Source organism: Tissierella sp., assembly GCF_031460495.1.
Taxonomy (GTDB): Bacteria; Bacillota; Clostridia; order Tissierellales; family Tissierellaceae; genus JAVKTS01.
On the sequence record NZ_JAVKTS010000003.1, the window covers coordinates 288,358 to 346,028 of the forward strand.

Here is a 57,671-nt window from a genome sequence, read left to right on the forward strand (position 1 = left end):
CTATTTAAGTTCAATTCTTTAAATCCAAACTCAACTATAGCCTGAGAAGCATCTGTGCAATATCCTTTACCCCAATAAGGGACTCCAATCCAATATCCTAATTCAGCCTTTTTATGAACTTTATTTATGCCCATAAGGCTTATTGCTCCAATTAACTCTCCAGTTTCATTTTCAACTATTGCATAAGTAATACTTGTCTCATTAATCAAATTATCCTTGTGGGTATTTATCCATGATTCAGCCATACCATCTTCATATGGATGTGGTATATTTAGTGTTGTTTCTGCTATTTTTGAATCACCAGCCAATTTTTGCACTATTTTTGAATCTGATAACTCAAATGGTCTTAATATTAACCTTTTAGTTTTTATTATTGTTTGTATTTCCATTATCTCTCCCCCTATTATAAATCTCTCTTATCTCATCCCAATCCCAATGTACCATTCTTACTCTAAAAACATTATACATCTTTTTCAGTGACTCATCATCTGTTCCTAACCATTGAAATGCATCATGCTCATCTGATAATCTTACTTCACCTTCTTCTAATTTACATAAGTAAATGATTCCTGTTATTTGATGATTCTCCTCAACTAAATTCCATGTATCTAATAATTTTATAGGCTTGACAGCTAGTCCTGTTTCTTCTAATATTTCTCTCTTTAAGGTTTCTTCTGCTGTTTCACCAAATTCCATTCGACCACCAGGCAATTCCCATAAATCCTCTTTTACGCCATTATTATGCATTACTAAAAACTTGTCATTATTAAAAATTAACGCCTTAATTCCCATTTCCATTCTCTTATTATTCACTTACCTCAACCCCTTTACATTAAATCCTTCAATGAATACACCATATTCCCTTTTCTATCTACAGTACTGCTAGAGCATATCATTGAGTTTATTATGGCTTCTTCAGTTGCTTCAACAGTTGCTTTGAAAACTCTGTTTATCTTATTTTCATTAATTATCTTAATATCGACAATGTCATTTTCCTCATAATGTTTGATTATGTTGGCTGTTGAAAATCCTATGACTACTTCACCACTTCCATTACCTGTGTAGCTTCCAGTTCTAGAGATTCCAGGATAGACCCTTTTTATTACTCTCTTTAATTGCCTAGATGATAAGGGAATATCTGTAGCTAATATTATGATTATAGAACCCTTATCCTCTGTTGAATTCATTTTATCTATCTTATCAGCTAATCTAGGTCCTATATGATCTCCGTTTAAAGCAAAGTCCTTCAATGTACCAAAATTACTTAAAGCCAGTACACCTATTGTATATGAATTGCCTCCAAGCTGGACAATTCTAGAGGATGATCCTATTCCACCTTTTAAGTCATAGCATATCATGCCTCTACCAGCTCCAACATCTCCTTCAGCAAATTCAGTACTAGATCTTTCTATGGCTTCATAAACATGTTCTTCCTTTATATGAAGTCCTCTAATATCACTTATTACCCCATCATTACATTCGCATATAATAGGATTTACAGTGCCAGTGGTGTCCCCAATATCCTCGTTATCCTTTAACATATATCTTACCAGTGCTTCATGGGCTGTACCAACACTAAGGGTATTAGTAAGTATAATAGGTGTTTCTATAGTGCCTAGTTCTTCAATCTGAATAAGTCCTGTAGACTTACCAAATCCATTTATTACATGACATGCAGCGACTAACTTATCCTTAAATATATTGCCAGTATGGGGTAATATTGCAGTTACTCCAGTCTTTATAGCTCCTTCATCCAAAGTCACATGTCCTACCTTTACTCCCTTTACATCAGTAATTGAGTTAGTATTTCCAATTGCAAAAGTACCTATATTAATTCCATAATCTCTAATTTTTCTATTTCCCACCGTACTCCCCCTTAATTATCCATTCTACAAAGTAAATTGTCTTATAATATCATAACCATAGCATCAAATGCAATACATTTTCCAAAATCTTATAGCATTTAAACTATACCTACTGGAGCCATATATACAGCAAATTTATCTTCTTCATGATAAATTTGTATATATTTATATTCTATACTTTTTTGCAAATTCCTTCTTATTGATAGTGTTTTTCTAATTCAGATGAAAAACCTACTGTATTTAGATAAGATAGGGACATGGTTTTTTATTCCATGTCCCTGTTTTTTACTTCATTAACTTAACTAAGTTATTAAACATTTCTTTGTTTTCTTTTATCTTGTTCTCATTACCTAGAACACAAAGGTAATTTTCTTTCATAGTATCAGCTAACAATGGAGCCAGTGACTTGATGTTTTGAAGATTTGTCGATAAAACTTCATCTCTTGTTTTTTGAATATTTTCTTGTTTTGCATTTGATATATATCTAGTAGTTTCTAATTGTCCCTTCATATGAGGAGTCATAGCTGGTTCTAGTCTACTTATGGTTCCAATGATGTATTGTGTTAATTCGGATTCGTCTATATTCAAGCTAGAAACATACTCTGGCATATTATCATATACAGATACTGTTTCAACAAGATTAGGATCACGATAGGAAAAAGTAGTTAGATGTCCATTTTTCTCAAAGGAAATACCTACACCATAGGCTCCACCCTGTGCTCTAACTCTATTATGCAAATAGTCTCCATTTAATATAGTTGCTAAAACCCTCATGCTACCATTGTAAGTGTATCCTAGCTTAGTGAAGTTATATCCTTTTGCTACATATTGTACATTGGCTGATGAAAGTACTCCCTCATTTAATCTTTCCACAGTAAAACTATATTGCTGTGAGGTAAACGCTTCTTTATTTAACTTGCTAGTGACACCTTCAAAATTATCTTTAACAATAGATAAGTCTTCTTCATCTCCTGTAAAACTTATAATTAGATTGTTTTTGTTAAATATAGTATTATAAACTTCATTTAGCTTAGATATTATTTCTTCCTTTTTATTATCAAAGTTCTCTATTGCATCAGATATAAACCAAAAGTAGTCTAATCCACTTAATTTCTCAGTATATTTCCAAGGTGATGAAAAATATGAACCTACTCTTGCAGCTGCTACTGCATTACCCCTTTGGAATATCCACATTTCTATTCTAGATTTAATCTTTTGAAGTAATTCTTTAATTCTCTTTTCATCTTCTATTTTTGTATCTTTTATTAATTCTGAAATCAATTCCATTAATTTAGGGATATTTTCTCCTATTGCCTTTCCTTTAACTACTAGTCTAGGGTTAAACTTTTCACTTTCTCCATCCGCTACTATTACTTTAGTATCAAATTCTATTCCACCAGTATTTACATATATGTCATTAGATAGCTCTAAATAGGATTTTTCCTTGGTATCCATTTCTCCTAATAGTCCTGCTAATAGGTTTATATATGGAATATTTTCTTCCTGGATCATAGAAGTATCAAAATAGAAATCCAAATATGCAATCTTGCTAGTAAATATATTGTGGAAAAGTAGAGTTATATCATTTTCCTTTATTACTTCTTGAGGAATAGCCTCAGCCTTAGAATTTACATCTGATACTGCTAACTTAGGCACTGTAGCTTTTGCCTCTTCAGTATCATCAGATAATTGCATTTCTTTAAGTTTATTATTTTCTATAACTAAAGCTTCTATTTGCTCATCACTAAGGGATTTTTTATACTCAACTAATCTCTCTTCTAATACCTTTTCCTTTTCTTCTCCAAGACCTTTTTTCGGCTCTATAATCACAAGTGAGCTATGGGAATTATTGATAATATTGTCTTTAATATATTCTTCAAAATAAGCAGTATTTATATTATCTCTAAGTTTCTTTAAGGTATCTCCATACTTAAGATGACTTATTGGGCTACCATCATAAAGCCAACTATTCATGGACGCTATATAATAAATAATACCTTTTGTTGGGAACTTAGATGCTTCTCTTAAATCATACTCAACTATATTGATACAAGCTTCTATTAATTTTTTATCCAATCCTTCATTTACTAATTTATTTAGGGTATCAAATATTAGCTTTTCAAATTCTTCCTTTTTATCTATGGAAGTATTTTTTGCAACTATCCCAAAGCCTGGCTGCAAGCCTCCTACATTAATTGAAAATATATCTTCACCAATCCCTGCATCTATTAATGCCTTCTTAAGTGGTGCAGCTGAAGACTCTATCAATATTTGTGCTATTACATCATTCATTAGATAATTTTCTAATTCTTTACCATCTTTTAATACAAAATTAAGACTTAAATATACCTTATTCTCATCACTATCATCCATTCCTATTGGATAATAATCTTTTACTTCTCTTCTTTGTGTAAATGCTTTTTGCCTCTCTATTTGAGAATCAATATTGGCCTTTTCAAAATTTATTAGATAATTTTCATTTATATATGAAAGTTGTTTATCTATATCTCCATTACCATATAAGTATATATAGCTATTGGAAGGATGATAAAATTTTCTATGGAAATCTAGGAATTCCTCAATGCTAAGTTCAGGAATTACATCTGGATCTCCACCTGCAGAATATTGGTAACAAGTGTCAGGATATAGAGATTTTCCTATATTCTCTGCTAATATCTCTTCAGGAGATGAATATGCTCCTTTCATCTCGTTGTAAACAACGCCTTTATAAGTTATCTTATCTTCTTTGTTGAAAATCTCATGATGCCAGCCTTCCTGCATGAAAATCTCAGGTCTTTCATAAATCTTAGGATAAAAAACTGCATCAAGGTAAACATCCATTAGATTAAAGAAATCCTTTTCATTTCTACTAGCTACAGGATATATGGTCTTATCGCTAAAAGTCATAGCGTTGATAAATGTTTGTAATGATCCCTTTACCATATCCATGAATGGTTCCTTTGTAGTATACTTTCTAGAGCCTGCAAGTACACAGTGCTCTATGATATGTGGCACTCCTGTGCTATTTGATGGTGGTGTTCTAAATCCTATAGAAAACACCTTGTTATCATCATCATTTTCCAAATGAAGTAACCTAGCCCCAGACTTTTCATGTTGAAAGATTCTTGCTACTGACTGTAATTCATCAATCATATTTTCTTCTACTAATTTAAACCCATGATAAACTTTGTTAATCTCAAACATTGGTTTTTCCTCCTTTTATATGTAAAGCTAAAATAATCTACACCTGATAAACTACTTCGAAATCTTCAAAAATTACAGGCATATTATTTTTGAATTCATAGCCAAGGTCTTTTCCTTCCGATGTGAAAAAGCGAGTATGTCCCTCACGCCAAGACTCCAAAGAATCATCTTCACCCTCGCGTTTACAAATATCATAAGTCATATCTTCAAATGGAATAATTGTTAATGCAGTTGTTTCAATAACACATCTTGGCACACCATCCCAATCAGTGACGATACTAAGGTCACCAACTTCGGGTATACGATCACCTTCAATTTCATATCCCCATAGACTACTAGCTGTAGCCTTTTTTTGTCCAATTAATACCAATCGTAATAATTCATTGGCCCATTTTTCACTTAATTCAAAATGAAATACATCTAGATATCTTGTTGTTTCATCTCTGCTTGTCTCTCTTAAAAACTTTTTCCAAAATATATCAATTTCTTCTTGAGAATATTTTTTATTTTCCATTATTGCTACCTCCTATTCTAATTCCAACCTTGCAACAACTTCACCACCTGAGATATCTCCATTTTCAACAAATCCAAAGGAAGCATATAATCTACGAGCAACTTCATTTTTAGGATCATAGGATAGATAAACAGAAACTGCGTCTCCTTGTGGAAATGTTTTGATCAAATCTAATGCCTTAGCAAATGCTTCCCTCCCATATCCCTTTCCTTGAAAGTCTTTGTCAATCATGAACCTACAGATTCCATAACTTTCTTCTGAATAATCATTCTCTTCAGCTGTATCGTGGTACATCATCACAAAGCCAATAACAGTCTTGTCCTTACATATTGCATAAGACATAGGCGGAAGTTCATCATTTAGTAATGCAACATATGACTGTGCTAAACTATACATATTTGATGCAATGAAATCATCCTGCTCATCTTTAACTCTAAGTTTAATACAACTTTCCCAATTGTCCCAAGTAATCTTTTCTAAAGTAATCATCTCTTATCCCCCTTGAATAGTATAGTGAAATTGATATATTTTATTTTATACAAAAATTGTGCCAATCTAATGTTAAGAATTAGGATTATGAATTGATACAGTCTTTTTATTTTCAATTATCAAACAAATACTAAATAAAATCTCTATTATAATCATCATAATTGCAAGCATATAGGGTTCAAAACTTATGCCTATAATCAACGATAAAATTGGAACTAAAATAGCAAACACTATATAAGATTTAGATTTATATAGCCAACCGTATGGTAGCAAATGTGCTCCAAAAATCATTGCTATTACCATTATCATTTTTTCAGGTAGTGTTGGATATATCCACATGGCAATCAATAAATATAGAATTTGATTTATAGAAAAAAGAACCCCCAGGTTGGTTAAAGGATTTTGTTTATTTTGAAAATCTACCTTGATTATTTTGGATATTAAAAATGCTAAAGGCATTAGTGGTGCTGTAGCACAGAATGTTAGCAAATTCTTGGTTAAAATAGGTAATGATGATAGATGAATAATGAGCACAATACCCCAAATAATAATTGATGCTAATATGAAGTGTAAGCCTTTCTTTTGTTTAATTGAACAATCCAAGCGTAATTCTTCTAGGTTCATAATTAGTCCTCCTATGTATGTAATATAATAGATTAAGATTATTGCACATCGACATATTCTTTAGTGCTATGGCAAAATTCAAATGAATTAGTATTATCAGATGTCATTATCTAATCTAGTTAACAGTATTTACTCATCAGCCAGTTTATTGCATCTAATATGTCGTCAGCTATGTAATCCGAATCAATTTCTTTCCAAAGATGTCTATACTCATTTAAACTTCCTTCACCCCATCCTGTCTTTACTAGAATCCTAATTGCTCCCACAGAGTTTGCTGCCATCATATCAGTGCCAACATCACCGATAACAACACAATTTGCTAAATTCAAATTATAATCTTTAGCTGCTTGGATCAACATCCCTGGTTTTGGTTTTTGACATTCACAGCTTGAATTCATCTCATGAGGACATATATATGAATCTGTAAAACCATAAGCTTCAAACTCTTTTCTAAAGTCCTCAACCTTTGCTTCTCCCCTATATATCCTATGCTGATTTGTAAATGCGAATATCTTTATCTCTTTTTCCTTTAATTTTTCTATTGCCTCAAAGAAGTTCTCATATGGTTGAAATTCATTTGGATGAATAAAATGACCATCTCCACCAATAGTACCATCACGATCTAAAAAAACAGCTTCGATTTTCAACATTTTCTCCTCCAAATCTCATATCACACATAGCTGGTAAATCTAATCATATCTTGGAAAAACATAATGAATGTAACTTACTTAGTTACGCTCAAAATAAAAGAGACTAGGAAAAAATACTACTCATTACAGGCATATGCCAGTATCTTTTTCTTTTTTAGTATAGTAGTTTTTACTTTTTTCGATTTCGTAGAATATCTCCCAGTTAATTATTTTAAGTAATTATAAAGTTATTGCACATCACTCTGGCAGACGGTCTATAATAATAATTCTTTCATTTTATGTTTATAAAGTTTTGCAGTTTCGTGATAATCCATAATAATCCCTTCTTCTCTCACAAAATTTCCATATCCTCTAGGCTCTCCTTTTAATCGTGGGAAAAGTTGGAAATGCAAATGATTCCTTTTGCCATCACATATTGTACACATATATACTTTTTCTGCACCTAAAATCTCTTTATGTAGTTTAATTATTGCATTTGATACTTTTAATATATATGTTCCTAATTCAATAGGCATCTCAGAAATGTCTTCATAATGTTCCTTCGATACAATAATTGTCTGCCCAGTTGCTCTTGGGTATCTTTCAAATTGACATCGTACCATATCATCCTCGTAAAAAATTAAACCATCATCAGGGAATATATCTCCTGAATGAAAGTTATAACATCCAAAACATATGCCTTTTTCTTGCAATTCTTTTATCCTTTCAAATCTTTGATTTAGTTCTTTTTCTTCCCCTTCTGATAGCTTTTTTACATACACTTTAACATCTCCTTTTAATATCGTTAATAAAAATTTCTACTATAAATTAACTGTCATCTCATATTTTCCTTATACTCAACCTACCTCTACTGTTATTTGATACCTATTTATTAGTACTCTAGTTTCATTATATAAATAATGCGTCTTAACTCATAGGTACTATTCAATTATATCTATTTTAGTTACAGTTCCTTGATGAAAATATAATTTCCAATCTGAAAATTCTTTTTTCCATATGGAAGTTCTTAATGTTTTTATTTCTAAATCTATTTCATATGCAAGATAGTGTGCAATTATTAAATCTTCCTTAATTTCGTCTATTTTAAAGGCAAGTATCTCAACATTCTTATCATTATCTAAGTTATTCAAATACTCTATGATTGAATTCTTATCAAAAACTTGCCCTGATTTCCCAAATTCAATAAATTCATCGTGAATTCTATCATTTAGATTTTGTATATCATCACAAAACTTTTTCACAAAAAAGTCATTCTCATATTTCAATATCTGCTGTTCTAACCTCATAAAATTTCCCCCTTGAATTAAGTTTAATTTTCTTCTTAATACGACGCTTAATTTACTGTTATGACGCTAAAGACAAATTATACGAACTAATAATCAGATTTTAAATCTACTATCTACTTTAATTTCATTTTATAAATAGTAGATTCATGTTCTACACCAGTGTTATGATTTTTAAAACTACTAGTTATAACTTGTTGATAACCTTATTGGTAATTCGCCATATAAGAAGATGATGAACTAACTTAACTTCGTATTATGCTTATCTAACATATGAGCGGTCACCCAAACGAGATATAATGCGTTTTTTATCCGAATCTTCATGCATGAATGATACACCGCCTGAACCACCCTGCATACCGCATCTATTAAGCATTTCAACATCCAAACCAAGCCATATTGAGTGAAATATGCCCAAAGTGATGCCATGAGAAACAATAATAATATTTTCTTCTGTACTCTCCATTATTTCACTGTGAAATTCTAAAAGACGATTCCAAAGTTCTCTCCTGGATTCTGCGCCGTTATATTGTTTATCATCAATAGTTTTTATCTGACCCAAATCGTTTTCCCGCGCCCATTCTTTTGATTTTCCATTCGCCTCACCCAAATTTATTTCCCTCAACAGGTTAGTTGGTATCGGCCTAATACCCAAAAAACCTGCTACAATTTTTGATGTATTCTTTGCCCGCAGTAAATCAGATGAATACATGATGTATTTTTTGTCCTTGATTTCTTGGGAAAGATTCTCACCGATTCGTTTAGCTTGCTCAATTCCAACCTCAGTTAAATCCCAGTCTGCCCATCCGCCAAGCATTCTATTTGTGTGCTGAACGGATTGTGTATGCTGTATTGTAATTATGTTTTTCATAAAAGCATCTCCACCTTCCAATTATATAAATAATAGTTGGTTCGCAAAATTTTACTAATGCGTCTATACTAAGTTATAAAATTCCCCAGTTCAATATATAATGACCAAAATATTTACCAATTTTCTCTACTTCAGTCATTACTATCTTAATCTTTTCCTCTTTTAAGAACCAATTATCTTTTTTTATATCCCTCTCATCTATAATTGCAGAAACCATAAACTTAATATTTCCTGGAAATACTGTTTGATAAGTCATTAAAGCTCGACGTGAGTGATGTGCTTTACATGCCAATATCACATTATTTACATTTAAGTTCATTGATTCTATTACTTCCCAAGAATTTCTTGCATTATCGAAGGTATTTTTAGCTTGATCTTCTTTTAGTATTGCTTCTTTAGGTACACCTAGCTCTAATCCAATCCTTCTTAAAAAATTCCATTCAGTTTCGTTAATTTTTGAATTATACCCTCCTGAAGGCAAAATATATGGTGCTAAGCCTCTATGGTAAAGTTCTGCAGCTCTCTCCATCTGTTGTGGATGACTGCCACCAGGCACCAATATAATATCTGCTTGTGAGATATGGTTTTCGACAAATACAAGCTCAGTTATGCAATCATAAGGTTTCTTCATATGATTTCTCACTCCCCTACAATATTTAGTAACTTCCTAGCAAATTCTCTAGCTCCATTAACTGCTTCTTTAGTCTGAAATGATGCTAGATTATCCTCATCTCTTACAGAATACATACCCATGTAATTTAAATTTGAGTGTTTACATAGTCTTTTAATTCCTGTCTCAAAGGGACTTGTACCATATTCTGCATCATAGCCATGTGTTGCAATTATAGCTAAGTTTTTCCCTTCCCATAAAGAACCTTTTGCACTACCATAGAACTTATTAAGACCATAATGACGATCAAGTAAAGCTTTCATTTGTGATGTACAATACCAGGAATATATTGGTGTAGCTAATACAATACAATCAGAAGAAATTATTTCCTCCATGATTCCTAATACATCATCATGCTGCACACATCCATAGCTATCATTAATATTCTGGCAGGCATAACATCCTTTGCATGGCAAAATATCTTTTTCTGCCAAAGCTATATATACAACATCAGCCTTATCATTCTTCAATTCTTCTATGAATGGTTTTAATAATTCAGCGGTGTTTCCTTTTAATCTAGTGCTTCCCATTAATACACAAAATTTCATCCTCTTGTCACCTCTCAATTAACTATTCTACAAATATTTCTAAATTCCTTCTTATTTTTGAAAATATGTTTTACAATAATTGATTAAAGCGTCTATTCTTTAGACTAATTAGTAGTTTAATATATAAAAAGAGCATTCATTTTTATACTTGAATGCTCTTTCTATTAATATTTAAGTTATTATCCTAATCCCCTAAAAAAGGATTTTCAAATGCTGTATTATATGGAGATTTTTTTGCAAAATCTTTTGCTTCTTTTTCACCCTTTTCAGTTGGTAATAATGTTCCAGGTCCACCAACACATCCGCCTGGACATGCCATACCTTCTAGTAAATATCCATTAAACTTTCCTGCTTTTGCCATTGCAAGCATTTTGCGACAATCTGATAAACCGTTTGCATTGTGTGTTGGTATTTCTGTTCCTGGGTGGGCTTCTTCAATACTTGCCTTCACTGAAGCAGCAACTCCTGATGCAAAAGCAAAATTTCTTCCTTTTGTCGATGCATCTGCTACAACTTCATCCTCTTCAATTTCGGAAACATCTATATTTGCCGCTACAAATATTGCAGCAAGTTCTTCATAGGTAATTACAAAGTCAACATATGGTCTGACTTCATCTTCCATAGCTTCAATCTTTTTAGAAACACATGGTCCTATAAATACTATTTTTCCATCTGGACTTCTCTTTTTTATAGCCTTGGCGGTTTCAACCATTGGCGTATTAGATGAAGAAATATATTGGTATAGGTCTGGGAAAAACTTTTTCGCAGTCATTGTCCAAGATGGACAACAGGATGTGCCTAAAAATGGTTGTTTTTCTGGCACTAATTCTGGAAACATTTCAGCTTCATGCTTAGCTGCCACATCAGCACCTAATGCTACTTCAATTATTTCTGTAAATCCCAAATCCTTGGCAGCTCTTACAATTTTTCCTGGAGTTGCAAAAGGCCCAAATTGTCCTACAAAAGATGGAGCTATTATGGCATGTACCTTTTCTCTAGCCTTTATAGCAAGAACCAATTGAAATATATCAGTTTTATCAGTAATAGCTGCAAATGGACAATTAACTATACACATACCACAGCTTACACATTTATCATAATTTATCTTTGCTCTACCTAACTCATCTGATTCTATTGCATCTACTCCACATGCAACTTGACAAGGTCTATCTAATTTCATAATAGCATGATATTGGCATGCCTTTGCGCATTTCCCACAATCTATACATTTTTCTTTATCTATTATGGCTCTATCTTTGCCTATGGAAACAGCATTTACTGGACAAACTATAACACATGGATGAGCTATACATTTTCTGCAATTATCCGTAACAAAATGCTTTGAACTTGGGCAAGCTTCACAGGCAAACGGAATTACATTAACTAGAGGTTCTTTAATTATACTATGTGTAACTACAGCATCATCAATATCCCTGGATAAACGAGAATTTTCGGCATTTGGTTTTCTATCCAACCCTAATCCTAATCTTGCTCTAGCAGCGACAATTGCTCTTTCATGGAAAATACTCCCTCTGTATTGAGGCACTTCTCCACTTATTACCTTATATGGAATATCATCTACTTCTGATGGATCGCATTCTTCCCAAGCTATCTTTGCTATTTCTGTGAATACTTGTCTCCTTATGTAAGTAATAGGCGTAAATAATCCTCTTATCATTGAATCACTCCTAATATTTCTGAAATCACCTTCTCTGAACTTGCGTGTGTAATTATTTTACCATTTAACTCAACTATTGGTGCTTTATTATCTTCACAAAACTTCAAGCATCTTACTGCTTCAATTTCAATTTTCTCTGGATATTCTAATTGTAAAGTCTCTAAGCTTTCTTGCAAATTCAAATTCCCCATCATTGTACAATGAGTTCCCATGCAAATCTTTACTTTAACTGGCATCTTATCACTCCTAGGAAGTATTTATTATATTGTTATAATTATATCATATCATAGATGAAATAATAGTAAGAATTACTCTTATGATAAAATCAGATTTAAAAATGAATCAAGGGGATGATTCTTATGATAATACATCAATAGAACCTTCCCCTTTACTCCTCTATTATGGATGAGGTCTCAATATTTCTGTTCTTTTTTCTACATTTTGTTTAAGAAAATCATCCTTTACAACATATCTTTCGTGGTATCCTGCACCTATTTCACCTAATTCATCATATGCAGTAATTTCAAAGATAATTTTGTAATTCTTAATTTCTATTATAGTGGCATTTACTGTAACAAGCATTCCTTTAGTTGTAGGTTGCAGATGATTGATATTTAATATTTTGCCTATTGTTAAGTAATCCTTTGGAAGTAATGGGTCTGCTAAATTTACTGCTGCTTCAATCATTAAAGCTGCTAAAGTCGGTGTTGCTAACAAATCCTTTATAGCTCCGCTTCCAAAATTCATAGTCGTGTCATCTTCTGTAACCATCTTTTGAACAGCTTTAGACATACCTACTTTTAATTCATGCAATTCCATATAATCCCTCCACCCCTCATTATAATATATTAACAATATATTTATTTAATAAATACCCAAATCTTCATTCTATATAGACCACTCAGTTTATTTAAGAATTGGTACTGCAGTATCATTTTATTATGTCCTGTAATTAATAGTTCATGCCTTCCCATCATAAAGTCAATATGAGTCTTTACTAAATTACTCTTTTTCTTTCTTTTTCCTAGATATAGTTAAGCCACCGAAGCCACCTATTATCGCCATGTAAAATCCAAAATCATACCAAAACCCAGTATTTATTGACTCATAGATACTAATATTCTTGTTACCTATTGAAAATATCAATGATAATGGTGCTATCCAACCATGCCATATGCCTGACAGAAAATTAGCTGGTTTCTCAAGGTCATATGACCCATCTCCTGGCATACAGCCTGTTAAAACAAATAATACCAATACAATTAAAATGGATAATCTCAGTCTTTGAAATAGAATCTTATTCATTAAAATTCCTCCTTGTGCAAAATAGTTGTAATCAATTTCAAATATCAGGGATAGTTCTTTTTCTTTGCTTATTGCCCTTTAATAATTTCAATGGCCTTTTCTAATAATTCGTCTCTACCTTCTTTAATTCCTTCAATGGTTGGATGTACTTCTATATCTGGGACAATACCTATTCGCTGTGTTTCACCACCGTTAGGATAATATATTCCTATTCCACTTATCATTGTATAAATTTTCCCAGGAAGATAAAATTCTGATACATTACCATCTGCCCCAGCTGTAGTACTGCCAATAACAGTTACATTAGGTGCCGTTTTAAATGCCATAGCTGTATATTCTGCCTGGCTTTGAGTTTCTTCATTTACAATTATAACTACTTTGCCTTTATAGTAGTCTAGATTCTTTTTTCCTACCTTAATCGGCGTTTTCATCCTGAACACACCTGGATCAAATGTGCTTCCTGTGGTTATCTTTGCAAATTCGCTCTTTTCAGGCACTAAATAGCTTCCTAATGTAAATACAATAAATTCTGATGGATAACATCTTAAATCAATTATTAATCCCTTAGTATTTTTTGTTTTAGTCATTATCTCTGAAATATATTTGTTCTTTATGGTACCTGGATAAATATAGCCAATATCGGAATTAATAAGTTTAAAACAATCTTTTTTTGTGCTAGAATTATTGGCATAAATTTTATCTATAGGATAACATTGAATTTTAGACGATATTTTTTTATTTTCACGAATAAACTCTATATCTAAAAAATCATCATTGCTTCTCAATAAATCACTACTTATATTCCTTAATTTTGTAGGATAGTTTGATGCAGGGTAATACTTTAGCCTATCCTCCACTACATTATTAATAGGTTTTTTATTAATACCAACAATTATATCTCCTAATTGCAGTCCAGATTTTTTTCCCAAATCTTCATTATAATATCCTGTAACTACTGCTTTATTTTCTATAAAACTTATCTTTACTGGTGAAAGGCTCACACCAAAATAATCATACAGTGTAGGATTGCCATAAATATCTGCATGGGTATCGTGAACTCTCCCTATTAATTCTAGGGCAGCAAGTTTGTATTCTAATTCATTTGAAGCATTAATAAACTTTGGAATAAACTCTTCTAATACACCATCCCAATTTTCTTCTATCAAATTTTTATAGGGAAAGTAATATTCAATTATGTTCCAATATCTATATAAGGAAAGCATTTGATAACCAACATCAGGGTATTTCATAGCTTCATATGGCTTTTCATTCTTAAAGTTAGGGTTTCCAACATTCCAATGCAAACTCACATAATTATTAATTCCTGTTCTTTCTGCATTCTTAATGTTAGTAAGCTGCAATACAAGCTCTTTTGATAAATTTGAATTTGTAATCCAGTCTAAGTTTGCAGCTATCTTAACTTCTCCTAATACTGGCTTGATTTTATCTTTAATTTTGAACTCTCCTTGACTCTCTATCCAACTATACAAGTTCTTATCTCTAGTGGCTTTATCTACATCTATAACCTTAGGTAAAATCCTAAATAATTCATAATCCCAATTATATTTCCCTTCTGCAACCTTAGGGTGATAATACTTTAAAAATCCCCATACTTTTCCTAGTAAAGTTAAATTGCTTATATTTTCTTCAGATAATGTAATTTTTCCAATCTTTGAACCATTGTCAAATTCATTATTATTTTCTTGTTTCTTTTTTATATCATGAAACATTTGATTTTTATTTATAGACTGTGCATTGCTGTAAATTTGATTTATAGGACCACACACCATGCTAATAACACATAAAATAATAACTAATCTAATTTTTTTCATATAATTACCCCCCAAGACATTAATCTGAATCTATAAAACCACACCATTGAAAATCCTTATCATATTCCACTTCTAGAATTCCACAGTATGGTATCTGCCTCTCAAACTTAAACTGTCGCATTACAATTCCATGACTTACAACAATAATCTTATTATAATTTAAATATTTTTTTAAACTATTGTTAGCTCTAGTGAATACATCTTCTAAGTTTTCCCATTTCCTCTCCATATCCTTAGGACATACTCCTTTGTAGGCTTCACACTCTTTACCAGCATTTATAGCATATTCATCTGAATCAAATGCAAATATTAAATCTGGCATCCATTCATGTAAGTTTAACTCTATATCTAGATCTAGATTTCGTTCTCTAGAGATAATTGCTGCTGTTTGTAAGGCTCTTGTATAAGGAGAGGAAACTATTAGTTCTGCCCCATCTAATAGACTATCTCTAGCTGCCTTTCTAGCTTGCTCTCTTCCAAGAACAGTTAATTCTGCCAAATCCCTTCCATGACCTATATATTTCCTTTCACTTACCTTTGAATAATCCGGCTCACCATGCCTAACAAAGATTATTTTTGTCATTGACGAACCCTCCCCCCTTGTTTCAAATTAAATTAATTCTTATATATACTTATTCTACAAATTTTTCCAAATTCCTTCTTTTTCAAGAAAATAACCTCTTACTAAATCACTAGTAAAAGGTTATCAAATTATATCCTATTTAACTTTAGTTGCAGGCATCTCCATACCACTTTGATATAGTATCAAGCTAGTTACATTCCCTTCTACATCTTTTATAAATTTAATCTTTGCATCTACTACTTTGTAAAAGAATTCAGTTTCTGAAGTTGGGAATATTTCAAATTTCTCTTGACCAGTTAGTTGAGCAAAAATCCTATTCTCTTCCCTAGTAATTGTATAAATAACTTGAGGAGCTAACTCATACTCTCCTACATACTTATTATATAAATCTGCATCCTCTATTTTAAATTCTACTAGTGTCTCTGGTAATTCATAAGGACCACCTAGAGCTATTGAAGTCAATGTATTTGTTAATTTAGTCGTATCATAATAGCCAGTATTTGATAAGATTATAATAGTTAAATCCACATCTATAAGTCTTACTATATTAGCAGTAAGTCCTAATGTATTGCCTCCGTGGAAAATTATCTTACCAATTCCAGAGTCAGAAATCATCCATCCATAACCATAGCTTCCTGCTCCTGGCATAGCTATATGCTCTTTAAATATTTGATCCTTAGTTTCATTTTTTACCAATTTCTCTGTATATAGAACCTGATCCCATCTATATAAGTCTTCTACAGTTGAGTACATGCTTCCAGCAGCATGAGCTCCTCGTAACAATATTTCATCATCTATAGGAACAAGATCTAAATATCCAGAATATGCAGTTGCATCATATAAGTCCTTATCTTTCCCATAAGATACGCCTGTGTTATTCATACCAATAGGTACAAATATATTTTCATGCAAATAATCTTCGTAAGTCATTTCTGATAGTTTTTCTATTAAGATTCCTAGTATTAGATAATTAGTATTATTGTAGATAAATTCATCACCAGGGCTAAATATTAGTGGCTTATCCTTTACTAGATTTAATATATCCATCGGCCCTTGACTATCTAAGCTCAATGCGTAAAATTCAGGTAACTCTGTAAAATTCGCAAGACCTGACGAATGAGTTAATAGGTTATGAATAGTTATTGAATCTCCATTTGGAAAATCAGGAAGATATTTTGAAAGCTTATCTTCCACATTTATTAATCCTTTTTCACTAAGCTGCATAATTGCTATTGCTGTAAATTGTTTTGTTACAGAGCCAATAGCAAATTTAGTTTGAGATTTATTTAAAGTATTCTGTTCGAAATTTGCAAACCCATATCCTTCATTAAGAAGGATATTTCCTTCTTTAGCGACTAAAACACTACCATAAAAATTCTGATTTTTCTCTAAGGCTTTCATGTAAGTTTCTAAGCTATTGGAGATTGCTTCATCTGTAGAGATATTAAAAAATTCTTCTGTATTCTCTATTGCTTCATTTATATTTAGTATTTGATGTTTATTATCCCATCCTACTATTAGATCTAAAGGATTACTAAATAACTCTACTGGGACAAAGGTTTTTCCTTCCTTGATGATAGCCTTTGAGCCCATCTCTAGGCTTCCTCCATTTGCATTAATTATAGATTCACCAATCTTTATTTCAATAACATCAGATTCTTTCGAAAGTGTAACACTCCTCTCTAGATTATTCCATGTTACAGTATAGCCTAACTCCTCAGATATCTGGCGCAATGGTAGCATTACTATCTTTTCTTCGTTTACATAAACTCCATTAGAAAACTCCGTACCATTTAATGAAAAGCTAATTGCTTGAGGAGTAGCCAAGCTAGTACTTGCCATAGCAAATATCATAGTAAATACTAATAAAACTGATAATAATCTTTTTAACATATTAATTCCTCCTCTTTTAATTGTAAGTAGATTGATGAATTCCTTATTTCCTTCCAATATATAAAAAATGTTCACTAGTACCCATTAGGTTTTCATCCTGACTTAGTTGATAACCAATTTCCAGCCACTTTGCATACTCATTTTCCTCTAAAGAGTTAATTTCTATTTCTTTAGATCCTAGTATGTTTTCAACACCAGCAAAAACTATTTCTGTTAACCCAAAGCTACTCATTAAGTCCTTTGCTTCTTTATAGTCAGTGAAGTAAGCCGTTGTAAATCCTTTATCTACTTGATTTTCACCGTCTTTCAAGTACCCAAGTAGTTCATCTACTGATTCTATTGGATATAGTCCCTTAAGATAATCTTGTATAGGAGCATAATTTGATATAAATGAAGCAACTATAATTCCATTGGCTTTCAACAATCTTAAAGCACCCTCAAGGGCAGCTCTCCTGTCAGATTCTTTTATTAGATGATATAAAGGCCCCATTAGCAAAATAACATCATATTTTTGCTCGTATTTACTCAATTCCAATGCATTACCATGTATATAATCTTCTAGTACAATTCCTCTCTCTGCTGATTTTTCTTTTGCCACCTCAATATTTCTACTTGATAAATCAAGCAAAGATACACTATGGCCTTTTCCAGCTAAATATATAGAATATCTACCAGGCCCTCCACCAATATCAAATATCTCTAAGTTTTCACCAGTCAGATACTCGTCAAGATACCTTTTAGTAATATCGAATTCAATTTTATGTCTTCCAAGTCTTTCCCATTCATCATATTTCTCATCATACCATTGTTCAATTTCTTTCATGCTTTTTCCCCCTCACTCTACTATATTAAAAAAATATGTTACATCATCATCTTGCAGATCACTTCTTTTCTTACCCCCAGATTTTTCATATAACTTACAAGCTGGAGTATTATGTTTCTGTGTAATTAAAAAGAATCTACAGATGCCCCTTACTTTACAAAGATTCTTTATACCTGTAAGAATTTGAAATCCTATTCCCTGATTCTGATACTGTGGAAGTACACCCACTTCATGAGTATATAGCATATTCCCTTGATTGTCTATACGATTGAGCTCATACCCATATGCAAAACCAATAATTTTGTTTTCTCCAATACATGCAAAAATCCAATTATTCGGATTGAAGAGAAAATCTCTAGCATTTTCTTCAACGATAAAGTTACTTCGAAAACTATTTTCCATTTGTACAACTAGCTCTAAATCTGAAAGATTCAGTTTTCTAAATTCCCTATTTGCCCCCATAAAACTCCCCCTAGTATAAGCAAATTTATTCTATATCTTGATTAATATTTATTCTATTAAATTTCTTCAAAGCTAATACAGCCTCAAGTGTTAAATTTCCTATCCAATCTTTTTTCGCAATCTCCCATTCATCTAAATAATCATTCCATTCCCATGTAGGAAATATTTTCTTATTTTCCTCAAGCTTTGCTATTAAGTAATCTAAGTTCTTATCTATAAACTTATTATCAATTCCAAAGAAATTTTCTGAGTCCAATTCAATAAATTTTAATGGCATTGGAACATAGTCTGTCCATTGATCTTCCTCTACATTGATTAGGTTAGAAACAGCAAGTTTTAAAGTATCTTCCATCTGAGCAGAAAATTCCTCATCTATTATATTGTACATTCTTATATAGCAAAATATTTCATGTTCAGAGTTAAATTCTGCCCGTTCATTCAACTTCTCTATAGCATAGTTAATAAGTGAAAATATATCTAATTTAGTAAGGTACTCTCTATATTTATAAAGATACCCTATTAACTCAGCTGTAGGGTTTCCCCATGAATAATCAATAACTGTCATACCTATATCTTCCCTATGCTCCCACCATGGTGCATGAGGATAATCATTTACAGTAATTGGAACACTGTACCAGCCATTTCTTTCCTCATCAAAAGTTGCTTCCAAATATCCAATAGCCTTAGTTATCATCTTCTGTGCTCTGTGGTCATCTTTCAGTAAGTTCAAATATCTTAATCCAATTGATGTTGCCATAGGTGATGAATCAAGTAGCATAAAATCAGACTCTATCCCTCTACCAAAACCACCATCTGGATTTTGATATTTCTCCAGCATGTCCAATATATCATCACCATTTGTATCATTGAAATAATAATTAAATATGGCTCTTTCCAAACCTCTAGCTTCTTTATTCATATAAGAGTTTATTTCATTAAATGTTCTCTTTGATAATTGCCGCATGCAACATTTCCCTCCTAGTTTAGTTATTACTTTATTGAAATTTCCTTTATATTTTTGTTTTACTATTTCATTTAAATATCATAAATATCCTATTAGTTGTTATGCCTTAACACAATGCCAGATTTACACTAAAATCCTTCATTCTCATTTATGATAAACACCTTTATTCTATCCTTGTCGTTTTGCCCCTCTATAATTACTAAATTATTGCATACTCTTTCGGGTGATCTGCAGTCTACACACTTTCCTAACTCTACACATGGAGGATTAAAACCTGCTCTTTTAGCATTTTTAGGCGAAGCAATATTTCTTACTCTATATATTGCTTGTTCTAAAGTATTTGTAATTTTATTGATGCCAATAATAATAATTACATTATTAGGCCCATATAACATTGCAGCTACCCTATTACCACTATGATCCATATTGACTAGGTGTCCATCTAATGAAATAGCATTTGTTCCTGTGATATACCAATCAGTTAATAATGATTTTCTTTTAAGGTCTCTACTTTCTTCTTTGCTTTTAGCTAATGTCTTATCATATACAATATTTCCTCTATCCCTTAATTCATCACTAATTTTCATGTTTTTCAATGTTACCGAATTTCCTATACCAACGCTAACATTCATTGGTATCAATTCTTTAACTCTTGATTTTGCTTCCTCAAATGTCTCAAAAAAGTATCCATCAATATTTCTTGATGCTAAGCTTTGAATCAAATATTGAATTTTGTTATATTCCATTCCATCTCCACCTTTTCAATATCTTATATAACTTTCGTTTTTCACACAAGTGTCTATATCCTTATTCCAATAGTAGGTAATAGATTCTTGTATTTCAATCATACATTTCCCCCTATTAAAATAAATTCGCTTAGATTAAGACCTATTTAAGACTTGATTCAACTTCTTGATAAATAGGTAAATGTCTTCTACATATAATTCTGCTTCATATTTAGTTTTATCTTTAATATTAAACCATTTATATCCGACTATTTGATTGCTATCATTATTCCTTATGGTTATTTTAGTTTCTTTATCTATTCTCCCTATCCATGTGTAATATTTTTTATAATGTCTATTAGGTAGAATATCTTCAAGAATAAAAAAATCATCAAATTCCATGTCTATTCCTAATTCTTCAATTAATTCCCTTCTTATTCCTTCTTCTTCTGTTTCATTTTCCTCTAATCCTCCCCCTGGAATCCACCAATACAAATCTCCATGTTTGTTTTTCTGTTGGATTAGTAAAAGGAATTCCCTATCCTTATCGAGAATTAAAGCACTACACCTGATTATTCTATTATTCATAGTAGCTCACTCCATATAAATTTATATTTCTATGCCTTTATATTCCTAATAGATGTTCCTGTTTATTTAGAAACATAATCCTTCTTTCATTAGCATTTATCTTCCATAAATGAATTCCTGTATCACCAGTACTTATACTTAAATCAGTATTTACAGGTAACATTAAAAAACTTCTAAAGAGCATATTTATCATTCCACCATGGGATACTATACATATCCTTCTTATATTTTCTTCCTTTTCATATTTATGTATAAACTTTGACCAAAACATCTCTCCCCTAGCCCTAAAATTAATATATGATTCAGATTCAGCAAACTCATCATGGGGTTTTCTTCCACCTTCTGGCATGGGAAATTTCATATTAGCTTCCCAACGATGTAACCCAGCTAATAAGCCATTATTCCATTCCATTAATTCATCATCAAAAATTATCTTTGTATTTGTTGCTTGACCTATAAATGCAGCTGTTTTAGCTGCTCTTTTAAGTGGACTACTTAAAATAATGTCAATTTCATAATGCTCCTTTATCCATTCTGCCGCATGTCTTGCTTGCTTACACCCTAGTTCAGTAAGCTCAAAATCAGCTCGCCCTTCATGCCTATCTTCCAAATCAGCAACAGACTGTCCATGCCTCACTACTAATATTTCCATTTAATTTCCTCCTCTTGTCATGAAATTCTAACTGTAATCGTCAGTAGTCTAACTATTTTTATTCTGTTTTAATAAAATTTAATTTTGTTTCATCTATATTAACTTTCGGAATGCCTAGGGTTCTGTTGCTAAATTCGCCATGACAATCAGAGCCAGCTGAAATCATTAAATTGTTTTCATTGCAAAACTTTATATAATAATCTGCATCTTCTATATTCTTTAAATATGGAGAAAAACATTCAATACCTGAAATTCCGTAATCTCTCCATTCTTGTAATATTTCTAATGGCAGCTTGTCTCCCTTTTTATAAGCACTAGGATGTGCTAAAAATGAATATCCTCCTGCTTCTTTAATTGTTCTGATTATTTCCTTAGGATCTTTAAAATATAATTCTTCATTATTTGATTTTATTATTTCAAAGTATTCTCCCATATTTTTAACTATATTCTTATCTAATAGGTAATTCAAAGATTTCCAACCTCCTCTTTTCCTATTGTATTGATATGAATGATAGTCACTAATATCTTTTATCTTATCCGATTCATTTACATATTGAATAATCCTAGTATTAAATTCTTCTCTTTGCATTCGATTAAATTCAAGTAAGTTATTTAGCTTAGTATTATTGCAATCAAAATCATATGCAGTTATATGGTATTCTACACCATTATATGTACATGAAATCTCCACACCAATGATGTAATAAATATCATTCGGAATAATATCAAGTATCTTTATACTGTTTTCAATAGTATCATGGTCTGTAATAGAAAATACTTTTATATTATTTTTTACAATTCTATCTAACACTTCTTCAATAGTCCAAGTTCCATCGGAAGCTGCAGTATGAATATGCATATCAATCTGAAAATCCCCTTGAATCATACAATCACCTCATGTTGTTATTTTTTTGTAATGTATTGATGTTTCGCTTATCTTTATGTGTTGCTTATTCAAATAACAGCTTAATTACAGCCTTTTGTTCCTCGTGTACAATTTTTCCCTCAGGTATTATGTGAAATAAAACCTCATCATTTTTCCAAGATCCTCCGATTGGTTGCAATATATGATAAGCACATTTTTTTAACATTTCAAATTGAACTTTTAAATCATTTGAATTATACATCTGAGTAATAATATTAAATAATTCCGGATTATTATCTTCAATATGCTTCAGTTGTCCCTTTGGTTTGCCTATTTCTAGGTTTTCTATTCTTGCATAACATTGTAAAAACCAGTCAAATGAGGAAAAAATAAAATATCTAGAATATAATTCATTTTTATATAATCGATGTTCTAATTTATCTATAATATGCTTAAATGTGAATTTAAAGATAGTTATTTCGCAATCTGATAGATACTCTGGACTGCTCCAAGCTTTCTTTATCCTATCTAAGATGTTTTGTGTTATATTGTTTCTGTCAAAAAGTATTTTACAGTTTAAATGAGCTAATAAAAACTCGTTTGATGGTGTATCGGAAGAAAAATCATCAACAGATAGGAGCATACAATCTATTGGAATTCCTGCAATATGGAAATGTAGACCATTGAAGTTATAAGATACTTTTTCTTTAAATATAATCGTCAAATCATAATCCCCACCAACCTGCATGTCACTATATGTTCTTCCCCCATATTCAACTATTCCTACTATATCTTCTTTTTTCTTCAAATGTTCAATAAAACTTTCAATATTCTTAAATGAGTTAGTATCTTTTAGCATATTCTCACTCCTTGTATTTATCCGTTTAGTCCACTCAATTTGCCTACCTATCTTGACGGCCGAATTTCAGAAATACAATTTGTAAACCTCTCTTTTGTGTCAGTAAGATAATTATCTAAAACTGCGTCATCTTTAGGATATGTCCACCCAAACCCGTCACCTTTATATCTTGGAAACACATGTATATGATAATGACCAACATCATTGAATATACCACCATTTTGCATAATTGATATACCATCTGGTTTATATATTTCATTTATAGCTTCATAAATTATCTTTGATGCTACGCTAATTGAATTACAGGTATCACCATCAACATCAACTAATTCTACATAATGACGCTTAGGTACAATTAGAACATGTCCCTTGTTTATTGGATCAATATCTAGAAAACAACTTATATTTTCATCCTCAAATACTATATTGCATGGAATAAGCTTATTTGCCAATCCACAAAATCTACATGAATCTTTTTCCATAATACCACCCACTTTCATATATATCCTCATTAGTTACTATATTGCCCATGCTTTCATACCCCATTTATATTGTTTGCTTCAATAGCTATCAGATGTTGAATATCTCCTATTTCCTTTCCCTTTCTTATTTCACACCATAAATTATATTGTTCATGCATCCCCTTCTCCTGATTTAATGTAATTTCCTCTGGAGTGTATCTATAAGTAATACATAAATCTAAAAGTTCTTGAAAAATATAATTTTTAACATGCTGTCTCATTAGCTTTCCGATTTCTTTTTTACTTGAGCAACTTTTCCCAGTTATAAAATAATAGTCCATCATTGCATTAACAATAACACTCTGTACTACAATTCTACTAGATGGATTCTGAATATTTTTATCATACTCAATGAATCTTTCTGGAAACTTTTCTCTCTCTTCTTTATTCCGCCTATTTGATAACTCCTTTGAATATATAATATCTTCACGCTTGGGTGTATCTATCGAATCTACCACATCCTGTCCCAAGATAGTAATCCCTGAATCTTTAATTCGTAAAATTTCAATAGGTAATTCTATTAAATCCTTATTTTCTAAACTCAGTTCAAAATCATTCCTAAATGGTCTCTTCATTTCACCAATCCTATAAATACACTTTGCAATCGGCAAATCATAACTTGTAAGCAAATCAGTTTTCTCTATTATATCTCTTACCTTATTTCTAACATCATCAGATGCTTCATCTTTCAAGATATGAATTAAATCAATATCACTTCCAGCATTTCCTGTATAACTGCCGTTAGATAGTGAACCCACCAGAATTACTGATAACACTTCATTTGATAGTTCTTTTTCTAATCTACTAAGATGAATACTGATGATTTCCCTTGCCCTGTTTTCTGATTTATTCTCCATTACTTTCACCCTTTTTCATTTTAATAAACACGAATTTATCTCCTTATAATTTGTAATGCAAACAAATCTTCGACTTTATCTTTTATACATATATAAGCATCTTCAATGCCTTGATTATATACATACGGAGCTAGTTCTTCGATAAAAAAGTCTAATAATAGTTGAGAGGATAAGTCTCCCAGTTCCTCATCCCTTTCATTTAAAAAGTAATTTATTATATGGTTTCTCATTTCCTCTTTAATTTCCTTACTGAAATTTATTCTATTATTCAAATCTTAAACCTCCTTATGTAAATTCATCTTCGTTTCTTTATGAAAAGACAATCATGTTTTTCCTCCTCATACTTACTAAATATCAAATATGTCAAATAAATATACTCAAATACTCTATTAGTTTTTCCTCTGTCCAGTCGTACATCTCCAATAAAAATATATATGGATCATCATCTATATTTAATAATTCTCCAAAGGCAGGCTCTGTCTTCAATTTATTTTTCTTTAAACTAATTACAGTCTCTCTAGCTTTGCTACTTAAAACATTAAGTATCTTATGTTCTATAATCATATGTTTATAAGCGTTTTGCTCTACTGTCGGTATAGCTTGTCCAAATATTTCAAACATCCATTCATTATAAATGAAATTGCATACAACCCTTATTATTCCATCAACCTCTCTAATTCTACAATCAAATTCCTTATAACTTCCATATATCAGCTTCAGAAGTTCTTCGAACTTCACAAAATCGTAAACTTCACATATTATATCTAAATCACTTTCAGGTAGATCTATTTCTATTGGAATAGTTCCTACAAGTATTGGATTATACATATCCAATGTTTCTATTATATTTAATTCCTCAAGTACCTTATATACCTCTTGTTGCTTTATATTTCCTGATTTTAAATATTCAATTTCTAAAAAATCATGAGATAGTTTTTTCAATATCTTATCATCCTTCTTTTATGAAATTTAATACAAAGTCTGCATTTTCAATAGGTCTACATTCTCCAATATATTTATCCTCTGCCGGAAAATATCTTCTTTCATACTTTGACTTTATATCTTCTGAGTTTCCTATATACTTGTCTCTATTTATTACACGATTTAATCTTATCTCTTTTTGTGTATTTAAATAGATTATGTAGTCAAAGTACTTTCTTATCTCTTTTCTTTGTAAAAATATTCCCTCTAAAAATAAAATTGAACCTTTGGGTATTTCTATTTGCTCCAAAGCATATGCATCATTATCCATATCGTATAATTCAATCTTCTTGTGAATTTCAAGTCCTTCTTTAATCGGTGCTAAGATTTCTTTAATTAAATAATCATATCTCCATTGAATATTATAATAACAATCCCATTCTTCTTTAGTTTCATTGTATCTAATATTTCTTGGATGTATAAAATCATCAATATGCAGTATAACAGGACTATAATTTTTATTCTGCAATTGTGAGTTTAGCAAATTAACAATTGTGGTCTTGCCAGCTCCCCCTAGACCATCAATTCCAATAACTAGAGTTTTTTGTAATTTATATTTATTTGATATTATATCTACCAATTTTTCCATTTATAACTCAATCCAATATCGTTGAATAATTTCAGAAAAGGTTTCACTATATAGTTCATTTTCTAATATTCCATTGTTTCTATGAATGACCTTAGCAGAAGGAACATTTACTTTATCGCAAGTAATTAACACTTTATCTAAATTTAGTTCTCTACATCTTTGCAAGGCTAATTTTAACATTAAAGTTGCATATCCCTTTTTCCTTTCAGTAGGTCTAACAGAATAGCCTATATGTCCACCTTCATTTAAAAGAAATTCATTTAACTTATGTCTTATATTAATCATGCCAATAATCTTATTGTCTGATATTCTTACAAGAAAATATGTATTAGCAGGTACTCTTCCCTCTGGGATATTGTTAAAATCTATATCTCTTTCAATTTTCAACAACCAGTCATCATAATTATCATACCTATCAAGTCCACCAGTTCCATTGATTTCCGAGTTATAATCTAGAAATTCTTGTATATATTCAAATGCCTCTTTTTCATATTCCTTTGATGGGGCTATTAATTTTACATCCATTTTTTCACTCCTCCAGAATGTCTTAGTTAATTATTTTAATTTCTCAATTTTTTCTATCAATCTTGCAGGATTTACTATATTTCCAAGCGTATCCCCATTGCTTAAAGATATTATTTCACCTGTGTCAAGTGCAATTTCCCAGAAAACTTCTGGTGTTATACTAGGATTGATTTGGCATGCTAGTGCATATAATCCAGCAACATATGGAACTGCCCAACTCATACCACCTTGTCTATAAAAAGCATAATCATTGTTCCCTGAAGGACCAGCAGTACACCTAGAATCCATAGGAACTAAGAGATCATCATTATTATACTCATAAATTTTCCAGAACTCTCCTTTTAAATATGAAGCACTATCATCTGGATTTTTTAATGGATTGCGTCCAAGCCCCCTAAGTGGATCACTGCCAACATATATGGTATATATACCTTCCTGCTTTGCTTTTTCAATAGATTCAAGGACCTTTGCATAGCCATTCATCTTTTCGCCTATTCCTAAAGAAATTGATATGACTCTAATTTTTTCCCCCTCAGGTATAATATTATTGATTTCTACAATACGATCTATTGATTTTGCAACCCATGTAAGGTCCCACTCAAATTCTCTTTTTTCATTATAGACACCGTGAGTCTCTGCAATAAAATAAAGATTAGCCTCCGGTGCAACCCCAACTGTTTTACCTACTGCAATAGATGCAACTGCAGGGCCATGCATTGATGCTATAGGTCCGTTAATTGATCTGGTTTCATTTATATAGTGAATCTCTTCATACAATTTTAATTGTTCTTTATATTCCACATGATCAACTAGCAAGGCTTGATCTATTATTGCAATACTAATTCCTTTACCAGTAATCCCTTTTTCATGTAGCTCTCTTAACCCTAAGCCAGGGTTCTTCCCTAATTCCATAATTAATTCATGATTAAATCCATCAGGCAAATTATCTGACCATTTAGTTTTACTATCAAAATCAGCATAAATTAGGTCTTCAAAGTTTTCTCCTAAATCCAAGTTTGTTAAATCACTACTTCTTAAGTCAACTTGCCACATTTCAGATAACTGTGGATTATATCTAGGCAATTCAAGCATTTTCCCAGGTCTATAAATAGTATAATCAGCTGCTTCAGGTTTTCTCACAATACTTAACTCACTCTTTGGTGAAATCATGGTATTGTACTTTATAGGTTCTTCTGATTGATCTTCTTGTTTAGATTGTTCTTGTTTTTCATCTTGCTCTTGTTCACTAGGGTATTCTAATTGTTCTGGCGACTCTCTTTGTACCGTATGTGATGATGTACATCCAGTTAGTAAAGTCACTATTACCATAAACAAACACAAAACTCTTTTCATCTAACATCCCTCCCATATTGCTTATAGTCTATGTTTCAATCCTATGTTTATATTAGATTTTCAATACCTATTTAGACAGTTTTTTAGGGTTATGTAATTTATATTCCTTAAGGCTTAAATATCCTTGTGTTGATTTTATAAACATCTTACTATATTTTCTTGCATACAAAAATCAATTCTCTGCCATTCTCAATACTACTCTTATCATACCAGCCATATTCTTCCACTATTGATAATCCTGCATCTTCTATATATCTAACAATCTGATTATAGTAATAATATTTTAATTTTAAATGTTCTTCGACTCTTCTTGCATCCCCAGCATTATCTGTAATTTCAAAAGCAAAATGAGGATAGATAATTTGGTTTACTGTATCTATTTTATCTCCCCAGTGTTTTTTTACTATATTATATCCTTTCTTGGCATCAAAGGCTTCCCATTGTATTTTCTCATCATAACACCAATCTTCATCTAGCTCTTTATTTGGTCTAAATACATTTAGGATAAAAAGCCCTTTATCTGATAAATGCTCTTTAATGCAATTTAAGGAATTTAGGATATCTTCCTCCTCAGTTAATGCTTGAAAGGCTCTGAAAGGAGCAATAATCAGTTCAAACTTCTCTCTCAAATCAAACTTAGCCATATTTCCCTTTACTAAAGTAATATTGTCCCTATATGATGAGGTTTTTAGTTTTTTATTAAAAATTTCAAGCATAGAATCTGACAAATCTAATCCTGTTACCTTAAATCCAGATTCTGCCAACCTCAATGCTACTCTCCCAGTACCACAGCCTAATTCTAACACTTGTCCCCCTGTTTTTAATGCATATTCATTATAAAAAGGTATATCATCTATTAAATTATCCCTATTATCATAATCATATAGCCAAGCAGCGTTTTCAAAAATATTTCCTATTTGCATTATTTATCCCTCCTTAAAAATCATACAAGAAGAACCCTATTTACTGTTGTTTTTAATAATTCTTCTATATTACTTATTCTGCGAACTTTTACATATTCCTTCTTTTTGTAAAAATAAATTTCGACAATTGAGAATTTACTTCTAATTAAATATCGCCTATTTCCTTTGATTAGTTATTTTGTAGCAAAAATACCTTTCTGACATAACATAATTAGTACCTATATAGAAGGGGGGATTCCATTGAAAACATCAGCAATAATAGACAGTGTTTTATCACTATTTATAATGATCTTAGTGGGTGTTTACGGGAGGAAGAAAAAAATCATTACTTCAGAAATGAATAAAGGATTAACAGATATTCTCATACAGATAGCATTACCTTTCATGATTGTTACTTCTTTCATTTTTACATATGATAATAATATTAAGACCAATGTTATAAATACCTTTTATTATAGCCTAATAGCCTATATAGTAATGGCAGCTTCTTCATACTTACTCCTATTGCCTGTAAAAAATCATAAGAAAACAATACTACATTTTGGTAATGTATTTACTAATACAGGTTATGTTGGTTTTCCAATACTCAATTCTATATATGGCACAGAAGGTGTTATATATGGATCTATATTTAATATGTTTTTCGTAATATTTGTGTGGACTTACGGGCTTATATTATTCAAAGGTAATTTTGAGAAGAAGGAACTAAAGACTGAAATAAAAAAGGTCCTTCTAAATCCATCCATTATAGCAGTTTTCATAGGCATTATAATCATGATATTTGATATTCAATTGCCGGGTGCCATATCATCTAGTATGAAAAGTATAGGAAATATTACAGGTCCTTTGTCTATGATCATCATTGGGTCTATACTTTCAAATGTTAAAATAAGAAAACATTTAAGAGATTGGACAATATATTATGGGATAACTACTAAACTAATAATTATTCCAATAATTATATACTTTATATCACTGTTAGTGGGTGATACCTCAAAGGCTGTAAACACAGTAATTATAATGACTGCCATGCCTGCCTCTGCTATGACTTCAATCTTTGCTGAGAGTTTTGATAAGGAGAAGGAATTTGCAGCCTTTCTAGTGTCTGCAACCACATTATTATCTTTGATTACAATACCTCTATTATTAAAGATTATTACTTAAATTTCTCTCTTTGGTTTTCAATACATTGATATTCTTTTTTGCTTTCTAGAGAACATAATTTTTAATAAATTACTTCTTTCCCCATAAATAAGCTACATCTACTGGTCCATTTTCTTGATTAGAAGCAAATACTATCTCATATTCTCCAGTGTCATATATAATAGTCCAAGCCCCTTCCAAAAGTTCTGATACTTCATTTTGCTTAGGGGTATTTTCGTGTGTTGGTATGCCTAATACTGATATGATTTGTTTGAAATCCATACCAAGCCTTACATTAAAGACTTCCTTGTTTTCTTCAAATACTCCTATACATTTTACTTTGTCATGAATTATTTCACCCTTATCAATTTCTGCTCCAGTAAAAAATATAGTTTTTTTGTCATCATACTTGAAGTATAATCCACCCATAAAATACTCTGATTCATCAGCAATTCCCCACTTTTCAATAATCATATCAGTAGAATCACCTACTGCGATGTCTATACCATCCATTATCCCCTCATATGCTAACTCTAATAATAGATTTTTCTCATGAGTAACAGGAATGATATCTTCCTTTACAACATATTGTTCTACTATTTCTTTCGTCCCATCCTTTTTTATAGCCCTTACTTCTACATCCTTTACATTACTAAGAGCATACCAACACCTTTTATCCCCTTCAATATTAATCATTGTTGCTAGAGTATCTCCAGCGTACATTTCAGAAATACTATTATCATCAATTGCACCAAAATAAATATAGGGTGGTTTATTCATTGACTCCCACTTAATAGGACTTTGCCATCTTGTTCCTCTTGTTTGTCTCCACTCCCAATTACCATTTTGTTTTTCATAATATGCAATATAAAGAGTCTCCTCTTGGTCTTTATTCTCTGTAAATATAGCAATAGCATCCTCCTCATGTGCAACTTTGAATTCATTATGGATAAGTGAATATGCGTAATCTTTTTCCTCTTTGTGCATTTCTTTCATAGTTTTATGAAAATAATCATCAAATGTAGTCTTCTTTAAGCAGCCAGTTAATAGTGTTACACAAATTAGCAGTATACAAATAATTTGCTTTTTCACATCATCTCTCCTCTCAAATAATCCTTTATTCATAATATACTATTGTTAGAAGATTGATGTGGTGGATACTATATATTCTTTTTCATATAATATCTTTTATGTCCCTCAGGACAATCTTCTAATACACCAAAAACTTCATATCCTTGCTTAAGATAAAAATCTTTTGCTTGAAAATCAAAAGTATCTAAATGGACTAATTTACACCCTTTATCTTTAGCAATTTTCTCTACTGCATTTAATAGTGCAGAGCCATACCCTTCTTTCCTACAATCTTCCTTAACCCACAATATACTTATATATAAACAATTCCAGCAATATAATTCACTATTGATTCCCGCTAATACCTCTCCATTTAATCCCTTTATAACTCGATTAACTGAGATAAAAGTTGGTTCTTGAGTAAAAGGTACATTTAACAAATTGTATTCATATATACCGTCATCTACTAAATTTGATTCTTCCTCTGTGCTTTTTTCAATAACAAAATTTTGCATATAAGATTCCTCCTAGTATTACTAATTTATAAATAAAACAACAGCAATTTTAATATCTGTATCCTCCTATTTAAACACTTTTTTGTTCACTATATGCCATTATCTTTCAACCTATTTATTCTTGATTTTCTTGTAGTAATGCAATATTTTAGCATACTTATAAGTGAGACAAGTATTAAAACATGTAGCACAATATGATATAAATCAGGTATATAAATGTTAGAAGATGGTATTAACTTTATAGTATTAGCAAAATAATTCATTTTTCCTATTGAAGGCCCAAATATAGTGAAATACCAATGTGATACGAATTGGGCTGTAAACCATATGAAAAGCCAACCCGTTAAAAAATATTTCCAAACCCTCTCTTTGAAAGCATACAACATAAATAGTACTAAAAAGATAAGAAAAAATATGCCATCCTCTTTATAAGATCTTGTAACCAGAATATGTTTGTAGATACTTATTCCTGTCATATCTAAAAAAAACCAAAATAATAAGCATAAATTTGCAATTAAACAAGTTCTCCTGTTCATATTACACCTCTCTTCATTAAACTAAGGAATATTCTAATTGACAATCACAAGGTTCTTCTGAAACTAATCTATCGTTATATTCCAGGGCTTCTACACATCCGATTTTCTTATAGAAATTCTGAGTTTCTTCTGATGAATGTGCGGATATATATAATTTCTTTGCGTTATTTTCTTTAGCTTTATTTGCTAAAATTGAAAATAACTCTTTACCAAATCCCTTTCCTCTTTGTTCATAAGATATATGAATACTTGAAAGTTGTAGATATTCATTATTTGAACCAAAAAATTCATTTTCCAATGATCCAAATCCTATTAACTTATCTTCATAAAAAGCACCTACTACAACCCCACCTGTATTCACAGTATTCTTTAAACATTCAACTAAAAAATTATATTCATTTATACTCCATTGTTCTGTAAAAACAATATCTTTTAATATCCATTGATTATCTTCTTTACGCCAGCATTTTTTTACTTCTTGGTATCTATTAAATTCTTCAAATAACTTTGTCTCTATTTCATGCTCTTTTAATTCTCTAAACTCATAATTAGACTTAGCAGAGAATTCCTCTTTAAGCAGACCATAAATATACATATCCTTACACTTTCCAGTAACTTCATGACACTCATACTGACGAAGATATCCTTCCTCTTGAAAACCGAATTTTACCAACAGTTTTTTTGAAGCAGTATTTTCTTTACAAAAAAATGCTTGAATTCTAGTTAATTCTAGTTGGTTAAAGCCTAGATTCAATACTTCTTGCATTGCTTCACTCATAATACCTTTTTTCCAATACTCTTCTGATAATTCATAACCAACTTCTGCTCGTTTTCCTTCAAAATTATTTAAAAATATAGTTCCAATTATTCTATTAGTTACTTTTTCCGCAATTGCAAAACGAATAATCCATCCTTGTTCAAATCCCTTATTCCATATCTCGATAATTCTATCAGCATGTTCAACTGATTCAGGACCATTCCAGTCAAGGTATTGATGTAAATTTTCATTTTTATAATACTGAAATAAATCATATGCATCTTCGGACTTCAATTTTCTTAGATTTACTGTTTTAGCTTCTATAGTTGGTATATCTTGAAATATTTTAACTAAGTTCATTATTATCTCCTTTTGTTTGCTTTTTCATTTCCATGTTTGAAATTACCCGTAACTTTAGCCATAATTAACTGTGATTGCAAGGTATCCGCTCCTTGCATTTTAGCTAAAAATTTTTCACTCTCTTTCCCTTTTAGTATCATAACTTGTTTATCGTACCAAGATATAAACACCTTATTATCCTTTGATACTCTATAGGAAAAACATTCTTCCTTAAGTCTGTTGCCCTTATCTATATTATCCAACTATTTTCCCCCTAAATAAATTTAAGTCCAAACATAAAGAAGCTTCCCTGTTGTTTGTTGTTTGAACCCATCCTATACCTATTCTACAAATATCCTTAAATTCCTTCTTTTCCCAGGAAATAAATTTCGACAAAAGCAAAAAAGCATCCAATCTTTAAATTGAATGCTTATCCTATTAATTATCTGGGACACAACTCCTGTCCCTTATATAAATATCTTTACAGCCCTATCTAATATCCCTGTTAAGTAGGCTAATACTATTCCATAATTAGTTATAGCTACATTTTGATCCTCACATATCTGTATCCTGCTAAGCATGCTCCTTTTATTTAACATACAGGAACCACAGTGAAGAACTAAGTCAAAGCTTTCCAAATCATTGGGGAAATCTTCTCCCATTTTGAAATGAAAATCAATTTCTTTTCCTATATGCTTAGTCAATAGATTTGGAATCTTGACTCTTCCAATATCTTCATGAGAAGTGTTGTGAGAGCAGCTTTCCATTATTAGAATCTTTGGTTTATCCTTTTCTTTCAAGCTCTCAATTTTAGCTACACCATCTAAGAAGGTATTTAAATCTCCCTTCTGCCTTGCCATCAATATGGAAAAGCTTGTTAGATTAATATTCTTTGCTACTATTTTATCTACTTCTTTAAATACTTGTGAATCTGTGATTACCAGATCTATGTCCTTTATATCCTCTATTGCTGAGTATAGCTCAGTGTCTCTGACTACATAGGACTTTATTCCATGGTCTAGTGCATCTCTAAGTAATTGTACTTGTGGCAAAATAAGTCTTCCCTTTGGTGCTTCTGCATCTATAGGTACAACCATTACTACTTTTCCACCGTAAGGAATTATATCACCTATCAAAGTCTCTTCAAATGCTTCTTCTTCAAGATTATGTATCAACTCTTCCTTTAAGGCATCTATAGTATCCTCTTCTCTTGAAGATACGAATATTACATTTTTCCATCTTTTTTCTTTTTCTATCTTTTCCATAATCTCCTGCAATTTCTCTTTTGAGACCATATCAATTTTGTTGATAACTGTAATATATGGTATCTGTTTTCTTTCTAGTTCTTGAGCAAACTCCTCATAGAAGATTTCATCCATATTATCTAATGACATTACATATATGGCATAATCTGCCTTGTCCATAGTTTTCAAAGTTTTCTCTACTCTCAAATCTCCTAGCTGCCCATCATCGTCTAAGCCTCCAGTATCTATAAATACTACAGGTCCAAAGGGAATTAACTCTACTGCTTTAGATACTGGGTCTGTTGTAGTGCCTTTAATATCCGATACTAAGGATACATCTTGTCCGATGATTGCATTCATAATGGATGATTTGCCTGCATTTCTCTTTCCATAGAATACTATATGTTTTCTGTTTCCTTTAGGTGTATTGTTCATATATACTCTCCTTAATTACAAGTATAGGTCCCTTTCCCCATCTTTAATCTTTTCTATTTTTTCTAGGACTAATTTTTTTATATCTTCTCTTTCAATCTTCGGAATTTCTCTTTCTATAAGTGCACTTACAGTTTCTTGAAGCCCTTTATCACCATAATCAAGGGAATACTCTAGCAAAGTCATAAGAGCATTTGGTCCACATACATTTTGTATCTGACCGGATTTAGCTAATTGCATAAATCTATCACCAGTTCTTCCCATTCTGTAGCAAGCTGTACAATATGAAGGTACATGTCCACTATCTATCAGCTCCTTGATTACTTCAAAAGGCTTTCTATTATCGGATACTTCAAATTGGGATAAACTCTCTTCCCCTTCTTTATATCCTCCTACACCCGTACAAGAGCCAGCACTTACTTGAGATACTCCATATTCAATTACTTCTTTTCTCATTTCATGACTTTCCCTGGTAGATAGAATTATACCCGTAAAAGGAACCGCTAAGCGGATAATGGCAACTATTTTTTTGAACTCATCATCTGTTAATAAGTGTGGAAATAGACTTAAATCCATACCCTTAGCTTTTTTTATTCTTGGCACAGAAATAGTATGGAAACCTACTCCATATTGTTTTTCCAAATATTCATTATGAAGCATTAAGCTCAATACTTCAAATTTATAATCATATAGACCAAATAAAACTCCACCACCTACATCGTCTATACCACCTTCCATTGCTCTATTGAAAGCAGTTAAATGGTAATCATAGCTTGCCTTTGGTCCACTTATATGCATTTTTTCATATGTCGGTTTATGATAGGTTTCTTGAAACAAAATATAAGTACCTATACCAGCTTCTTTTAGTTTCTTGTAGTTATCTACTGTTGTTGATGCTATATTTATATTAACTCTTCTAATTGCTCCATTATCATTGTGAGTATCATACACAACCTTTATTGCTTCTAATATATAATCTATATCACAGTTTTTAGGGTCTTCTCCTGCCTCTAGTGCTAATCTCTTGTGACCCATTTTTTCCAATATCTTTACTTCTTCTTGTATTTCTTCCCTAGTTAGTTTCCTTCTACAGAAATCATTATTTAAATTATATCCGCAGTAGGCACAGTTATTTACACAGTAATCACTTAAATAAAGAGGTGCAAATATTACAATCCTATTGCCATAGATTTGCCTTTTTATTTCTCCTGCTATTTTAAATATTTCTTTTAAATCTTCTTCCTCATTTGCTTGGAGCAAAATAGATATGTCCTTGTGAGATAATCCTCTCTTCAGTTTTGCTCTCTCTAATACTTCTCTAATATCTTCATTTGTAGCATTTTTTCCTTCTTCTAATAAATTATAAATGTAATTATGATCAATCATTGCCTTTCCCTCCATTTTATATGGTCTCCTCTAGACATGTCTACGGAAAATCCTGAGGATACTATTCTATTCTCTATGCAGAGTCTGCATTCAGCTGCTTCATCACCAGTACATATCTTGCCATCATATAGGGAATATTTTTCCCTTACATTTGTAGGTGATAGATTTGGCATGACTACATTTCCTCCTGCTTTTATGCCCTGCTCTCTACCAAGGGGATCTATTGTGCCTAAGGCAGTAGTTGCAGGTAATAGGGAATATGGTAATAGTAATCTCAGTAGAGCAATCATTGTAGTGGTATCTTCAACTGTTCCCCCTTGATCATCCCTATATACGGTATCCTTGTGAGGAATAAAAGGGCCAATTCCTATCATTTCAGGGTCTAATTCTTTTAAAAATACAAGATCCATTGCTAAATCTGCTTTGGTCTGTGAAGGTATCCCTACCATAAATCCAGCCCCTATTTGATATCCAATCTTTTTAAGATTCCAAAGGCATTCTATTCTATTTTCATAGCTTGAATTAGTATGTATCTTTTCAAAAAGCTCTTGACTTGCTGTTTCATGTCTTAGTAAATATCTATCTGCACCTGCCTTATAATATCTTTCATAGGATGCATATGGTTTTTCTCCTATGGAAAGAGTTATAGCAGTATCTGGATATTTAGATTTTATTGCAGTAATCATCTCTACTATTATATCATCAGTATAATAAGGGTCTTCTCCACCTTGTAATACAAAGGTTCTATAGCCAAGCTTGTAGCCCATTTCACAGCAATATAGGATATCCTCTAAGCTCAGTCTATATCTATCTACATTTTTATTTCCAGCACTAATCCCACAATATTTGCATCTTTTATTACAATAGTTTGTAAATTCAATTAAACCTCTCATAAAAACCTTATCTCCGTAGGTCTTCATTCTAGTGTCATGGGCTTTCTCTATGAGATATTTTTTATGAGATTCATCTATATTCTCCAAAATATACACTAGATCTTCATAGTCTAAATTATTTGTCTCATATAACTTATCTATTAGTCTTTTTATCTTCATTGAACTAACCTCTTCTTAAGTTATTTGGAATACTATAATTGGCAATACAGAAGAAACTTCCATACTGCCAATCCTTTAAGTCTATACCCAAAAGGTACCTATTCAATTAAAATATTTTAATTATAAATTAGGCTTTAGATTCTTCCTTTTTGTGTACATGCAATAAATCATGTCTATCCTTTAACATTCCTTCAAATAAGGATGTAACTAAAGGATTCTCTTCAGAACTCTTAATATGAGATCTTCTATCTAATTTGTATAATCCCATTGATCTATTAGCCCTCATTTCCGCATCCTTGATTAAGGATACTGGTTGACCTCCACCGCTTACACAGCCACCTGGGCAAGCCATTACTTCTACAAAATGATAGTTCTTTTCTCCTGCTTTTATTTGCTTCACTAGTTCAGCTGCACTTTGTAATCCGTGTACCACAGCTAATCTTACTTCAGTTCCGTCAACATCAAACGCAGCTTCTTTAATGTTTTTCAATCCCCTTACTTCTTTAAATAATACATCCTTTACATTATGATTTGGTTTATCCTTTAGAAGTCTTGTAACTACTGCTTCTGTTACTCCACCAGTTGAACCAAATATAACTCCAGAACCACTTGCCAATCCAAATGGCATATTAAAGGATTCATCTTGCAATTGATCAAATATAATTCCAGCTTCCTTTATTAAAAGAGCTAATTCTTGAGTTGTAATAACTACATCAACTTCTCTAATACCATCATGCTCAAATTCTTCTCTAGCTGCTTCAGCTTTCTTAGCAGTACAAGGCATTACTGAAATAACCACAGTTTCTTTTCCATCTTCTTTATCCTTAGCCTTGAAATATTCCTTTAATACAGATCCAAACATTTGTTGAGGTGATTTACATGTTGAAATATTACCTACTATTTCTGGGAATCTATTTTCTGCAAATTTTACCCATCCTGGACAGCATGAAGTAAATAGTGGAAGATCCCTTCCTTCTGTAAGTTTTTCAACGAATTCATTACCTTCTTCTATAACTGTCATATCTGCTCCAAAGGAAGTATCATAGACTTCATCTACACCTAAAAGCTTAAGGGCAGCAACTATTTTTCCTACAGTTATCTCTCCTGAACTCATACCAAACTCTTCTCCTAAGGCAACTCTTACTGCTGGAGCAACCTGTGCTACTACTCTCTTTGATTTGTCATGAACTAAATTCCATACTTTATCGTTTTCATTCTTGATTATTATAGCTCCTGTTGGACAAACAACTCTACATTGACCACAGTTCACACAATTTACCTCTGCAATATCTCTGTCAAAGGCTGGTGAAACTGTCATGTTTGAACCCCTATGTGCAAAGCTCAAAGCTCCTACTCCTTGTACCTCTTCACATACTCTTACACAGTCTCCACAAAGTATACATTTGTTTGGATTTCTAACTATACTTAAGCTTGAAGTATCTATTGGAAGCTTCTCAGTCAGCTCTTCAAATCTAATTTCTTTTATTCCAAATCGTATAGCCAATTGTTGGAGATCACATCTTCCTGTTCTATCACATGCTGTACAATCTCTATCATGTTCAGCTAATAATAGCTCAAGGATTGTTTTTCTATATTTTCTTAGTTTTGGAGTATTTGTATATATCTCCATCCCATTCTTTGGTAATTGGGAACAAGATGCAAAGGTATTTCCACGAGTATCTTCAACTATACACATTCTACAAGCACCATAAATACTTAACTCTGAATGATAGCAGAATGTTGGTAAATCAATTCCTGCTTTTCTAACTACTTCTAATACATTCTTTTCATTATCATATTCTACTCTTCTACCATCTATTATCATAGTACCTTTCATAGTTTAAGCCTCCTTTATGGCTGCGAATGCACAAGACTCAATACAAGCACCGCATTTGATACATTTATTTTGATCTATTTTATATATTTCTTTTATCTTACCGTCAATAGCTCCTACTGGACAAATTCTACTACATTTACTACAACCTCTACAAAGCTCTGGGTTAATTTCTATTAGCTTTAGACCTTGGCAAGTTTTTGCAGGACATCTCTTGTCCACTACATGAGTTAAATATTCGTCTCTAAAATACTTCAATGAACTAACTACTGGGTTTGCAGCTGTCTTACCTAGTCCACATAAGGCAGTATCTGTAATTGTGTCAGCCAGTTCTTCAAGTAGTTCTAGATCTTCTACTTTTCCTTTTCCTTCTACAATCTTCTCAAGTATCTTAAGCATTCTCTTAGTACCTTCTCTACAAGGAACGCATTTTCCACATGACTCATTTTGAGTGAAATTCATAAAGAATCTTGCAACTTCTACCATACATGTATCTTCATCCATTATTACCATTCCACCAGAACCTATCATAGCTCCTGCCTCTGTTAATGAATCGAAGTCTAATGGCATATCTAAATGTTCTTCTGTTAAACATCCACCAGAAGGTCCACCTATTTGAACAGCCTTAAATTTCTTATCATCAATTATTCCTCCACCTATGTTGAATATAACTTCTCTTAATGTAGTACCCATTGGTACTTCAATAAGTCCTGTATTTTTAACATTTCCTGTTAAAGCAAAAGCCTTAGTACCTGGGCTGTTTTTAGTACCATAGGATTTATACCATTCTGAACCATTCATGATTATATGTCTAACATTTGCAAAAGTTTCAACATTGTTTAAAACTGTAGGTTTTCTCCAAAGTCCTTCTTCTACAGTTCTCTTTGCCTTTACTCTAGGCATTCCTCTTTCCCCTTCAATAGATGCAATAAGAGCACTACCTTCGCCACATACGAAAGCACCTGCACCTTGATTAACATGAAGATCAAAGCTCAAACTTGTGCCTAAAATATTCTTACCTAATAATCCAACTTCTCTTGCTTGTTCTATAGCATTATTTAATCTTGCTACAGCTAATGGATATTCTGCTCTAACATATATATATCCCTCAGAAGCTCCTGTTGCATAGGCTGCAATAGCCATTCCTTCAATAATATTATGTGGGTCTCCTTCCATTAGAGATCTATCCATAAATGCGCCTGGGTCTCCCTCATCACCATTACAGATTACATATTTAATATCAGATGGATAAGAAAGTACTTGAGCCCATTTTGCACCAGTTGGATATCCTCCGCCTCCTCTTCCTCTAAGGCTTGAATCGGATACCTCTTTACAAACTTCCTCAGGTTTCATTTCAGAAAGTGCCTTAGCAAGGGCTTGGTATCCACCAAAAGCTATGTATTCTTGAATTGATTCTGCATCTATATGTCCACAGTGTTCTAGTACAACTCTTGTTTGAGATTTGTAAAATGGTATTTCTTCTTGCATATGAAAAACCTTATCTCCTGATTTATACATAAGTCTTTCAACAGGCTTTCCTTCAACTAAAGTTGAATTCACGATTTCTTCGCAATCCTCAACCTTTACTTTTAAATATAAAAATTTATCTGGCTCTATTCTAACTAATGGACCAGCTTCACAAAATCCATGACATCCAGATTTCTTGATTCCAATTCCATCACTCTCTTCATATAATTCAACATTAGCTAATATACCTTTTTCTTCTATAAGTCTTTTTATTTCATCATAAACTTCTAATGATCCTCCAGCAACACAACCTGTTCCACCACAGACCAATACTTGCTTAGTTTGTTTATCTAAGGAATTCTTATATCTTTTGGAAATATCTAAAAGTTCTTGAACACTATTAATTTTCATCTATGCTTCCTCCCTTAATGTATTTAGGAGCTCAACTGTAGTTTCAGGAGTCATTTTCCCATAAACCTTATCATTAATATTTAATACAGGTGCAAGTCCACATGCTCCAAGACATGAAACAGTTTCAATAGTGAAAGATAAATCATCAGTAGTATGCTTCTTTTCATTAAGTCCTAATTCTTTGTACAAAGCATTAAGTATAGGTATGGATTTTCTAACATGACATGCAGTACCATCACAAATTTTAATAACATATTTACCCTTTGGTTCCAATGAGAAGTTCTCATAAAATGTTGCAATACCATAGATTTTAGAAGGACTAATATCCATCTCTCCAGCTATGTACTCTAATGCTTCCTCTGGTAAATACCTGTACTTTCCTTGAATTTCTTGTAAAACGGTAATAATTGAAGATTGATTTCCTCCAAATTTTTCAATAATTGGATCAATTATGTCTCTCATTTCTGCAGTAATCATAAAAATACCTCCTATGCTTTGTATTATTTGTGAATAATTTAACCCTTATTTGCATAAATAATATATGCATTTTTTAAATCTTTACTGTATAACTCTAATCCTGTCAAAATCTGTTATTAAGTATATTGATAATATTATGTCTATTTTTATGATGTTTTTCCGTCGAATTGTAAGAATATTCCGAATGCAGAAAACTCCGTTATCATCTTATTCCAACAGATTCAGGATTTATCCCAGCAATTTATATTTTACCAAATTTTTAACAATAGTCAATATACTTGCCACATATATTTGTAACTTATTGAAACTTTTTTACACAAATATTTTTATAGAGACAATAAATCCATTAAATTCTCCTATACTTTATTGTTTTTATTTTAACAAGTCTTCTCAGTACTCCACTACTCTGATAAAATAAATACCCTAATGGATATTTATATCCATTAGGGTTTTCCTATGCTAAGGCCTGCTCTATATCATAAATTATATCTTTTACATTCTCTAATCCAACAGAAATTCTAACCATGCTTTCAGTTAATCCAAATTCAGCTAATCTTTCCCTTGGATATCCTCTATGAGTAATAGCTGCTGGAAGTTGTACTAAGGTCTCACAATCTCCTAGACTAACTGCTAGCTGGGCTAATTTCAAATTATCTACAAACCTACTTGCAGCTTCTAGCCCTCCTTTAACTTCAAAGCTTATCATTGCACCAAAGCCATTCATCTGCTCTTTTGCAATATTATGACCTTTGAAGTCTGCTAATCCAGGGTACATTACTGATTCAATCTTTGGATGCTTATTTAAGAAATTTGCTACTGCTATGGCATTTTCCTCATGCTGCCTCATCCTTACACCTAAGGTTTTTAATCCCCTAAGGAGTAGCCATGCATTAAATGGACTCATTACCCCTCCAAATTCACACATATATCCAAACTTCAAATGCTGAACATAATCCATATCCTTGGCTACTGCAACTCCTCCAACTACATCTCCATGACCACAGATATATTTTGTGGCACTATGTACTACTACATCTGCACCAAGGAGTAATGGGTTTTGAAAGTATGGTGAAGCGAAGGTATTATCTACTACTAGCTTAATATCCTTTTCCTTTGCAATATTTGAAACTTCCTTTATATCTATAATAGATAGGTCAGGATTTGATGGAGTTTCAAAATATATAATTTTAGTAGCATCATCTATACTATTTCTAAGCTCATCCAAATTAGTTAAATCAGCTATTTTATAATTAATATTATATTTAGGTAATAGCTCAGTGACTACACTATAGGATGAACCATATAAAGTCTTGTGGACTATAATGGTGTCATTTGGTTTTAGTAAAGAAAATATAACTGAACTGATAGCTGCCATACCTGAAGCAAAAGCTACAGCACCTACTCCATGTTCTAGTTCTGCCATTCTATTTTCAAATAACCTTAGAGTAGGGTTGTTTCCTCTTGTATATACATAATCATCAGATTCAAAAGACATTACCTTATTTGCATGTTCTATATTATCAAATACAAAAGTAGATGTCTGAAATATAGGTGGATTTAGAGCATTACTTGGATTTTTCCCATTGCTTCCTGAATGTATTGCTTTTGTATCAAATCCTGTCATTGCATGACCTCCATTTTAATTATTTAAAACGGCAAGATTTCTCTTACCGTTGTTATCTCTTTCCTTTGTCATAAATCTCTCCCAGAGCTCTTGGAGCACGATTAGATTTTGAGAAAAATATAAGCAATAATAATGTAAGCACATAGGGTAAGGTCATAATTAAATCTGAAAATGTGCTTGGCATTTTAAGAAGTTGCCCTAAAAAATATCCCCCCGCCCTTGCAAATCCAAATAAAAGACAAGCTCCAAATGTAGGAAGTATCTTCCAGTTCCCAAAAATCAGTGCTGCAATTGCAAGATATCCATATCCCATGTAAATTGCAGGAGAAAAATTGGTAGATATGGAATAGGCAAAGCAAATTCCTCCAAGTCCAGATAAAGCACCGGATACCAATACTGCCTTGGATTGAATTTTAGATACCTCAGCACCAGCTGCATCTACTGAATGGGGATTGTCTCCACAAGCTCTAAGCCTTAGACCGAATCTTGTTTTATTTAAAACATAAGCTGCAAATATGGCAATAATTAATATCACTATTTCAAAAGCATAAATATTTGTAAATGCTGCTCCTAAAAATGGAATTTCAGATAATCCTGGAATGGTAAAACGAATTGATGTACCAATCTGAAATTTGTCAGACATGGCTCCAAATACTATACTATTTATCTGAGTTGTAAGAAATACTGTTAGGGCCATGGCAAGAATGTTAATTACTACACCGCTAATTACTTGATTGGCCTTAAAACGAATACATAACAAAGCATGTAATACGGAAAACAACATCCCACCTACCATGGATAATAATAGAGCTAGGTAGAATAATTTTTGTATAGGGATATTGAAAAAATGAGAAATCAGTACTGCTGATAGAGCACCAAAAAATGCACCAAATCCCTGCAATCCCTCAATAGCCAGATTAGTGATACCAGATCTTTCACTATAAATCCCACCAATTGCCATGATAAAAAGAGGCAATGCAAAGGATAATCCATCTATAATAAGTGTATCCATTATTCTAACTCCTTTCCTGCTCTAAATTCTAATTTATCCTTCCTACTTCTAATTTTAAACTGTATATACGCACCACATGCACTAAATAGCAAAATTAAACCTGTGATTACTGATGCAATTTCCTGTCTTACTCCTGCTATGGAACTCATATAAGTACTGCCCTTATCAATTATAGATACAATGAATGAAGATGCAATGATTCCATAGGGATTAGCATTTCCCAGTAATGCAACTGCTATGGAGTCAAAGCCCATACTTGGTAATACCTTAGGTTGTATGGAGGCATAATATCCTAGATAATAAGTAACTCCTGCTAAGCCAGCAAATGCTCCAGATAATACCATAGTTATTATCATGGTTTTCCCAACATTTATTCCAGCATATTTAGCTCCCTTTGGATTCGCACCTACTGCTTTTATTTCAAAACCAATCCGTGACTTATCTAGAAATATCTTTAGAACAATAGCTAGGATAATAGCAATGACAAAACCAATAGAAATATCCATCTTTAGTCCAGATAATTGGACATTAACTAATGTTAATCTGGCTGCTTCATTAATATATTTAGATTGTCTAGATACTGGATCTATATAATAGGAGTGAATAAAAAAGCTTAGTACATATTGGACAATATAATTAAACATAATTGAGGATACTACTTCATTTATATTAAACTTATATTTCAATAAACCAATAATCCCTCCAAGGGCTGAGCCTGCTAAAATACCGATGATTAAAACAAGAGGTTTTGCCATTATGGAACTTAATCCGCTATAACCAACGATTATGGTGGCAAAATATCCAGATAAAAGCATTTGTCCAGATACACCTATGTTAAATAATCCTCCTTTTAGGGCTATAGCAACAGCTAATGATGCAAAGATCATAGGTGTCATGAAATTAAGTAGAGTAAGAAAGTCTGTTAGCATACTCTTGTATCCTGCATAAGATGGCTTTGGTAGAATTCCAGCTCCTTGTAGAAGGTTGTAAAATGCGCCTAGAGGATTTTTCCCAAGAAATATAATTATGATTGAAGCTGTAATAAAGCTTAAGAGAATTAAGAAAGCTGGTATGGTTAGATGTTGCCATTTTTCATTGCCTAATAGCTTCAACATAATTTTACTTAAAAAGTTTCTTTTAGTTTTATCTTCATTGAACTTACTCATGCTATGACCCCCATCATAAATTCGCCCACTTCCTTGGTTGTTAGCGTTTCAGCAGGTGCAATCTTTTGTATCTCTCCATTATATATAACACCTATGGTATCAGCAATATTCATGATCTCATCTAATTCTAAAGAAATAAGAAGAATTGCTTTACCCTTATCTCTCTCTTCCAGAATCATCTTTTGTATATTTTCAATAGCTCCAATATCTAATCCCCTTGTTGGTTGAACAAAGATCATAAGAGGAGAGCCCAGTTCAATTTCTCTTCCAATAATTGCTTTCTGTTGATTACCACCACTCATTTGACGAACCTGAGTTTTTATTCCTTGACTACTTCGTATATCATACTTTTCTATAAGTTTTTCTCCATATTCATTGATTACATTCTTGTTTAATATGCCATTTTCACAAAAAGGCTTTTTATAATAATCTTTTAGTGCAATATTTTGTGCTAAGTTAAAATCTAATATCAATCCGTAAGATTGCCTATCTTCTGGTATATATGATATCCCTTCTAGGGTTCTCTTTCTAATACTATATCGACTAATATCTACTCCATTTAAAAGAATTCTACCACTTGATATATCTGTTAGTCCTCCAATAGCATCTGCTATTTCTACTTGCCCATTGCCTGAAACCCCAGCAATTGCAAAGACCTCACCAGCATGTATCTTAAATGAAACATCCTTGACTAGATGAAAATTATCTTGATTCTTTACTGTAAGATTATCTACTTCTAATACTACTTCTCCAAATTTTGCAGGATTCTTTTCAGTTTCAAATGAAACATCTCTTCCTACCATAAGATTTGCCATTACTTTCGTTGATGTATCCTTTACATCTAGCACATCAACTAGTTTACCTTTTTGTAGAATCGCACATCTATCTGCTACTCTTTTGATTTCTTCCAACTTGTGAGTAATCAGAATGATTGTCTTTCCACCTTTACGAAGCTCCTCAATAATACCTAATAAAAAATCTATTTCCTGGGGAGTTAGTACTGCTGTTGGTTCATCAAATATTAAAATCTCTGCTTCTCTATATAGCATTTTTAGAATTTCCACTCTTTGTTGGAGAGATACATTTATATCTTCAATTTTCTTTGAAGGATCAACTTCTAATCCATATTTTTTTGAGAGTTCAGCAATATCTTTGCTTGCATCTTTAATGTTTACATATGGAAACAATCCAGCAAATTTTTTCATAGGCTCTATACCAAGTATAATGTTTTCTGTTATTGTATAATTTTGAACTAGCTTAAAATGTTGGTGAACCATCCCTATATTTAGCTTTGTTGCAAAATTAGGTGAGTCTATATTCACCTTTTCACCTCTGACCCAAATTTCACCTTCATCTGGTTCATACATACCAAATAGCATACTCATTAATGTAGACTTGCCTGCACCATTCTCTCCTAAGAGTGCATATATCTCACCCTTCTTAATTTGAATGGTAATGTCATCATTTGCAATTATTCCAGGAAATCTCTTTGTTATATGTTTCATTTCAACAATATACTCAGACATATTCATTCTCCTTAGTTGTATTAATTAAGTAATTTCATATGATTCTTTATAAGTGAAAAAAATATCACTTCCTACTGCTTTTCTCAATAGAAAGCGATATTTTTTCATAAAAATTATTTATATCTTATTGGTCTATTTACTACTATTATGGTAAGCCTGGGAATGAGTCAGAAGTAATTCCATTAAAGTTTGCAGCTGGAACAATTTTACCTTCTTTTAACAATCCATAAGCCTCATCTATCTTTGAGATAGTATCTGATGTTAATTGATGGCGTCCTTCTTTACTCACATATCCTGTTGAGTCAGTATCTGCTCTTAATAAAACATTATCACCTTTAAAAGAACCATCCTTTACTAAATTTAAAGCTCTTTCCACATTAATATTCATAACCTTTAATACCGATGTTAATATTATATTTTTATTTCCACTTGCACCATCATCGTATTGGTCAACATCACAACCTATTACTTTTACATCTGTTGAAGCTTCTTTTGCTGCGGTAAACACACCATTACCTGTTCCACCAGCTGCTACAAAAATAATATCGACACCTTCAGCTATCAAAGCATTGCCTAATACCTTACCTGTTGCTTCATCAGCAAAGGATCCAGCATAGTTCCCGCCAACATTGGCACCTGTAACATCTGTACCTGCATATGAAGGTAAACTCACATATTCAACATTTTTGTTATACAACGCATTTACATAGTTTACCCCAGACTCAAATCCATATTGATAGTTTACATTAGATGGGAATGCAATACCATTTACAACTGCAACTTTATTTGTTTTAGTCTCTAAAGCTGCTGCCATACCTGCTAAGAATCCACTTTCTTCTTCAGCAAAGGTCATAGCATATACATTGTCAAACAATTCCGCTTCACCTTGTTTCTCTGGAAAGGAGTCGATTAATACAAATTTCTTCGTAGGGTTTTCCAATGCTACTGCTGAAACACCAGCAAATTGGAATCCAGGTGTAACAATCACATCATAATCTGCTACAATATCAGCTACTGCTTGAACTGCTGCTGCTTGATCTCCAGTAGGTTCTTTTACTGCCTTTACAGTTGCTGAAGGGTTTGCTTCAATGAACTTTAATATACCATTGTAGTTATCTTCATTAAAAGATCCATCATCTACTCCAGAAGGACTACTAACGATAGCAATCTTTAACCCATCTCCTGCACCTTCTGGTGTTTTTGCTGAGTTAGAACATCCACTTACTACGATAGATACCAATACTACTAAGATTAATAACTTTGATAAAATGCTTTTCTTGTTTTTCATAATTCTTCCTCCTTTTTTATCTGTTAGTATATTTATTTGTTAAAACCTAAAACCTACTTTGAATTCCCGTGATTCAAATGCCTTTTCATAATCTTCTAATTCATATAAGTCGATAGGTGGAAATTGTATCAAACCTAGTTTTAGTAATTGCAATGCTGGTTCAAAGGGACCACATCTACTTCCTTTGATAGTAATCTCATTCACTACAAAATCACTCATATCTATTTCGACTTTTCCTGCATAAGTGGTTTTAATAACAATAGTTCCTTTTTTCCTAACTATTTTTTGTGCTGTTAATATGCCAGATGGAGAGCCAGAAGCATCTATAACTATTTCATAAGATTCTTCTGTATTTGTCCTTACCTTAGCAAAGGATTTAAATAAGTTTAATTTCTCTTCATGTTTACCAATTATAGTTAAATTAGCTCCTGTCAAAGACACTACTTGGGCGATCATATATGCAAGTCGTCCATCTCCAATGATTCCAACACTAGTAGAGGGCTTTATATGCACTTGCTCCAAAATCTCCAGTGCTGCTGCAAGAGGTTCTGTAAATATTGCGACTTCAGATGGTACTTCTTTAGGCACTATATGCAATAATTCATTTCTTATAGTTATATACTGGGCAAAACATCCATCTTTCCCCGAAATTCCTACTACCTTTCTATTTTCACAGTGAGTTGGTCGCCCGGTTTTGCAATAAATACAATGGCCACAATTTTCATTGATTTCACCAACAACACGGTGCCCGATTAAGGAAGGATCATCGGACTCTAGGACTTTTCCAACAAATTCATGACCTAGTATGCCTTTAAAATCAGGTCTATATCCTTTTAAAATTTCTTTATCTGTATTGCATATTGCACTGACAATAATTTCAACCAATGATTCTCCAGACTTAGGAGATGGTTTTGGATAGTTTTCCACATATTGAAGACTTTTATCATAGTATAAAGCTTTCATATGAACTCCTCACTTTACTATATTTAAAATATCTAGAGCTGAATAATTGAATTATTACAAGAGCAATTATCTTGGTCCAGCCCTTCTTTAAATACTTTGATAAATACATCTGTTATATTTTCTCTGTTTTTATCAACTGAACCCTGTATATCATGTATGGCTATTTCCCCACCAATACCTGTACACCAATTGGTTATAATACCTATAGCAGAATAACACATACCAAGTTCCTTTGCAAAAACTACTTCAGGGACTGAAGTCATCCCTACAACATCACCAATATTTTTATACATTTTTATCTCACTGGCTGTTTCAAATCTTGGACCTTCAGTACATATATATACAGCCTCTCCCTTAATATCTAAGCCTAATTCTTTAGAGAAAAGATAAAACTTCTCTCTCATATTTTTGCAATAAGGATCACTCATATCTACATGTTTTACTGGTTCGTCCCCTCCTTCAAAAAAAGTAACAGGTCTTGATTTTGTGAAGTCAAGGAAATCATTTATCACTACAACATCTCCAGGAGCATAGTTTTCATTGCAAGATCCTACTGCTGCTGTTGCGTAGATATATTTTACCCCATATTCTTTTAATGCCATCATATTCGCCTTATAATTTATTAGATGAGGCGGCTTAGAATGTTCTTTCCCATGTCTAGCTAAAAAAACTATTTCTTCTCCATCTATGTTTACTACATCCAATTCCACTTCACCATATTTTGTTTTAACCTTCTCTACTCTACTATTGTGACTAGTACCATATACGCCAGTCCCTCCAATTATTGCCTTCATCTTATCCCTCCTTTAACAAGTAGTCCTTCTTCAATAAGTTTAAAAATTGGTGCCTGGCACCAAAAACTAAACTTATTTTAGTTTCATTATGTTCTCTTTATAAGGAGCTCTTATAATGCCCTTTTCTGTAATTATTCCAGTGATATTTTCCCAAGGTGTTACATCAAAGGCTGGATTAAATACATCTATACCCTCTGGGGCAGTTCTAACTCCATCTATATGAGTCACTTCAGATTTATCTCTTTCTTCTATTTCAATATCTTTTCCTGTCTCGATATCAAAATCTATTGTTGTAGTAGGTGCAACAATATAAAAAGGAACATTATAAGCTTTAGCTACTACGGACAACATAAATGTACCTATTTTATTTGCAGTATCTCCATTGGAGGCTATTCTATCCGCTCCCACTAAAATTACATCTATCTTTCCATCTCTTATTAATGTAGCCGCTACATTATCAGCTATTAACTTTGATGGTATTTCTTCCTGTACCAACTCCCATGCAGTTAGTCTACCGCCTTGTAACCTTGGTCTTGTTTCATCAGCATAAACAAATATATTCTTTCCAGTATAGTGAGCTTCCCTCACAACTCCAAGGGCAGTACCGTATCCTACTGTTGCTAAAGCACCAGTATTACAATGGGTTAAAATAGTTGCCCCTTCCTTAATTACTTCATTACCATGCTTTGCCATGGTTTTGTTGGTTTCAATATCCTCTTCAAATATCTTATCTGCTTCTTCTCTTATCTTTTTATAAATATCTACTGTAGATGATGATTTATTTTCCTCTATAAGCTTTCTCATTTTTCCGATAGCCCACATTAAGTTTACAGCTGTCGGTCTTGAGTTGTTCAATATATCTAAAGCTTCATCCATTTTTGAAAAGAAATTTTCCTTTTCTTCACCTAAGAATTCTTTAGCTGCTAAAACCACCCCATATGCAGCTGTTGCACCTATAGCTGGTGCTCCTCTAACAACCATATCCTTTATTGCAAAATCAACATCTCTAAAATCCTTACATTGAAATATTTCGTATATTGTAGGTAACTTTCTTTGGTCTATTAAATACAATATATCATCCTTAAATTCAATAGTTTTTATCTCTTTCATCTTCTTCCTCCTTGGTTTATTTATACTAAAGTAATTAAGTAATCCTATTTACCTTTAATTTAAATATTTCAGAATCAAAATAATCAAATGAGTATAAAATTGGATGTCCTTCTTTATCATAATGTAGCTGATGTAGCAATATGAAAAGTTTGTTCTTAGGAACCTTTAAGCGTTCAATCATTTCTTCCGTAGGTAAAGTTGGTATTATTTCAGTAGTTGCATAATCCATGACAATTCCAAACTTTTCTTTAATGTAAGAAAATACAGATTCTGAATCAATATTATCTAAACTTTCATTGTTTACTAACTTTTTAGGAATAGTATCTACTAAATAGGCTGCAGCTTTACCATTGGCAGTTCTAATTCTTTTTAAAGTAATAATCTTATCGTTAGCTTCAAGTCTTAATTTTTTTACCATATCCTTAGTTGGATATCCTTCTTCAACACCAACCCATGTGGTACCTGGTTGATATCCAAAGCTTTGGATAATTTCTGTGATACTTTCCAGTTTTTCTAGTCCAGATTCAATTTGAATTGGTCTCTTGTTTATAAAAGTTCCTTTTCCTTTTATCTTATATATTATCTTGTCCTGTTCTAGTAGGGCCAAAGCCTCTCTAACTGTATATCTACTTACACCTAATATATCCATAAATGTATTTTCAGATGGTAAGATTTCATCTGCTTGGAGCTCTTCATTCTCGATAAACTTTAATATTTCATGCTTTGTTTTAGAGCTTAAGGAAATAGATTTAATCATTGTTTTTTAACTTGCCCATAAGTTTTAAATTTTTCAAGCATTAGAAGCATCTCTTCCTCTGGAAGAATCACAGGCTCTCCAATAGCCTTTGTTCTATAGTATAGCTCTGCACAATATTCAATTTCCTCTGTAATATTAAAGGCATTTGCAAGATCCTTTGCTCCAGCTAAAAGCCCATGGTTAGCTAATAATACTGCATATCTATCTTTCATAGCTTCATATGCATTTTCAGCTAATTCCTTAGTTCCATAAGTTGCATATTTGGCACATCTAACATCTAGACCTGCTAATGCAAGCATATAATGCACAGGTGGTAATGACCAGTTTAAACATGCAAGAGTTGTTGCGTACATAGTATGGGTATGAATTATAGCATCAATATCTTCCCTATTAGCATAAAATATTCTATGCATTTCATATTCAGATGAAGGATCTTTAGCACCATCAACTTTGTTGCCATGAATATCAAGTACTACCACATCTTCAGGTTTTATTTCAAAATAATCTATCCCTGAAGGTGATATACACATTAGACCTTTCTCTCTATTATAAATACTTAAATTCCCACCAGTTCCTTTAGTAAGGCTTGATGTAACAAGCTTTTTCCCATATTCAACAATTTGCTCTCTCTCTTCTTGCATTAACATTGAACCAGCTCCTGACTTAATATTTTATATAATATTTAACTTGTCTGACATCTATGATTAAATAATAGCACTCGGCAAATTTTCTGTCAATATTAGAATTGTTAAAGTTGAACTAATTTTGTAACTTCTTTGTTACACAAACTTGCCTTTTTCGTTATATAATATGCTTAATAGAAAGGAGAGTATTTATGTCGCAAAAACAAATAACACTTATAGTGCTAATAATATGTTTGTCTATCCTTACAATAGGCTGCTCAACAAAAGAAATTTTACCAACTACCTTAAGCCCAGAGCAATCCATTAAGGAAATTATTGTATCTAAGGGTTCTAACTATGATTTTTTAGCTGATCAAGCCTATGTAAATCATATCAATACCTTAATTAACAGCCTTGTAAATGACCAACAATCTGAAACTCCTCCATATGCTGTAGGAAATCTTGATGAAGATAATATTCCAGAACTAGCAATATTTAGAAACAGAGATCCTAATAATATGGATGATGAAGGAAGTTTAGAAATATATAAATTTACCCAAGAAAAATACAGTCTAATAGATAGTATTTCAATGAACTACGATAATGGCAACGAACATATTATTATAGGAAAGATATCTGAGGATCAAAACGGATTGTTTCTAAATAATAGTGTAGGTGCTCATTCAGGCATAACATATGGATTTATATTAAAAGACAGTAAGCTTGAAAGTATTTTTAATGAAAATAAAATTTCACTGATATCTGTATATGCTGGTAATGAAATAACTGATGTTGATAATGATGGGATTTTAGAATTTAGTATATATTCTGTTGACCCAGAAACTGAAGATACTAGCTTTGCAGGCTCAGATAAAATGACTCTTTGGTATAAATGGGATGGTAAAGATTCTGCTACTTTAGTAAAAGTTGAAAGGAAGGATTATTCCTCTGAAAAGTCTAATGAAGAAATTTTAAATCAAGGAAAAGAATTAATTGAAAACAATTTCTCTGAAGCATTACAATATATAAATGAACATAAGAATGAATTATCTAAGTACGACAATACTGAACTTCTAATGGAATATATTTCCAAATTGGATGAAATATCATTTGATAGAAGTGTAGAAATAGAGAATTTATTCATTAAGTATCAAAATGGTGAGAATTTTGATTATTTATTTAAGAAATATGAATTATCTATAGCCAAATTAAATAGCTTAGAATATCTAAGTAGAGAAAAAGTCTTAAAAGATGAAGAAGAGTTAAAGAAGCATCTCATAGATCATATAAATCTAGGGTATAAGCTAGATACTTCAGAAGGACTTTATTATTATTTAATAGATAATCAAAAATTTGTAGATAGCTTTGGTGAGAATATAACTAATGAATATAATGATTATCTCAAAATATTAGCACTAGATACTAATGAGCCTTACATGAATGATGGAAGCCTTATGATATCTATGGAGAGTCTAGCTGAAAGAATTTTATTAGTTGAAAGCTTTAAAATGATTTATCCATACTCCAATCTACTGCCTAAGGTTAATGAAATATATCAATGGTATATATATACTTATTTCTATGGAGATAACCATGTTCCTAATTACGATTACGACTCTTTTGTGATGAAAGATGAAATCTTACAGGAGTATGCAAATACCATAGAAAAATATGAATATACTAATTTTGCAGATATAATTAGAAGTTTTATGGAATGGCTAAAGCAAAATAATAATATAATGAATGATGATATTCGGGTAAAACTAGATGAAAGATTAAATTAATCACAAAATCCTCCCATCATAATATTATGTACTATGTAATATTATAACAAGGGGGGATTTTTTTGTTGTCAAGGAAAGAATTTATTCAAATTTCACTAGAAACAAACTTATTTTTTCAAAGAATAATGAAGGAGCATCTGTTTTTTATAGAAACTAGCCTGCTACCAATCAATAAAGCCGATATAGCCGAGGCTAATATACTAAAGAAATCATTTGAAGATCTATTATCAGAAACTGTTATATTTGGTAATTGTGCAGTAAGGAATGAAGTTTTGCAGTCAAATGAGATTGTGACACCTTTAACTCTAGGAGCAGAGAAAAAATCTTCAGAATTAACCGGTGCTTCTATTAATATGGAGATTACTGAAGCTGAACTTAATTTGAGATCAGATCCTAATTTTAATTATACAGAATGGCTAGAAGATAAAATATGCAACATAAATATGAGATCAATGAACTTATTAGAAGAAGTCATTGAATTCAAAAAGAAACTTCTTAGAATGGAGTTAGAATGTCAAATATTTACAAACCTTTACCCTCTTTTAATAGAGCATATTCTTCGCGAGGCTGAATTATATATGTCCATATTAAATAGTCTACAAAACAGAATGTTACCAGATAGAAGCGTATGTGATGATATGAACTTTTGGAATGTTAGAATGAAGGAACATGCAGAGTTTATTGATGGTCTCCTCGATCCTACTGAAGAAGCTTTGAAGGAAACAGCAGAAGAATTGGCAGAAAGATTCGAAAAGATATTAGAAAAAGGATGTAATAAAAATAACGAAAAAGAAATCAGAGTTAAAAGTCTAAAAGCAGCAGAAGATATAATGGCTTTCAAGAAAGCAGGCACAGAAGGCCTACTAGAATGTAAAATCAAATCAATTATCATCCCTCTTTTAGGAGATCATGTCCTAAGAGAAGCAAATCATTATATAAGAATATTGAAAGAGATGAGAATCTGATAGGTTATCCTATCAGATTTTTATTTATATATATTCAAATTAAAGAAGAGCTTCTAAAGAAGCATTAATGTAGCTCTTCTTGAAACTCATAACGGAAAGTTTATTAAACAAAAGAAAAAAAGTATAACTTTCCTATTCGTTATAAGATATAATAAGCTTATTAACTGATGGGAGTAGATAAGATGAGAAATATTAAGATGAATTTACAATTTGATGGTAGTAGATATGCTGGATGGCAGAGGTTAGGTGATAAAGAAAATACTATACAAGCTAAACTAGAAGAATTACTTAAAAAAATGACCTCAGAAGAAATAAATGTAATCGGATGCTCTAGGACTGATAAAGGCGTCCATGGAAAATCCTTAGTATGCAATTTTCACACTAAGTCTAGTATGACAATAGAAGAAATGGAAGATTATATAAATCGCTATCTACCTGATGATATAGTGGCTTATGATCTGGAAGAAGTAGATGAAAGATTCCACTCTAGATATAATGCAAAATCCAAGTTTTATAGATATACTATTGATAATAATAAATATCAAGATGTATTCACTAGAAAATTCACTACTCATATAGCAGATAATCTAAACCTTGAGTATATGCAAGAAGCTGCTAATTATTTAGTGGGAACTTTTGATTTTGCAGCTTTTACTACTACTAAATCAAAGAAGAAGGATGCAATAAGGACTATAACTAGGATCAATATTTCAAGAGATGGCAAGTATATTTATATCGACTATGAAGGGGATGGCTTTCTTCACAATATGATTAGGATAATCACTGGTACTTTAATTAGGGTAGGAAAAAAAGAAATAAACCCTAGATATGTAATAAATATTTTGGAAGCTAAAGATCGTAGTATTGCAGGTCCAATGGCTGATCCTAAGGGACTTTGCTTAATAGAGGTTATTTATTGATTTTCCATATGATATAATCAAAGCAAATATACTTTTCAATAAATTAAAAGGAGAGGATTTTGTGATTTATAGAAATGCTACATTAAAAGACATTCCTGCTATTTCTAAATTACAGGAACAATATCATATATCCACTATTAGTGAAGAGGATAAAGCCGATGGATTTGTCACAACCTTATTTACAGAAAGTCAGTTTAAGGATTTAATTGAAAAAGAAAATGGACTTGCAATAGCCTGTGATGGAGATAGGGTTGTAGCTTATGCAATGGCAGGATCTTGGGACTATTGGTCAGCATGGCCGCTTTTCCAACATATGATAAAGGATTTGCCTAATACAAAGTACTTAGATCAAGTTCTTTCCACAGAAAACTCCTATCAATATGGACCTATTTGTATTCACAAGGACTATAGAGGTACTGAAGTTCTGCCAAATATCTTTGAGTTCTCTAGAGCTCAAATGAGTAAAAGATATCCCATAATGATTACTTTTATCAACCAAATCAATCCTAGATCCTACCATTCTCATACTAAAAAGCTAGGGCTTGATTTAATTAAGACCTTTGAATTCAACAATAATCAATATTATGAATTAGGATATGATATGTCTAAAAAGACTAAGGGATCTAGTATATAATTAAAAGAAACAAGACTATGTTTTTGGATGCAAAAACATAGTCTTTTCTTTCAATTAATTCAGGCAAACTTTCTGGTCAATATAGTACTGAGCTTGTGAATTCCATAGTTTACTATAAAGTTCTTGATTCTCAAGTAATTCTTCG

General features: G+C 31.9%; 62 protein-coding genes (2 of these 62 only partly in view). 5 read left to right on the top strand and 57 right to left on the bottom strand.

Annotated elements, in window-relative coordinates; translation table 11 throughout:
- From RIN63_RS09105 to RIN63_RS09280, 36 genes are all read right to left on the bottom strand, one after another.
- Nucleotides 1-389, bottom strand: the 5' portion of a protein-coding gene (locus tag RIN63_RS09105) for a GNAT family N-acetyltransferase (protein ID WP_310444409.1). The gene continues 166 nt to the left of window position 1, outside the view; 389 of the gene's 555 nt are visible here — the first part of the coding sequence; its start codon is at nt 387-389; its stop codon lies beyond the left edge, outside the window.
- Nucleotides 361-813, bottom strand: a complete 453-nt coding sequence (locus tag RIN63_RS09110; protein ID WP_310444410.1) for an NUDIX domain-containing protein — start codon at nt 811-813, stop codon at nt 361-363. The genes RIN63_RS09105 and RIN63_RS09110 overlap by 29 nt, the downstream gene beginning before the upstream one ends.
- A 14-nt stretch (nt 814-827) precedes the next feature.
- Nucleotides 828-1,865, bottom strand: coding sequence for a P1 family peptidase (locus RIN63_RS09115; RefSeq protein ID WP_310444411.1), 1,038 nt, complete (start codon nt 1,863-1,865; stop codon nt 828-830).
- 285 nt (nt 1,866-2,150) lie between these two features.
- The gene (locus tag RIN63_RS09120; RefSeq protein WP_310444412.1) at nt 2,151-5,069 is read right to left on the bottom strand and encodes an insulinase family protein; all 2,919 of its coding nucleotides are present in this window, start codon (nt 5,067-5,069) and stop codon (nt 2,151-2,153) included.
- Nucleotides 5,070-5,106: 37 nt separating this feature from the next.
- Entirely contained in the window at nt 5,107-5,583 is a 477-nt protein-coding gene (locus RIN63_RS09125) for an ASCH domain-containing protein (protein ID WP_310444413.1), read from the bottom strand.
- A 12-nt stretch (nt 5,584-5,595) separates the two neighbouring features.
- Nucleotides 5,596-6,072, bottom strand: coding sequence for a GNAT family N-acetyltransferase (locus RIN63_RS09130; RefSeq protein ID WP_310444414.1), 477 nt, complete (start codon nt 6,070-6,072; stop codon nt 5,596-5,598).
- Nucleotides 6,073-6,144: 72 nt separating this feature from the next.
- The gene (locus RIN63_RS09135; RefSeq protein WP_310444415.1) at nt 6,145-6,696 is read right to left on the bottom strand and encodes a DUF7010 family protein; all 552 of its coding nucleotides are present in this window, start codon (nt 6,694-6,696) and stop codon (nt 6,145-6,147) included.
- A gap of 119 nt (nt 6,697-6,815) precedes the next feature.
- A complete protein-coding gene (locus RIN63_RS09140; protein WP_310444416.1) occupies nt 6,816-7,346 on the bottom strand; it encodes an HAD-IIIA family hydrolase in 531 nt (176 codons plus the stop codon).
- 254 nt (nt 7,347-7,600) lie between these two features.
- Nucleotides 7,601-8,107, bottom strand: coding sequence for a hypothetical protein (locus RIN63_RS09145; protein WP_310444417.1), 507 nt, complete (start codon nt 8,105-8,107; stop codon nt 7,601-7,603).
- A gap of 159 nt (nt 8,108-8,266) precedes the next feature.
- Entirely contained in the window at nt 8,267-8,632 is a 366-nt protein-coding gene (locus RIN63_RS09150; RefSeq protein ID WP_310444418.1) for a DUF4440 domain-containing protein, read from the bottom strand.
- 259 nt (nt 8,633-8,891) lie between these two features.
- A complete protein-coding gene (locus RIN63_RS09155) occupies nt 8,892-9,500 on the bottom strand; it encodes a histidine phosphatase family protein (protein ID WP_310444419.1) in 609 nt (202 codons plus the stop codon).
- Between the two features lie 73 nt (nt 9,501-9,573).
- Nucleotides 9,574-10,131, bottom strand: coding sequence for a YdcF family protein (locus RIN63_RS09160; RefSeq protein ID WP_310444420.1), 558 nt, complete (start codon nt 10,129-10,131; stop codon nt 9,574-9,576).
- Between the two features lie 8 nt (nt 10,132-10,139).
- Complete coding sequence (locus RIN63_RS09165; protein WP_310444421.1) at nt 10,140-10,718, bottom strand: flavodoxin family protein; 579 nt, start codon at nt 10,716-10,718, stop codon at nt 10,140-10,142.
- 184 nt (nt 10,719-10,902) lie between these two features.
- Nucleotides 10,903-12,393, bottom strand: coding sequence for a 4Fe-4S dicluster domain-containing protein (locus tag RIN63_RS09170; protein WP_399324734.1), 1,491 nt, complete (start codon nt 12,391-12,393; stop codon nt 10,903-10,905).
- Nucleotides 12,393-12,632 (bottom strand): NAD(P)H-dependent oxidoreductase subunit E, encoded by a 240-nt coding sequence (locus RIN63_RS09175; RefSeq protein ID WP_310444423.1) that lies wholly within the window; start codon nt 12,630-12,632, stop codon nt 12,393-12,395. The genes RIN63_RS09170 and RIN63_RS09175 overlap by 1 nt, the downstream gene beginning before the upstream one ends.
- A 163-nt stretch (nt 12,633-12,795) precedes the next feature.
- Nucleotides 12,796-13,215 (bottom strand): thioesterase, FlK family, encoded by a 420-nt coding sequence (locus RIN63_RS09180; RefSeq protein ID WP_310444424.1) that lies wholly within the window; start codon nt 13,213-13,215, stop codon nt 12,796-12,798.
- Between the two features lie 183 nt (nt 13,216-13,398).
- A complete protein-coding gene (locus RIN63_RS09185) occupies nt 13,399-13,701 on the bottom strand; it encodes a hypothetical protein (protein WP_310444426.1) in 303 nt (100 codons plus the stop codon).
- 68 nt (nt 13,702-13,769) lie between these two features.
- On the bottom strand, nt 13,770-15,533 hold the full coding sequence (locus RIN63_RS09190) for a S41 family peptidase (protein ID WP_310444427.1): 1,764 nt from the start codon (nt 15,531-15,533) through the stop codon (nt 13,770-13,772).
- Between the two features lie 19 nt (nt 15,534-15,552).
- Nucleotides 15,553-16,116 carry a histidine phosphatase family protein gene (locus RIN63_RS09195; protein WP_310444428.1) on the bottom strand — a complete coding sequence of 188 codons (564 nt, stop codon included), beginning with the start codon at nt 16,114-16,116 and terminating at the stop codon, nt 15,553-15,555.
- A gap of 135 nt (nt 16,117-16,251) precedes the next feature.
- Nucleotides 16,252-18,009 carry a serine hydrolase gene (locus tag RIN63_RS09200; RefSeq protein WP_310444429.1) on the bottom strand — a complete coding sequence of 586 codons (1,758 nt, stop codon included), beginning with the start codon at nt 18,007-18,009 and terminating at the stop codon, nt 16,252-16,254.
- 43 nt (nt 18,010-18,052) lie between these two features.
- A complete protein-coding gene (locus tag RIN63_RS09205; protein WP_310444430.1) occupies nt 18,053-18,832 on the bottom strand; it encodes a class I SAM-dependent methyltransferase in 780 nt (259 codons plus the stop codon).
- A 12-nt stretch (nt 18,833-18,844) separates the two neighbouring features.
- Nucleotides 18,845-19,294 (bottom strand): GNAT family N-acetyltransferase, encoded by a 450-nt coding sequence (locus RIN63_RS09210; RefSeq protein WP_310444431.1) that lies wholly within the window; start codon nt 19,292-19,294, stop codon nt 18,845-18,847.
- A 25-nt stretch (nt 19,295-19,319) separates the two neighbouring features.
- A complete protein-coding gene (locus tag RIN63_RS09215; RefSeq protein ID WP_310444432.1) occupies nt 19,320-20,258 on the bottom strand; it encodes a hypothetical protein in 939 nt (312 codons plus the stop codon).
- 128 nt (nt 20,259-20,386) lie between these two features.
- Nucleotides 20,387-21,004 (bottom strand): lactate utilization protein, encoded by a 618-nt coding sequence (locus RIN63_RS09220; RefSeq protein ID WP_310444433.1) that lies wholly within the window; start codon nt 21,002-21,004, stop codon nt 20,387-20,389.
- Nucleotides 21,005-21,139: 135 nt separating this feature from the next.
- Nucleotides 21,140-21,571: an NUDIX hydrolase gene (locus tag RIN63_RS09225; RefSeq protein ID WP_310444434.1), complete on the bottom strand. Its 432-nt coding sequence runs from the start codon at nt 21,569-21,571 to the stop codon at nt 21,140-21,142.
- Nucleotides 21,572-21,608: 37 nt separating this feature from the next.
- Nucleotides 21,609-22,223, bottom strand: a complete 615-nt coding sequence (locus RIN63_RS09230) for a histidine phosphatase family protein (protein WP_310444435.1) — start codon at nt 22,221-22,223, stop codon at nt 21,609-21,611.
- A 58-nt stretch (nt 22,224-22,281) separates the two neighbouring features.
- Nucleotides 22,282-23,109, bottom strand: coding sequence for a PHP domain-containing protein (locus RIN63_RS09235; RefSeq protein WP_310444436.1), 828 nt, complete (start codon nt 23,107-23,109; stop codon nt 22,282-22,284).
- Between the two features lie 64 nt (nt 23,110-23,173).
- Nucleotides 23,174-23,947: a hypothetical protein gene (locus RIN63_RS09240; RefSeq protein ID WP_310444437.1), complete on the bottom strand. Its 774-nt coding sequence runs from the start codon at nt 23,945-23,947 to the stop codon at nt 23,174-23,176.
- A 47-nt stretch (nt 23,948-23,994) separates the two neighbouring features.
- The gene (locus tag RIN63_RS09245) at nt 23,995-24,459 is read right to left on the bottom strand and encodes an HIT family protein (protein WP_310444438.1); all 465 of its coding nucleotides are present in this window, start codon (nt 24,457-24,459) and stop codon (nt 23,995-23,997) included.
- 23 nt (nt 24,460-24,482) lie between these two features.
- A complete protein-coding gene (locus RIN63_RS09250; RefSeq protein ID WP_310444439.1) occupies nt 24,483-25,325 on the bottom strand; it encodes a nucleotidyltransferase domain-containing protein in 843 nt (280 codons plus the stop codon).
- Between the two features lie 35 nt (nt 25,326-25,360).
- Entirely contained in the window at nt 25,361-25,597 is a 237-nt protein-coding gene (locus RIN63_RS09255; RefSeq protein ID WP_310444441.1) for a DUF2164 domain-containing protein, read from the bottom strand.
- A gap of 91 nt (nt 25,598-25,688) precedes the next feature.
- Nucleotides 25,689-26,267: a DUF4269 domain-containing protein gene (locus tag RIN63_RS09260; protein ID WP_310444442.1), complete on the bottom strand. Its 579-nt coding sequence runs from the start codon at nt 26,265-26,267 to the stop codon at nt 25,689-25,691.
- A 7-nt stretch (nt 26,268-26,274) separates the two neighbouring features.
- Nucleotides 26,275-26,895 (bottom strand): P-loop NTPase fold protein, encoded by a 621-nt coding sequence (locus RIN63_RS09265; protein WP_310444443.1) that lies wholly within the window; start codon nt 26,893-26,895, stop codon nt 26,275-26,277.
- Nucleotides 26,896-27,420 carry a GNAT family N-acetyltransferase gene (locus tag RIN63_RS09270; protein WP_310444444.1) on the bottom strand — a complete coding sequence of 175 codons (525 nt, stop codon included), beginning with the start codon at nt 27,418-27,420 and terminating at the stop codon, nt 26,896-26,898.
- 30 nt (nt 27,421-27,450) lie between these two features.
- On the bottom strand, nt 27,451-28,773 hold the full coding sequence (locus RIN63_RS09275; RefSeq protein ID WP_310444445.1) for a S8/S53 family peptidase: 1,323 nt from the start codon (nt 28,771-28,773) through the stop codon (nt 27,451-27,453).
- Between the two features lie 149 nt (nt 28,774-28,922).
- On the bottom strand, nt 28,923-29,696 hold the full coding sequence (locus RIN63_RS09280; RefSeq protein WP_310444446.1) for a class I SAM-dependent methyltransferase: 774 nt from the start codon (nt 29,694-29,696) through the stop codon (nt 28,923-28,925).
- A 240-nt stretch (nt 29,697-29,936) separates the two neighbouring features.
- Between RIN63_RS09280 and RIN63_RS09285 the strand changes: the two genes are divergently transcribed.
- Nucleotides 29,937-30,860, top strand: a complete 924-nt coding sequence (locus RIN63_RS09285; protein WP_310444447.1) for an AEC family transporter — start codon at nt 29,937-29,939, stop codon at nt 30,858-30,860.
- Between the two features lie 69 nt (nt 30,861-30,929).
- Here the strand turns inward: RIN63_RS09285 and RIN63_RS09290 are convergent, their stop codons facing one another.
- The 20 genes from RIN63_RS09290 to RIN63_RS09385 form a co-directional block, all read right to left on the bottom strand.
- On the bottom strand, nt 30,930-31,931 hold the full coding sequence (locus RIN63_RS09290) for a DUF4309 domain-containing protein (protein WP_310444448.1): 1,002 nt from the start codon (nt 31,929-31,931) through the stop codon (nt 30,930-30,932).
- Nucleotides 31,932-31,999: 68 nt separating this feature from the next.
- Nucleotides 32,000-32,425 carry a GNAT family N-acetyltransferase gene (locus RIN63_RS09295; RefSeq protein ID WP_310444449.1) on the bottom strand — a complete coding sequence of 142 codons (426 nt, stop codon included), beginning with the start codon at nt 32,423-32,425 and terminating at the stop codon, nt 32,000-32,002.
- A gap of 552 nt (nt 32,426-32,977) precedes the next feature.
- Entirely contained in the window at nt 32,978-34,078 is a 1,101-nt protein-coding gene (locus RIN63_RS09300) for a GNAT family N-acetyltransferase (protein WP_310444450.1), read from the bottom strand.
- Nucleotides 34,079-34,080: 2 nt separating this feature from the next.
- Entirely contained in the window at nt 34,081-34,320 is a 240-nt protein-coding gene (locus RIN63_RS09305; RefSeq protein ID WP_310444451.1) for a hypothetical protein, read from the bottom strand.
- Between the two features lie 204 nt (nt 34,321-34,524).
- Nucleotides 34,525-35,736, bottom strand: coding sequence for a [FeFe] hydrogenase H-cluster maturation GTPase HydF (hydF, locus tag RIN63_RS09310; protein ID WP_310444452.1), 1,212 nt, complete (start codon nt 35,734-35,736; stop codon nt 34,525-34,527).
- Nucleotides 35,737-35,751: 15 nt separating this feature from the next.
- A complete protein-coding gene (gene hydG, locus RIN63_RS09315; RefSeq protein ID WP_310444453.1) occupies nt 35,752-37,119 on the bottom strand; it encodes a [FeFe] hydrogenase H-cluster radical SAM maturase HydG in 1,368 nt (455 codons plus the stop codon).
- A complete protein-coding gene (gene hydE, locus RIN63_RS09320; protein ID WP_310444454.1) occupies nt 37,116-38,171 on the bottom strand; it encodes a [FeFe] hydrogenase H-cluster radical SAM maturase HydE in 1,056 nt (351 codons plus the stop codon). The genes hydG and hydE overlap by 4 nt, the downstream gene beginning before the upstream one ends.
- 127 nt (nt 38,172-38,298) lie before the next feature.
- Complete coding sequence (locus RIN63_RS09325; RefSeq protein WP_310444455.1) at nt 38,299-40,008, bottom strand: [FeFe] hydrogenase, group A; 1,710 nt, start codon at nt 40,006-40,008, stop codon at nt 38,299-38,301.
- A gap of 3 nt (nt 40,009-40,011) precedes the next feature.
- Entirely contained in the window at nt 40,012-41,883 is a 1,872-nt protein-coding gene (locus RIN63_RS09330) for an NADH-quinone oxidoreductase subunit NuoF (RefSeq protein WP_310444456.1), read from the bottom strand.
- The gene (locus RIN63_RS09335) at nt 41,884-42,360 is read right to left on the bottom strand and encodes an NAD(P)H-dependent oxidoreductase subunit E (protein ID WP_310444457.1); all 477 of its coding nucleotides are present in this window, start codon (nt 42,358-42,360) and stop codon (nt 41,884-41,886) included.
- Nucleotides 42,361-42,814: 454 nt separating this feature from the next.
- Nucleotides 42,815-43,984, bottom strand: coding sequence for a PLP-dependent aspartate aminotransferase family protein (locus RIN63_RS09340; RefSeq protein ID WP_310444458.1), 1,170 nt, complete (start codon nt 43,982-43,984; stop codon nt 42,815-42,817).
- Nucleotides 43,985-44,036: 52 nt separating this feature from the next.
- The gene (locus tag RIN63_RS09345; protein ID WP_310444459.1) at nt 44,037-44,996 is read right to left on the bottom strand and encodes an ABC transporter permease; all 960 of its coding nucleotides are present in this window, start codon (nt 44,994-44,996) and stop codon (nt 44,037-44,039) included.
- Nucleotides 44,996-46,162 carry an ABC transporter permease gene (locus RIN63_RS09350; protein WP_310444460.1) on the bottom strand — a complete coding sequence of 389 codons (1,167 nt, stop codon included), beginning with the start codon at nt 46,160-46,162 and terminating at the stop codon, nt 44,996-44,998. Before RIN63_RS09350 ends, RIN63_RS09345 begins: the two co-directional genes overlap by 1 nt.
- Nucleotides 46,159-47,688 (bottom strand): ABC transporter ATP-binding protein, encoded by a 1,530-nt coding sequence (locus tag RIN63_RS09355; protein WP_310444461.1) that lies wholly within the window; start codon nt 47,686-47,688, stop codon nt 46,159-46,161. The genes RIN63_RS09350 and RIN63_RS09355 overlap by 4 nt, the downstream gene beginning before the upstream one ends.
- 145 nt (nt 47,689-47,833) lie before the next feature.
- A complete protein-coding gene (locus RIN63_RS09360; RefSeq protein ID WP_310444462.1) occupies nt 47,834-48,976 on the bottom strand; it encodes a BMP family ABC transporter substrate-binding protein in 1,143 nt (380 codons plus the stop codon).
- A gap of 39 nt (nt 48,977-49,015) precedes the next feature.
- On the bottom strand, nt 49,016-49,939 hold the full coding sequence (locus RIN63_RS09365; RefSeq protein ID WP_310444463.1) for an alcohol dehydrogenase catalytic domain-containing protein: 924 nt from the start codon (nt 49,937-49,939) through the stop codon (nt 49,016-49,018).
- Nucleotides 49,940-49,971: 32 nt separating this feature from the next.
- Nucleotides 49,972-50,733, bottom strand: coding sequence for an MTAP family purine nucleoside phosphorylase (locus tag RIN63_RS09370; protein ID WP_310444464.1), 762 nt, complete (start codon nt 50,731-50,733; stop codon nt 49,972-49,974).
- Between the two features lie 72 nt (nt 50,734-50,805).
- Nucleotides 50,806-51,843: an S-methyl-5-thioribose-1-phosphate isomerase gene (gene mtnA / locus RIN63_RS09375; protein ID WP_310444465.1), complete on the bottom strand. Its 1,038-nt coding sequence runs from the start codon at nt 51,841-51,843 to the stop codon at nt 50,806-50,808.
- A 34-nt stretch (nt 51,844-51,877) separates the two neighbouring features.
- Nucleotides 51,878-52,600: a GntR family transcriptional regulator gene (locus RIN63_RS09380; protein ID WP_310444466.1), complete on the bottom strand. Its 723-nt coding sequence runs from the start codon at nt 52,598-52,600 to the stop codon at nt 51,878-51,880.
- On the bottom strand, nt 52,597-53,247 hold the full coding sequence (locus RIN63_RS09385; RefSeq protein ID WP_310444467.1) for an L-fuculose-phosphate aldolase: 651 nt from the start codon (nt 53,245-53,247) through the stop codon (nt 52,597-52,599). The genes RIN63_RS09380 and RIN63_RS09385 overlap by 4 nt, the downstream gene beginning before the upstream one ends.
- A gap of 188 nt (nt 53,248-53,435) precedes the next feature.
- Between RIN63_RS09385 and RIN63_RS09390 the strand changes: the two genes are divergently transcribed.
- The 4 genes from RIN63_RS09390 to RIN63_RS09405 all read left to right on the top strand — a co-directional run bounded on the left by RIN63_RS09390 (nt 53,436) and on the right by RIN63_RS09405 (nt 57,526).
- The gene (locus RIN63_RS09390) at nt 53,436-55,007 is read left to right on the top strand and encodes a hypothetical protein (protein ID WP_310444468.1); all 1,572 of its coding nucleotides are present in this window, start codon (nt 53,436-53,438) and stop codon (nt 55,005-55,007) included.
- Nucleotides 55,008-55,069: 62 nt separating this feature from the next.
- Entirely contained in the window at nt 55,070-55,972 is a 903-nt protein-coding gene (locus RIN63_RS09395; protein ID WP_310444469.1) for a DUF2935 domain-containing protein, read from the top strand.
- Nucleotides 55,973-56,154: 182 nt separating this feature from the next.
- A complete protein-coding gene (gene truA, locus RIN63_RS09400) occupies nt 56,155-56,892 on the top strand; it encodes a tRNA pseudouridine(38-40) synthase TruA (protein WP_310444470.1) in 738 nt (245 codons plus the stop codon).
- A 61-nt stretch (nt 56,893-56,953) separates the two neighbouring features.
- On the top strand, nt 56,954-57,526 hold the full coding sequence (locus RIN63_RS09405) for a GNAT family acetyltransferase (RefSeq protein WP_310444471.1): 573 nt from the start codon (nt 56,954-56,956) through the stop codon (nt 57,524-57,526).
- 54 nt (nt 57,527-57,580) lie between these two features.
- Here RIN63_RS09405 and RIN63_RS09410 read toward each other — a convergent pair whose 3' ends face one another.
- A protein-coding gene (locus RIN63_RS09410) for an ABC transporter ATP-binding protein (protein ID WP_310444472.1) crosses the window boundary here: on the bottom strand, nt 57,581-57,671 show its 3' end. It continues 1,793 nt past the right edge of the window; only the last 91 of its 1,884 coding nucleotides appear in the window; the start codon falls outside the window, past its right edge — the gene reads right to left on this strand; it ends in the stop codon at nt 57,581-57,583.

What these genes read in the sequence shown, in the direction of transcription:
- RIN63_RS09370 (WP_310444464.1), bottom strand. Translation starts at nt 50,733, where the DNA reads ATGAAGGCAATAATTGGAGGGACTGGCGTATATGGTACTAGTCACAAT.
- RIN63_RS09225 (WP_310444434.1), bottom strand. Translation starts at nt 21,571, where the DNA reads ATGAATAATAGAATAATCAGGTGTAGTGCTTTAATTCTCGATAAGGAT.
- RIN63_RS09165 (WP_310444421.1), bottom strand. Translation starts at nt 10,718, where the DNA reads ATGAAATTTTGTGTATTAATGGGAAGCACTAGATTAAAAGGAAACACC.
- RIN63_RS09385 (WP_310444467.1), bottom strand. Translation starts at nt 53,247, where the DNA reads ATGTTAATGCAAGAAGAGAGAGAGCAAATTGTTGAATATGGGAAAAAG.
- RIN63_RS09245 (WP_310444438.1), bottom strand. Translation starts at nt 24,459, where the DNA reads ATGAGGATATATATGAAAGTGGGTGGTATTATGGAAAAAGATTCATGT.
- RIN63_RS09230 (WP_310444435.1), bottom strand. Translation starts at nt 22,223, where the DNA reads ATGGAAATATTAGTAGTGAGGCATGGACAGTCTGTTGCTGATTTGGAA.
- RIN63_RS09265 (WP_310444443.1), bottom strand. Translation starts at nt 26,895, where the DNA reads ATGGAAAAATTGGTAGATATAATATCAAATAAATATAAATTACAAAAA.
- RIN63_RS09185 (WP_310444426.1), bottom strand. Translation starts at nt 13,701, where the DNA reads ATGAATAAGATTCTATTTCAAAGACTGAGATTATCCATTTTAATTGTA.
- RIN63_RS09150 (WP_310444418.1), bottom strand. Translation starts at nt 8,632, where the DNA reads ATGAGGTTAGAACAGCAGATATTGAAATATGAGAATGACTTTTTTGTG.
- RIN63_RS09390 (WP_310444468.1), top strand. Translation starts at nt 53,436, where the DNA reads ATGTCGCAAAAACAAATAACACTTATAGTGCTAATAATATGTTTGTCT.
- RIN63_RS09350 (WP_310444460.1), bottom strand. Translation starts at nt 46,162, where the DNA reads ATGAGTAAGTTCAATGAAGATAAAACTAAAAGAAACTTTTTAAGTAAA.
- hydG (WP_310444453.1), bottom strand. Translation starts at nt 37,119, where the DNA reads ATGATTGATCATAATTACATTTATAATTTATTAGAAGAAGGAAAAAAT.
- RIN63_RS09125 (WP_310444413.1), bottom strand. Translation starts at nt 5,583, where the DNA reads ATGGAAAATAAAAAATATTCTCAAGAAGAAATTGATATATTTTGGAAA.
- RIN63_RS09280 (WP_310444446.1), bottom strand. Translation starts at nt 29,696, where the DNA reads ATGCAAATAGGAAATATTTTTGAAAACGCTGCTTGGCTATATGATTAT.
- RIN63_RS09190 (WP_310444427.1), bottom strand. Translation starts at nt 15,533, where the DNA reads ATGAAAAAAATTAGATTAGTTATTATTTTATGTGTTATTAGCATGGTG.
- RIN63_RS09210 (WP_310444431.1), bottom strand. Translation starts at nt 19,294, where the DNA reads ATGGGGGCAAATAGGGAATTTAGAAAACTGAATCTTTCAGATTTAGAG.
- RIN63_RS09180 (WP_310444424.1), bottom strand. Translation starts at nt 13,215, where the DNA reads ATGGAATTGCATGAATTAAAAGTAGGTATGTCTAAAGCTGTTCAAAAG.
- hydE (WP_310444454.1), bottom strand. Translation starts at nt 38,171, where the DNA reads ATGAAGATAAAAAGACTAATAGATAAGTTATATGAGACAAATAATTTA.
- RIN63_RS09275 (WP_310444445.1), bottom strand. Translation starts at nt 28,773, where the DNA reads ATGAAAAGAGTTTTGTGTTTGTTTATGGTAATAGTGACTTTACTAACT.
- RIN63_RS09300 (WP_310444450.1), bottom strand. Translation starts at nt 34,078, where the DNA reads ATGAACTTAGTTAAAATATTTCAAGATATACCAACTATAGAAGCTAAA.
- RIN63_RS09155 (WP_310444419.1), bottom strand. Translation starts at nt 9,500, where the DNA reads ATGAAAAACATAATTACAATACAGCATACACAATCCGTTCAGCACACA.
- truA (WP_310444470.1), top strand. Translation starts at nt 56,155, where the DNA reads ATGAGAAATATTAAGATGAATTTACAATTTGATGGTAGTAGATATGCT.
- RIN63_RS09360 (WP_310444462.1), bottom strand. Translation starts at nt 48,976, where the DNA reads ATGAAAAACAAGAAAAGCATTTTATCAAAGTTATTAATCTTAGTAGTA.
- mtnA (WP_310444465.1), bottom strand. Translation starts at nt 51,843, where the DNA reads ATGAAAGAGATAAAAACTATTGAATTTAAGGATGATATATTGTATTTA.
- RIN63_RS09325 (WP_310444455.1), bottom strand. Translation starts at nt 40,008, where the DNA reads ATGAAAGGTACTATGATAATAGATGGTAGAAGAGTAGAATATGATAAT.
- RIN63_RS09235 (WP_310444436.1), bottom strand. Translation starts at nt 23,109, where the DNA reads ATGATTCAAGGGGATTTTCAGATTGATATGCATATTCATACTGCAGCT.
- RIN63_RS09240 (WP_310444437.1), bottom strand. Translation starts at nt 23,947, where the DNA reads ATGCTAAAAGATACTAACTCATTTAAGAATATTGAAAGTTTTATTGAA.
- hydF (WP_310444452.1), bottom strand. Translation starts at nt 35,736, where the DNA reads ATGAACAATACACCTAAAGGAAACAGAAAACATATAGTATTCTATGGA.
- RIN63_RS09335 (WP_310444457.1), bottom strand. Translation starts at nt 42,360, where the DNA reads ATGATTACTGCAGAAATGAGAGACATAATTGATCCAATTATTGAAAAA.
- RIN63_RS09355 (WP_310444461.1), bottom strand. Translation starts at nt 47,688, where the DNA reads ATGTCTGAGTATATTGTTGAAATGAAACATATAACAAAGAGATTTCCT.
- RIN63_RS09345 (WP_310444459.1), bottom strand. Translation starts at nt 44,996, where the DNA reads ATGGATACACTTATTATAGATGGATTATCCTTTGCATTGCCTCTTTTT.
- RIN63_RS09250 (WP_310444439.1), bottom strand. Translation starts at nt 25,325, where the DNA reads ATGGAGAATAAATCAGAAAACAGGGCAAGGGAAATCATCAGTATTCAT.
- RIN63_RS09160 (WP_310444420.1), bottom strand. Translation starts at nt 10,131, where the DNA reads ATGAAGAAACCTTATGATTGCATAACTGAGCTTGTATTTGTCGAAAAC.
- RIN63_RS09330 (WP_310444456.1), bottom strand. Translation starts at nt 41,883, where the DNA reads ATGAAAATTAATAGTGTTCAAGAACTTTTAGATATTTCCAAAAGATAT.
- RIN63_RS09140 (WP_310444416.1), bottom strand. Translation starts at nt 7,346, where the DNA reads ATGTTGAAAATCGAAGCTGTTTTTTTAGATCGTGATGGTACTATTGGT.
- RIN63_RS09205 (WP_310444430.1), bottom strand. Translation starts at nt 18,832, where the DNA reads ATGAAAGAAATTGAACAATGGTATGATGAGAAATATGATGAATGGGAA.
- RIN63_RS09365 (WP_310444463.1), bottom strand. Translation starts at nt 49,939, where the DNA reads ATGAAAGCTTTATACTATGATAAAAGTCTTCAATATGTGGAAAACTAT.
- RIN63_RS09215 (WP_310444432.1), bottom strand. Translation starts at nt 20,258, where the DNA reads ATGCGGCAATTATCAAAGAGAACATTTAATGAAATAAACTCTTATATG.
- RIN63_RS09130 (WP_310444414.1), bottom strand. Translation starts at nt 6,072, where the DNA reads ATGATTACTTTAGAAAAGATTACTTGGGACAATTGGGAAAGTTGTATT.
- RIN63_RS09220 (WP_310444433.1), bottom strand. Translation starts at nt 21,004, where the DNA reads ATGGAATATAACAAAATTCAATATTTGATTCAAAGCTTAGCATCAAGA.
- RIN63_RS09200 (WP_310444429.1), bottom strand. Translation starts at nt 18,009, where the DNA reads ATGTTAAAAAGATTATTATCAGTTTTATTAGTATTTACTATGATATTT.
- RIN63_RS09295 (WP_310444449.1), bottom strand. Translation starts at nt 32,425, where the DNA reads ATGCAAAATTTTGTTATTGAAAAAAGCACAGAGGAAGAATCAAATTTA.
- RIN63_RS09270 (WP_310444444.1), bottom strand. Translation starts at nt 27,420, where the DNA reads ATGGATGTAAAATTAATAGCCCCATCAAAGGAATATGAAAAAGAGGCA.
- RIN63_RS09175 (WP_310444423.1), bottom strand. Translation starts at nt 12,632, where the DNA reads ATGCCAGTTAAAGTAAAGATTTGCATGGGAACTCATTGTACAATGATG.
- RIN63_RS09340 (WP_310444458.1), bottom strand. Translation starts at nt 43,984, where the DNA reads ATGACAGGATTTGATACAAAAGCAATACATTCAGGAAGCAATGGGAAA.
- RIN63_RS09120 (WP_310444412.1), bottom strand. Translation starts at nt 5,069, where the DNA reads ATGTTTGAGATTAACAAAGTTTATCATGGGTTTAAATTAGTAGAAGAA.
- RIN63_RS09380 (WP_310444466.1), bottom strand. Translation starts at nt 52,600, where the DNA reads ATGATTAAATCTATTTCCTTAAGCTCTAAAACAAAGCATGAAATATTA.
- RIN63_RS09135 (WP_310444415.1), bottom strand. Translation starts at nt 6,696, where the DNA reads ATGAACCTAGAAGAATTACGCTTGGATTGTTCAATTAAACAAAAGAAA.
- RIN63_RS09195 (WP_310444428.1), bottom strand. Translation starts at nt 16,116, where the DNA reads ATGACAAAAATAATCTTTGTTAGGCATGGTGAGCCGGATTATTCAAAG.